Source organism: Polynucleobacter sp. AP-Nickl1-40-C4, from assembly GCF_035012665.1.
GTDB lineage: Bacteria > Pseudomonadota > Gammaproteobacteria > Burkholderiales > Burkholderiaceae > Polynucleobacter.
On the sequence record NZ_JAYGQR010000008.1, the window covers coordinates 1 to 57,671 of the forward strand.

Genomic DNA, 57,671 nt, shown 5'->3' on the forward strand with positions numbered 1-57,671 from the left:
GATAAGGAGCTTAGAATGATCCAGGACCGTTTAAACAACCGACCTAGAAAACGATTAGGATTTAAAACCCCCAATGAAGTATTTATGCAGTCCTTAAACCGTGTTGCACTTCGTGTTTGAATCTACGTTAATATGCAAAGTGAGAAGCCCAATAAAGCTGGCATTCAACTCAACTGCCCAGCCTATGAAAGACGTAGCGCTTTGCATAAGCTCGTCTTGCTTCGTACCATGTTTGCCAAACCATCATAAGAAATTTTTTCATCGCGTCATCCCTTTGTTTAAAGAATTATTCCAAAACACCTTCATGACTAGTGTGACTTTGAAACATGTCAAGGTGATGGCTTATTTGTGACCAATCAAAGCATCTGATATACACTGAAGTTATAAGAAGTCTGATTGTTAAAGGGAAGTCATATGACTCAATGGGAAATATATGGGGCCATTGCCCTAAGACTAGGCTTGGCTTTGTTAGTAGGCACCATACTGGGCCTAAATCGCTGGCTTCATCACAAACCCGCAGGCATTCGTACACATTCGCTAGTAGCCATTGGTTCTGCAACTGCAGTATTACTCATCAGTGATTTTGTTCAAGATGATGCGCAATCTGTTAGCCGTGTTTTACAAGGCCTGATAACCGGCCTTGGATTTTTAGGGGCTGGGGTCATCATTCGCGAACAAAGATTACAAAAAATTCACGGACTAACTACCGCAGCAAGTATTTGGTCTTGCGCCTTAATTGGTGCTGCTTTTGGGGCGGGTCAATTTGCCCTGGGAGTTCTTAGCTTGGGCGCCATCCTACTGACATTAGTCATTGGTGGCCCCCTTGAAAGGTTTGTCGCCAGGCTTAATGGGATCAAGCGGAGCTCCGAAGTATCTAGCGATCCAGACTAAAACCCGTATTGAGGCCTTAAAAAGCAGTTTTGTCATATTAGTTTGCTAGGATTGGCCCCATCTTGATCCTTAGTTGAAAAAATATGAGCAAATACCTATACGAAGACGCTGTAAAACAATTACAAGAGTCTGGCAGCATTGGATTGGCGGACTTAAAAAACCTCCCCCATGAAGATCTAGTAGAACTGCTTGAGGAAATTAAGGTTTGGTGTCTTTATGCCAACGGCAAAGCCGAGAAGCTACCTAAAGAATCCAAAAAGAAGAAGAAAAAGAAAAAAGATTAAGGCTTAAGAAGTAACGCGCTCTTTAGGGAATCGGAGCATAAACTTACTACCTCTTCCCGGAGTACTTTCTATTATCAGCTGAGCCTGGTGCCGATTGGCAATATGCTTCACAATAGCCAATCCCAAACCCGTTCCACCGGTATCTCTTGATCGGCTTCGATCTACACGATAAAAGCGCTCAGTTAACCTTGATAGGTGCTCAGATGCAATGCCTGGACCCGTATCAGTAACCGAGAACTCACCCTGCCCTTGCTCGTTAACATTCCATTCAACACCGATAGAACCAATATCAGGCGTGTAGCGAATGGCATTAGATACCAAATTACTGAATGCAGAAAGAATTTCTCTTTCATCGCCCAATAAATTCTGCTTGGAATTCACAACAAAATTAAATGCATGCTTACCTTGAGAAAGCGCTTCAGCATCATTCTTCAGAAGCGCCATTAAAGTCTCTACTTTGACTACCGTATTTGTGGCTGGTAATGCATTTGACTCGAGGTTTGCCAAGGTCAATAAGTCCTCAACCAAACTCTTCATCCTCTGTGCCTGCGACATCATCATTTCAAAGTATTGATCCTGCTGGTCTTTCTTGAGATCCAGGGATTGGACGGTCTCCAGAAAGCCCATTAATACAGTAATCGGTGTACGCATTTCATGAGAAACATTTGCTACGAAATCACGACGCATGGCATCCGCTTTTTGCAAATCGGTTACATCCTGCACCAAGAGGAGATGGCGCTTTTGGCCAAAGGGAAAGGCTTGCAACATCAAACTCAAGCTACCATCGGGCCCCATGCGCTCCATCAATAAAGGCTCATCAAAATTACGCTTATTTAAATACTGTATGAATTCTGGGCGTCGTATCAAAAAATTAATGCGCTGCATGACATCGCGTTTAAAGATGAGGCCAAAGAATCTCTCCGCAATACCGTTACACCATTCAATCTGGTCGCTCTCATCGAGCATGACAATTCCATTGGGGGAGGCCTGGAATGCCTCAATAAAGTGCTCGTGTTGCTGCTCAATACTTCGGATATGTTGCTTTAGGTTTCTGACGAGACGCTGAAGCCTAAAAAATACCTCTTCCCAAAAGCCACTGGGTAAGGGCATGCTTTCAACAGAATCAGCAAGGGTATATTTTCTCAGGCGCGCTAAGTTGATATAAGCGTAGACCAGCGGAATGGAGAGTACAGATATTCCCACTGCGATAGCCCACTGCGCACCCCATAAAGACAATGTTGTGAACGCCAACACAAATGCGACGCAAATAATGACAAAGAAACGGGTGAGCACAGATAGCATGATGCAATATTAGAGCATCTCCAAAAATCCCTGGAGATTCCCAATAAAATAGAGAAATACGGGCTTAAGATTCGGTTGGAGTCTTGGTAATGCGGTAGCCGCTACCACGCACCGTCTCAATATAGCGGTCACAATCAAACGGAGCGAGAGCTGCTCTTAAGCGCTTAATATGAACGTCGACTGTTCTTTCTTCAATATAAACCTCACTACCCCACACCTTGTCCAGCAAGCTGCCCCGAGAGTGAACACGCTCAGGATTAGCCATGAAATACTGGAGCAATCGAAACTCTGTTGGCCCAAGAGCAATGGATTTAGACTCCTGATTCGGCCAGATAGCCAGTACACGATGAGAGCTTGGATCCAACTTTAATGGACCAACAGTCAGTGGACCAGTATCCTCGATCGGCATCTGCCTCCGTAGGATTGCCCTCACCCTAGCCACCAATTCTTTTGGTGAAAATGGCTTAGTAACGTAATCATCGGCGCCCGAGTCCAAACCAAGAACCTTATCAGACTCTTCACTTTTGGCGGTCAGCATCAAAATCGGCAATGCCTTAGTGCGTTCATTAGAGCGCAGCTCTTTTGCAAACTGGACGCCAGATTTGCCGGGCAACATCCAATCCAAAATGATCAGATTAGGCAGCTGATCCTTCATCATCGTCAATGCCAAATCAGTTTGCATGGCCTTTTCAACTTCATAGCCTGCATGTGACAGGTTAATCGCAATCAATTCTGCAATTGATGGCTCATCCTCTACTATGAGTATGCGGTGAGTCATTATTAGGGGCCCCTAATTATTGTCTGTTGGCTTCGCGGACTAAATCTTCATGCGGGATGTGACGTACATCAGACCCCTTAGCAATGTAGATGACGAACTCTGCAATATTTTTGGCGTGATCACCGATACGCTCAATTGCCTTCGCAATCGTCAGCATATCCAAGCCTGTACTGATCATATGTGGATCTTCAGACATATAGGTGATGAGCTTACGAACAAAGCCCCTGAACTCCTCATCAATCTGACGGTCTTCCTGGACCACATCGGCCGCTGCAATCGTATCTAGACGAGCAAAAGCATCTAGGCTACGACGCAATAAGGAAATTGCCATTTGACCTGAAAGACGGATTTCTGCAACGTTAATATTGTGTGGCAAGCCGGATTCAATTAAGCGCTTAGTGCGCTTAGCAACGCGCTCAGCCTCGTCACCAGCACGCTCTAGATTGGTAATGGCTTTAGAAACTGCCATTACCAAACGCAAGTCTCGAGCAGTTGGTTGTCTGCGTGCAATCAGTTCAGTACAAGCCAAGTCGATCTGAATCTCTAAGTCATTGACTAACTTTTCATTTTCGATCACTACATTGCAGGTATCGAGATCCATTTGGGTAAAAGCACGCATCGCTGTTGCGATTTGGGATTCAACTAGACCGCCCATTTCAAGCAAGCGGCTTGAAAGAGAATTGAGATCGGCATCAAATTGTGATGATAGGTGTTTATCTGGCATATATTTCTCCAATTAACCGAAGCGGCCGGTGATGTAGTCTTCGGTCTCTTTACGCTTAGGCTTAATAAATATTTCGTCCGTTTTGCCGTACTCAATCATGCTGCCCAAATACATATAGGCCGTATAGTCAGATACACGCGCTGCTTGCTGCATATTATGAGTCACGATCGCAATCGTATAGTCCTTTTTGAGCTCATGAATCAACTCTTCCACTTTTCCAGTAGAAATAGGGTCCAAAGCCGATGTTGGCTCATCCAGAAGAATCACTGAAGGCTTGACCGCTACACCACGTGCGATACATAAACGCTGCTGTTGACCACCAGAAAGGGATAAACCACTCTGGTTTAACTTATCTTTCACCTCATTCCACAAGGCTGCCTTATTCAATGCCCACTCTACGCGCTCATCCATTTCAGAGCGGGAAAGCTTTTCATAGAGACGAACACCAAAAGCAATGTTTTCATAAATAGACATTGGAAATGGAGTTGGCTTCTGAAAAACCATACCAATACGAGAACGCAATAAGTTCAGGTCCTGTCCAGGCTCTAAAATATTCTGACCGTAGAAGTTAATTTCGCCTTCAGCACGTTGACCTGGATAGAGGTCATACATCCGGTTTAGTGTTCGCAGTAGGGTGGATTTTCCACAGCCTGATGGACCGATAAAAGCAGTTACCTTGCCTTGCTCAATATCTAAGTTAATCTTTTTTAATCCCTGAAATGCGCCATAGTAAAAATTCAAATCGCGCACTTCAATAGCATTAATAGCCGTTTTTTTCGGCTCTTGGTTTACCGTATCCACTCTACCCCCTTGACCATCAATCTTATTTAAGTCAAACATTGTTCTCATATTGCTCATCATCCCTGCACCTTGTCACGGAATACAACGCGCGCCAAAATATTCAAACCCAGCACCGCAAAGGTAATCAGGAGAGATCCACCCCAGGCCAAGCTAACCCAATTGTCATATGGACTCATAGCAAATTGGAAAATCACCACCGGCAAATTAGCCATAGGCTTATTCATATCTGTTGAGAAAAACTGATTGCTTAGGGCGGTAAATAGTAAAGGCGCTGTTTCACCACTAACCCGAGCTAATGCCAACAGAATTCCTGTCATGATGCCGCTTTGCGCAGCACGTAAAGTAACCATAAAGGCCACTTTCCACTTGGGAGTCCCTAATGCATAGGCGGCTTCTCGCAAGCTACCAGGAACCAAACGCAACATATTTTCAGTAGTGCGTACAACTACCGGAATAGCAATCAAAGCTAATGCTACGGTCCCAGCCCATCCTGAGAAATGCTGAACCTTGGCAACATATAAGGCATAAACAAACAGGCCAATCACAATCGAAGGTGCGGAAAGCATAATGTCAGTCACGAAACGGGTAAGAGAGGCAACCTTGCTTCGATCCCCGTATTCTGATAAATATAGGCCAGCCAGGACTCCAACAGGTGTACTAATAAAGGTACATGAGCCAACCAATAAGAGACTTCCCACAATGGCATTGGCTAAACCCCCGCCTTCAGTGCCAGGGGCAGGAGTACTTGCTGTGAACATATTCAAATTAATGGCAGAGAATCCTTTAATAAAAAGGATGCTGAGAATCCAAATAAGGCTAGCCATACCAATGGCCATAGCTAGCATAGAGAGAGTTAATCCAATTTTGTTTGCTCTCTTACGACGGGCAAATACTGCCATATCCAAATTAACATTGGAACTCATGATTTAAGCCCTTGTTTTTTCTCCATGCTAATTAAAAGCCATTTAGCAAAGGCTAGAACAATAAATGTAATAAAAAATAGCGCTAGCCCCAAGGCAAAAAGCGAAGAGTAATGCAAACCAGCTTCCGCCTCACCGAATTGGTTTGCTAAAGTCGATGCAATAGAGCTACCTGGCGCAAAGAGGGATGGTGAAATACGTTGGGCGTTTCCAATCACGAAGGTGACTGCCATAGTCTCTCCGAGTGCCCTACCTAAACCTAACATCACACCGCCAATGACGCCTGCCTTTGTATAAGGCAACACAATATTTCTGACAACTTCCCAGGTTGTACAACCTATTCCGTAGGCCGATTCCTTGAGAACCGGTGGAACAATTTCAAATACGTCACGCATCACAGAGGCAATAAAAGGCAAAATCATGAGGGCAAGAATTAATCCGGCGCACAACATACCAATGCCATTGGGCGCTCCTGAAAACAGGATTTCAATTAGTGGAATTTGACCTAAAGTAGCCTGAAGAGCAGGTTCAATATAGTCGCCAAATATTGGGGCAAAAACAAATAAACCAAACATGCCATAGATGATGGAAGGCACTGCAGCCAATAGCTCAACTGCCGTACCAAGAGGGCGGCGGAGCGATGGAGGGCAAATTTCTGTTAAGAAAAAGGCAATACCAAAACTCAGGGGGACAGCAATCAACAATGCAATCGCTGAAGAAACTAATGTTCCATAAATTGCTATCAAGCCACCGAATTCGCCATTAACAATATCCCAGTTCGAGGTTATAAAAAACTGGGGGCCGAACTCTTGCAAGGCAGGCCATGCATTTACGAACAAAGAGCCAATAATTCCTAATAGCGCGAATAACACCGATAGAGAAAAAAATTGGGTAACGCGATGGAATAAAAAATCCTGAACCCGCTGGAGTCGCGCAATTCTTGAAGCCATGAGCGTCGGAGCACCGGAAGATTCTAGAGTATTCATTCTATGCTTAACTTAAGTAGAAAAACGACCCTGAACAACAGGGTCGTTAAAAACATAATAATAAAAATAATTATTATTTAGAGTCAACTTGCGACCAAACCTGCTTGCGAATGTAATCCACGGTTGCATCAGGCATTGGGACGTAATCTAACTCTGAAGCAGCTTTTTTACCATCCTTGAATGAATAGTCAAAGAATTTCAGTACTGCTGCGGCTTGTACTTTATTCTCAGGCTTTTTGTAAACCACCACAAAAGTTGCGCCTGTGATTGGCCATGCTTTAGCGCCTGATGCATAGGTAATGAAAGTATTCATTCCAGGAAATTTAGACCAGTCTGTACCAGCAGATGCAGCAGCAAATGCTTCTGCTGTTGGAGATACCATTACGCCATCAGCATTGCGAACCTGCGTGTAGCTCAGATTGTTCTTTTTGGCGTAAGCGTACTCAACATAGCCAACAGAGTTCTTAATACGTGCAACGTTTGCAGCAACGCCTTCATTTCCCTTACCGCTTACAGTTGAAGCTGCTGGCCATTTAACTTGCGCACCGAAACCAACGGCATCCTTGAAGTTGCTGCTTGCTTTAGAAAGGAAGCTGGTAAAAATTGCCGTAGTACCAGAGCCATCAGCACGAGTAACAACTGTGATTGGGCCAGAAGGAATCTTCACACCAGGATTGAGCAGGGCAACACGTTTGTCGCTCCAATCAGTTACTTGACCTTGGAAAATATCTGACAATAGGTCACCAGAAAGTTTCAACTGGTTAGGACCAATGCCTTCAATGTTCACTACAGGAACTACACCGCCAATAATTGCTGGAAACTGAACCATGCCATGGCTTTGCAGATCATCAAAACTTAATGGAGCATCAGTAGCGCCAAAATCAACAGTTTTTGCCTTAATTTGCTTGATACCGCCGCCAGAACCAATCGACTGATAATTTAAGCTGTCACCACTTTTGGCTTTATAGGACTCAGCCCACTTACTTAGAACTGGGTAAATAAATGAAGAACCAGCACCCGTCATCTCCACAGCGAATGCTGTTGGAGCAAGAGAAATAGCACCAATAACGAGGGCTTTTTTCAAAAAAGATTTCATTTAATTCGTCCTTAGATTGAATATGCGCAACAGCGCGATATAAGAACGATACGGATGGAATGTGACAGCTATATGACGGCTCTATGACACCCCAAAAACAGCGTTTTTTGCATGCCTAGAGGCATTAATCACTCAAATCACTTTTAATAGAAATGCTATCAAGCACGTTAAATGAACGAAATTCATTTAATAGTAACCCCAGTAAATATAGAGATTTATGCGGGATTCGCTAGGTTCTCCTGTATGACTTCAATAAAGTGTTCGCCATAGCGCTCTAATTTGGCCTGCCCCACCCCGCCAATACAGCTAAATTGATCTAAGGTCTTTGGCGTAGACCTAACCATCTCCAGCAAAGTACTGTCATGAAAAATCACATAGGGTGGAACCCCTTGCTCACGTGCCAGCTCAGTGCGCTTCGCTTTGAGTGCCTCCCATAATTTTCCATCTGCAACATTACTAAAGGGATGCGTAGAACTTTTCTTTGCTCCTGATTTCGTAGCCTTAGTCTTGGAGTAGCCCGTTTCTTTGCGCAACCAAACCTCTTGCTCGCCACGTAACACGGGTAATGCGATCTCATCGACTAACTTTAAGCCACCATGCAGAGCAATATCCGCATCTAAATAGCCGCCTGCTACCAATTGACGATAAATGCTATTCCATTGGGCCTGATTGAGTTCTGTACCGATTCCAAAGGTACTAACCTGCTCATGAAAGTACTGCTTCACTCTGGGGGTAACCTTACCAAGGAGGACATCAATTAAATGGGTCACACCAAAACGCTGGCCTGTCCGATAAACACAGGACAACGCCTTTTGTACTTCCTGTGTGGCATTCCAAGTCGCCACGGGCTCTAGACAGTTATCGCAGTTCCCACAGCCACCAGGATGCATCTCTCCAAAGTAGCGCAAGATTGTTTGATGACGGCATGTTGTGGATTCGCAATAGCCCAGTAGTGCGTTGAGTTTTTGGCGCTCTACCCGCTTACGATCCTCAGAAGCTTCGCCAGAATCCACCATTTGCCGCAAGCTAACTACATCCCCAAATCCATAGGCCATCCAGGCATTTGCGGGCAAGCCATCACGTCCTGCACGCCCTGTTTCCTGGTAATACCCTTCCATGCTTTTTGGAAGATCTAGATGAGCTACAAAGCGTACGTTAGGTTTATCAATGCCCATGCCGAAAGCTACGGTTGCGACCATGATGACACCCTCTTCACGTAAGAAACGTTTTTGATTAGCACTGCGTGTTTCGACACTTAAACCGGCGTGATACGGCATAGCATCCCAGCCGCGGCCTACCAACCATTGAGCAGTCTCTTCTACACTGCGACGCGATAGGCAATAAATAATTCCCGAGTCATCGGCATGCTCCGCATCTAAAAAGTGCTCTAACTGTTGTTTAGTACTCTGCTTTTGCAGAACTCGATATTTAATATTGGGACGATCAAAGCTGGAGACAAACTGCTCGGCAGATTCGAGCGACAGACGCTCCACAATTTCTGCTCTAGTTGGCGCATCCGCAGTAGCTGTTAAGGCGATACGAGGCACCTTAGGGAATCGCTCGTGCAAAACAGTTAACTGACGATATTCTGGGCGGAAATCATGACCCCATTGAGAAACACAGTGCGCCTCATCAATCGCGAACAAGGCAATTCCGGGGCCCGCATTGAGCCTATCAAGGATTGATAGAAAACCAGGATTCATTAGGCGTTCAGGCGCCACGTAGATTAAGTCAAGATCTCCAGCCAGCAATTGACTAGTGACCTTTTGAGATGTGGACGCATCCAAGCTAGAGTTTAAAAATGAAGCCTTAACTCCTAACTGGGTTAATGCATCAACTTGATCCTGCATTAGTGCAATTAAGGGCGACACTACTACGCCTACACCACGTCGAACAAGCGAGGGAATTTGATAGCACAGCGACTTACCGGCGCCGGTGGGCATGAGAACCAAAGCATCGCCTCCTGCCACTACATGTCTAACAATAGACTCTTGAGCACCACGGAATTGATCAAAACCAAAAACATCATGAAGAACTTGGTGGCTCGACTGCAAAAGTAATGCTCCCTTGTCTTATTCAATACCTGCGGATTGCAAACTACGTATAAATAAAAAGCCCCACGTCACGCGGGGCCCTTTAAATATTTTCTCTATGCAAACAAATATAGAGTCTGAATGGCGGAGAGGGAGGGATTCGAACCCTCGGTAGGTTTGACCCTACGCCTGATTTCGAGTCAAGTACATTCGACCACTCTGCCACCTCTCCGAACCGAGAAATCATTATAGCCAGCGATACATAAAGCCATATAGGCAATATTGACTTAAAAATGGCTAGCCAAAAGAGCTCAGTCTCTTTAATATAGATATACATATATGTATATCTATATTAAAGAGGTTAAAACATGAATATTCAAATTTCAAAGTGGGGTAATAGCCTAGCGCTTCGGATTCCCGCTGCATTCATTAAAGAAATCCAACTAAAGGATGGGGATAAGGTTGAAGCAACCCTATCGAAGGATGGTTCACTAATTATTAGGCCGCAAAAATTAGATCGCAAAGCGATTGCAGCAGATCTTAGAGCATTTAGAGCTACTTTAAAGATGGGTAAATCAGTGATGGATGAAGTTCGCTCAGGGGCGCGCTACTAATGATTTATGTTGATACCAGTATCTTAGTGGCTTTATGCACAACAGAAGAAAAGAGTGACGCTGTTGACACGTGGCATGAAAACAGCTCCACAAAAATGATTTCATCTACTTGGGCATTTACAGAATTCTCTAGCGCACTTAGTCTAAAGGTCAGAACCAATCAAATAACTGAAAAACAGAGTCGTGAAGCTTGGAAAAAATTTGACAGTCTTTGCCAAAACGATATTGAACTAATGCCCATTGAGAGCAAAACGTATTACTCTGCTGGGATTTTAGTTGTTGATAGCAAATCAAATCTCAGGGCTGGCGACGCACTTCATCTTGCCGCCGCAAAGCAATTCAAATCTAAATCTTTGGCAACTCTTGATAAAGTTTTAGCAAAAAATGTTGCTAGAGTAAAAATTAAAGCCGTTTTAATTTAATTCGGCTTTAATATCTCTAAGCCACCTAAGTAAGGTTGTAGTGCCTTCGGAATAGCAATACTGCCATCTACTTGTTGCTTGTTCTCAAGTAATGCAACCAACGCCCTACCAACTGCAAGACCTGAACCATTTAAGGTATGCACCAATTCTGGCTTGCCTTGACCCGCTTTAAATCTGGCTTGCATCCGTCTTGCCTGGAAATCACCCATGCTGGAGCATGAGCTAATTTCTCTATAGGCTTTTTGTGAAGGCACCCAAACTTCTAAGTCATAAGTCTTGGTACTACCAAAACCCATATCACCGGTGCAGAGTAATACTTTTCTGTAAGGTAACTCAAGCAATTCCAGAATACGCTCAGCGTGGCCCGTGAGCTCTTCCAAGGCTTGCATGGAATCTTCTGGCTTAGTGATTTGTACTAACTCAACTTTGTCAAACTGATGCTGACGAATCATGCCTCGGACATCACGACCATAGCTACCAGCTTCTGAACGGAAACATGGTGTATGAGCCACAAACTTCATTGGTAAGCTATCTGCGTTAACGATTTCGTCTCGGACTAAATTCGTTACAGGCACTTCTGCAGTTGGGATAAGGTAAAAGTTTTCAGTCTTAGCTTCACCGCCCTCGTCTTCACCGCCCATTTGACGGGGAACCTTAAATAGATCCTCTTCAAACTTCGGCAACTGACCAGTACCGCGCATAGAAGCAGCATTCACCATGTAAGGCGCATACACCTCTTGATAATGGTGATCTGTAGCATGAGTATCAATCATGAATTGCGCCAAAGCGCGGTGCAATCTAGCAATCGGCCCCTTGAGCACTACAAAGCGTGAACCGCTAATCTTAGCCGCCACTTCAAAGTCCAAACCGAGTGGACCGCCGAGATCAACGTGATCTTTAATCTCAAAATCAAAAATAGGCTCTTCACCCCAACGCTTTACTTCTTTGTTTTCTGTTTCATCTTTTCCAGCAGGCACAGACTCATCTGGCAGATTCGGAATGCCCATCAAGAAATCAGAAATTTCTGCTTGCAGCGTACCCAGTCTTGCGGCACCGGATTCCATATCAGCATTAACGTCTGCGACTTCAGCCATCTCGGCAGAAGCATCCTCGCCCTTACCTTTTTTCATGCCAATGGCTTTAGATAGCTGATTGCGCTTGGCTTGCAATTCTTCAGTACGGGTTTGCAAAGATTTACGCTCAGATTCCAAGGCATTGAATTTCTCAACATCGAGTTGGAATTTGCGAGTCGCTAAACGTGCAGCAACTGCGGCGATATCTTTACGGAGTAATTGCGGATCAATCATGTGATGCTCTGTAGATTAGGGGTTCTAGGTTTTAGTTTTATACGGGCTCTAGTTTAAGCGCAAGACTTCGGCTCCGGCTGGCGGAGTGAAAGTAAAGCGATTGGCGGGCAAATTAACATTGAGTTGGATCTTATCCAAAGTCACCAGGACCACGCTTCCAAGCCCATCGGTTAACTCCAAAGCTTTCGGTAAGCCATTAGCCATGCCAATCGAGATCTTTGTATAAGGCAGGTCATTTTTATTCTTGGCATTGGGATCTTTTTTAGGAATCAAAGCTACCCACTTCATTCCTAAACGCTCTTCGCCTTCAACCAAGTCAAAATGCTGTTCTAGTGAAGTCTCACCAAACAGAATAGCTGCTGGTGTAGAAGCTAAGGCCTGCCCCGCTGGACGAAAAGTCGCCTGGTTTAAATCTTTATCCCATAAGATTAGTTGCTTGCCATCAGCAATTAACTTTTGCTCGTAAGGCTTTTGGATATCCCAGATAAATCTTCCTGGACGCTGAAACACAAAATGACCTTGGGTTTGACGGAGGACTTTCAAGCCCTTGTCTTGCGACTCATTGGCTTTGGGTGCGCGCAACTGTTGCTGCACAAAATCTCCCTCTGCAGTTTTGGAGCTCCGTACAAATTGACGCAACTGTTCTGAACCACTTTCACTTTGCGAATGAGCGGCGCCTGAAAACAGAATGGCTGTTCCAAGCAATACTGCAGATAAGAATCTTTGCAAAATGGCTGCCTTACTCTGAAGGGCGATGAAGAATCTCGCGATTACCACCATTACCCATCTTAGATACAAGTCCTGCTTTTTCCATATCTTCGAGTAGGCGTGCGGCACGGTTGTAACCAATACGCAGGTGACGCTGGACTAATGAGATCGATGGGCGTTTATTTTCTAGAACAATAGCAACGGCTTGGTCATAAAGAGGATCCGCCTCACCACCACCCTCGCCAGTCAATGCATCCACATTGGATTCGTCAGCACCTTCAAGGACGCCATCAATATAGTTGGCTTCGCCCTTCTCTTTGAGCCACTCCACTACGCGGTGCACTTCATCATCCGATACGAATGCGCCATGAACACGAACTGGCAAACCGGTACCTGGCGCCATATAGAGCATGTCACCCATACCCAACAATGCTTCCGCGCCCTGCTGATCCAAAATCGTACGACTATCAATCTTGCTGCTGACTTGGAATGAGATACGGGTTGGTACGTTGGCTTTAATTAAACCAGTAATGACGTCAACGCTAGGGCGTTGTGTTGCTAATACCAAATGAATACCTGCAGCACGAGCCTTTTGCGCAATACGGGCAATCAACTCTTCAATCTTCTTGCCCGATACCATCATCAAGTCAGCCAACTCATCAATCACGATGACGATGACCGGTGCTTTATAGATTGGCTCTGGATCATCTGGAGTTAAGCTAAATGGATTGGTGAGCTTCTCACCTTTCTCTTCGGCTTCCAGAATTTTTTTATTAAAGCCAGCTAGGTTACGTACGCCAAACTTACTCATCAGTTTGTAACGGCGCTCCATCTCATTTACCGCCCAGTTAAGTGCGTTGTATGCCTGCTTCATATCCGTTACAACTGGGCACAACAAATGCGGGATCTTGTCGTAGATGGCCATCTCGAGCATCTTCGGATCAATCATGATCAAACGCACTTCATCAGGCTTAGCCTTAAAGAGTAGCGACAGAATCATGGCATTGATACCCACGGACTTACCAGCGCCGGTAGTACCCGCAACCAAGCAGTGAGGCATCTTCGCTAAATCAGCCACCATTGGGCTGCCAGAGATGTCTTTACCTAAAGCTAAAGTCAGTAAAGAATGGTTGTCGTTATAAACCTGCGAAGTCAGAATCTCTGACAAGTAAACCGACTGGCGTGTTGGGTTTGGTAACTCCAAAGCCATACAAGTTTTGCCAGGGATGGTTTCTACAACACGCATACTGACAACACCTAGTGAGCGTGCTAAGTCACGTGAGAGATTCACGATCTGACTGCCCTTCACACCAATAGCTGGATCAATCTCGTAGCGAGTCACTACTGGGCCAGGATAGGCGGCAATCACTTTTACTTGAACATTAAACTCGGCTAACTTGCGTTCAATTAAGCGCGAAGTAAATTCCAACACGTCAGCAGAGATAGTTTCTTTTGCTTCGGGTACTGGATCAAGCAATGCGAGCGGTGGTAATTCTGAATCTGGAATATCCACAAACAATGGCTGCTGTTTCTCGCGCTCTACACGAGCACTCTTCGGAATTTCAATTGGAGCACGAACGATTTGCACTGGCGCTGCAACCTCAACGCGTCCGCGGAACTCTTCTACAAACTCTTCACGCTCTTCAGCAGCAACTTCACCTAACTTACGGTCTTCTTCGCTGTCGCGACGTTCATGAATGCGGTGATAAGTCACCTCCAAGAAACGCCCTACTTTTTCAGCCACATCCAGCCAGGAGAAATGCAAGAACAAAGACAGGCCAGCACAAAGGCCAAATAGGAGCACCAGAGTGGAACCGGTAAATCCAAGAGACATTTGCAATGGATCACCAATCAGCTCACCCAAAATACCGCCAGGAGGTCTAGGGAGCTCCCAGGACAGCGAATGCATACGGATGGACTCCAAACCCATACTGCAGACGAGAGTCAGTCCAAAGCCTAACCAACGCATTAGTAGAGAGTCTGGCTTAGCATCTGGATCTGGTGGCAAAGGTATGCTCCAAAGCTCGCGCCAGCCATTTAAGACGCGGCGCCCAAAGAGAGCAACCCACCAAAAGGCAGAAATACCAAAGATATACAGCATTAAATCGGCTAAATAGGCCCCAAAACGACCCCCCAGATTCTTGGGAGCCTCAAAACTGGCATGGGACCAGGCTGGATCAGCCTTGGAATAGGTCAGCAAAATGGCAAATAAGCCCAGGCACAAGCCTAGAGAGATGAACCAGCGAGCCTCCAATAATAGGCGGGGCATCCTGCCCTGCGGGCCATTATCTGGGGGCTGGGGGCTTATTGGGGCCTTAGACTTCGGGTATGCGGTTCTTGCCATGTTCTACCGATTGTAATCAAGCAAATCTATAATTTGAATATGACTACAAATACCCCAAAACACTCCAAAGTTCTGATCCTCGGATCTGGCCCTGCTGGCTATACAGCAGCCGTCTACGCAGCCCGAGCTAATCTAAACCCCACCCTCATCACTGGCCTAGCTCAGGGCGGTCAATTAATGACCACTACTGACGTCGAAAACTGGCCTGCGGATGCTGATGGTGTTCAAGGCCCAGAACTGATGGAGCGTTTCTTAAAGCATGCCGAACGCTTTAATACTGAAATCATTTTTGACCATATTCATACAGCAGCCCTGAAAGAAAAGCCGATTCGCCTAGTTGGGGATTCCGGAACCTATACCTGCGATGCTTTGATTATTTCCACTGGCGCTTCCGCTCAATATATTGGCTTACCAAGTGAGGAAGCATTCATGGGTCGCGGTGTTTCTGGTTGCGCAACTTGCGATGGCTTCTTCTACCGCAATCAAGATGTGTGCGTAGTCGGTGGTGGTAATACTGCAGTTGAAGAAGCGCTCTACCTGACAGGCATTGCTAAAAAAGTAACTGTCATTCATCGTCGCGATAAGTTCCGTGCTGAACCAATTTTGAATGATCGCCTCATGGCAAAAGTTGCTGAAGGCAAAGTGGAGCTGAAACTGAACTCCACTCTCGACGAAGTTCTAGGCGATGAAAAAGGTGTAACTGGTGTGCGCATCAAGAAACAAGATGGCAGCACTGAAGATCTTGCTGTAACAGGCGCCTTTATTGCAATTGGTCACAAACCGAATACCGAACTCTTTGTTGGTCAGCTCGACATGAACAATGGCTACCTCAAGACCCATTCAGGCCTTGAAGGCAATGCCACTGCTACTAATATCCCTGGGGTGTTTGCTGCTGGCGACGTTCAAGATCACATCTATCGTCAAGCGATTACTAGTGCTGGCACAGGCTGTATGGCTGCACTGGATGCGCAGCGTTACTTAGAAACCTTGGAGTAAGTTTTATTTGCCCAGAACTTTAAATAAGTATGAAATAAAAAAACGCCTAGCATTGCTAGGCGTTTTTGTTTGCTGCAGTCTGATTGCTACTGCATTTAATGACTACTCATTGCTTAACGAGAGACCATTGGCAAGAGTGGCACGATAAGTAATGCCACGATGTTAATAATCTTAATGAGTGGGTTAACGGCAGGGCCCGCAGTATCTTTGTAAGGATCACCTACGGTGTCGCCCGTCACTGCAGCTTTGTGAGCTTCAGAACCTTTACCGCCGAAGTTGCCTTCTTCGATATATTTCTTGGCGTTATCCCAAGCACCACCACCGGTACACATCGAGATCGCTACGAATAGGCCAGTCACGATAGTTCCCATAAGCAAACCACCCAATGCAGCCGGCCCTAACAAGAGACCAACGACAACTGGGGCAACTACTGGCAAGAGGGAAGGAACGATCATCTCTTTAATAGCAGCAGAAGTCAGCATATCTACAGCTTTGCCGTACTCTGGCTTTGCAGTACCTTCCATGATTCCAGGGATATCACGGAACTGACGGCGCACCTCTTCTACTACCGCGCCAGCGCAACGACCAACTGCTTCCATCGCCATCGCACCAAACAAGTAAGGAATCATGCCACCAATAAAGAGGCCAATGATGACCATGTGATTGGACAAGTCAAAAGACACTTGTTGGCCCATACCCTCTAAAGCATGGGTGTAGTCAGCAAAGAGTACGAGCGATGCCAAACCAGCTGAACCAATTGCATAGCCTTTAGTAACTGCTTTAGTAGTGTTGCCAACCGCATCCAATGGATCGGTAATATCGCGAACAGATTGTGGCAAGCCTGCCATCTCTGCAATACCACCAGCGTTATCTGTAATTGGGCCATATGCATCAAGCGCAACCACAATACCTGCCATGGACAACATGGCTGTTGCTGCAATTGCAATGCCATATAAACCAGCCAACCAATACGCCGCAAAAATCGCTGCACAAACAAAGAGCACTGGGTAAGCAGTTGACTTCATCGAAATACCTAAGCCAGCAATAATGTTGGTACCGTGACCTTTGGTTGAAGCTTCAGCAATATGCTGCACTGGCTTGAACTGGGTACCGGTGTAGTACTCGGTAATCCATACCAAACCTGCTGTAAGCAACAAGCCCACTACAGTTGAACCAAACAAACGCCATTGGCTACCGGGGATGCCTAATGCATCGTCTGGCATGATGAAGTTGGTTACAAAGTAGAAAGCAATCAATGACAAACCACCAGCAATGATCAGACCCTTATACAAAGCAGGCATCACATTTTTCATGCCAGGAGTTGCCTTTACAAATGAGCAACCAATGATGGAGGCGATGATAGAAACGCCACCCAGCACTAATGGATAAATAATCGCAGCCACTGGTGCGCTAGAAACCATTAAGGATCCTAGCACCATGGTTGCAATCAGCGTAACCGCGTAAGTTTCAAATAAGTCCGCCGCCATACCTGCGCAGTCACCAACGTTGTCGCCAACATTATCAGCAATCACCGCAGGATTGCGTGGATCATCTTCCGGAATTCCAGCCTCAACCTTACCGACCAAGTCAGCGCCGACGTCTGCACCTTTAGTAAAGATGCCGCCACCTAAACGAGCAAAGATCGAAATCAAAGAGGAACCGAATGCCAAACCAATCAGGGGATGCAACACGGAAGAGAGATCCTGTCCAGCGCCAATCGATACGAGGAACATAAAGAAGAGGCCAACACCCAAGAGACCCAATCCAACTACCAACATGCCGGTAATAGCACCGCCTTTGAATGCCACATTAAGAGCTTCGTTCATACCCTTGGTGGCCGCTTCCGCTGTCCGCACGTTTGCGCGTACTGAGACATTCATACCAATGAATCCGCAAGCGCCGGAAAGCACAGCGCCAATGACAAAGCCAATCGCGGTCGCAAAATCAAGGAAGAGCGCCATAAGAATGGCCAGAACCACCCCAACCACAGCAATCGTTTTATATTGGCGCGACAAATACGCTGCCGCCCCCTGCTGAATCGCCTCGGCAATTTCTTGCATTTTGGCATTGCCCGTACTTTGCTTCAAAATCCAGCTGCGCATCACAAAACCGTAAATCACGGCCAGGACACCGCACGCCAAGGCAAAATACAAGCCTAAAGTGACATTACTCATGCTTGAACTCCCCAAAGTTAATCATTTGTTAATCTTTATTGTTTTGTATAACTGCACTTAGGTAGACCTGGTTTCCGAAAGCTTTAAACTATGGTCTTTAAGCTGTATCAGTATGTAACAGAATCACCCCTGCGCTCCCTTTTTAGGATCAGGGTATTTACTAATCATTATTCGGAGTATTTATGAGTCTCGAAAAGGTCAAGCCAGGTAAAAAGATCCCTGAAAGCTTCAACGTCATTATTGAAATCCCAATGAATGCTGATCCAATCAAGTATGAAGTAGATAAAGAGAGCGGCGCAATTTTCGTAGACCGTTTTATGGGTACTGCAATGCACTATCCATGCAACTACGGTTACATCAATAAAACGATTGCCGGTGATGGCGACCCTGTTGACGTTCTCGTAATTACTCCATTCCCACTCATTCCAGGTGTAGTTGTAAGCTGCCGTGCAATTGGCATCTTACAAATGGAAGATGAGGCTGGTCAAGACGCTAAATTATTGGCCGTTCCAGAAGACAAAATTTTGCCTATCTATACACACTGGCAAAAACCTGAAGACATGAACCCATTGCGCTTGAATCAAATTCAACACTTCTTCGAGCACTATAAAGATCTCGAAAAAGGTAAATGGGTAAAAGTTAAAGGCTGGGGTGGCGTTGCTGATGCTCATAAAGAAATTCTTGAAGGCATCGAGCGCTACAACAAAGAGAACAAGTAATTCTTTTATTGAAAAGGCTTTGTGATTCGGAGTGAGCACGCAGAAAATTGCCTTAGCCCAAATCAACCCATTACTGGGTGATTTGGCTGGCAACGCGCAACTCATTCACAAAGCCGCTCTAGACGCCTACTCACAAGGCGCCAAACTTGTTGTAACCCCTGAGCTTTCGCTGACCGGCTATCCCCCAGAAGACTTACTCCTCCGCCCTGCTTTTATTGAGGCAGCACAATTACAGCTCGAGCTCTTGATGAAAGAGCTAGCTCAGTACTCTGATCTGACAGTCATCGTCGGCCATCCCAAACAAACATCCGCAGGTTTGCAAAACCACGCATCTGTTTTACGAAACGGCAAGGTCATTGCGGGCTACGCAAAACAAGAATTGCCTAACCATGAAGTATTTGACGAAGTTCGTTACTTCGTACCTGGTAATCAAGCTTGTGTTTTTGAATGCGAAGGTGTTCGCTATGGAATTATCTTGTGTGAAGATGCCTGGCATGCAGGTCCAGCCAAACAATCTCATGCTGCTGGCGCACAAGTATTGTTAGTCCCCAATGCCTCTCCTTACCACCTGCAAAAAGAAGCCTTGCGTATTGAAGTGCTCCGTGGGCATATTGCACAAACCAAAATGCCACTGGTTTACGTCAACGCTGTTGGCGGTCAGGATGAGTTGGTTTTTGATGGCGGCTCATTTGCATTAAATAGTGATGGCAAAGTCGTGATGGCAATGCCTCAGTTTGAAACCGGCCTAGGCCTTGTTACAGTGACAGCATCTGGAGAACTAGAAAAAGGTTTGATCACCCTGCCCCAATCTGTTGAGGCGCAGGCTTATCAAGCGCTGGTCTTGGGTGTACGTGACTATGTCACTAAAAATCGCTTCCCTGGCGTGATTATTGGCCTATCTGGCGGCGTAGATTCAGCCTTGGTATTGGCAATTGCCGTCGATGCCTTAGGCGCTGATAAGGTACGCACCGTCATGATGGCCTCTCGCTATACCGCTGATATCTCCTGGATCGATGCAAGGGAGATGGCGAAGAACTTAGGCGTGCAATACGACGAGATTCCGATTAGTGGGCCAGTGGATGCTTTAGAAGCTTCTCTAGCTGAGCAATTTGCCGGTTTAAAAGTAGATGCTACCGAAGAGAATATTCAGGCACGCGTGCGTGGGACCCTACTGATGGCCCTATCCAATAAAACAGGTCGACTCGTTTTGACTACCGGCAACAAGAGTGAAATGGCAGTCGGCTACTGCACACTCTATGGCGATATGGCGGGTGGCTTTGCAGTCATTAAAGATATCGCCAAGACTTTGGTGTATCGCCTGTGCGCCTATCGCAACAGTATTACGCCAGTGATTCCGGAGCGAATTCTGACCCGCGCACCTTCGGCAGAGTTACGCCCAGACCAAAAAGATCAAGATAGCCTGCCCTCTTATGAAGTGCTGGATGGCATTGTTGAGCGCTATATGGAGCAAAACCAATCGATTGCTCAAATCATTGCCGCAGGCTTTGATGCTAAGAGCGTAGAAAAAGTAACCCGCTTAATCAAGCTTAATGAATATAAGCGTCGCCAAGCTCCACCCGGGGTCCGTGTAACCACGCGCGCCTTTGGCCGCGACTGGCGCTACCCCATCACCTCCCAATTTAGAGCTTAGAACGCTCAGCGGGTCGGTTTTTGGTAGTTCAGAACAGATCTAGGTATGATTACTGAATTAGGGGGAACACATGAAATTAATTACATCCATCATTAAGCCGTTCAAACTCGATGAAGTTCGTGAGTCATTGGCGGAAGTCGGTGTTACAGGTCTGACCGTTACTGAAGTTAAGGGCTTTGGCCGTCAAAAAGGGCATACTGAACTCTATCGTGGCGCTGAGTATGTAGTCGACTTTTTACCTAAAGTAAAAGTGGAAGCAGTAGTTTCCGATGACCGCGTTGAAGCTGCTATTGAAGCAATTACTAAAGCTGCTCGTACCGGCAAGATTGGTGACGGCAAGATTTTCGTGACTGCAGTCGAGCAAGTGATTCGTATTCGTACCGGTGAAACTGATAACGCTGCGGTTTAATTCAACGAATTAAACCTGCGAACCTCTCAGGCCATCAACGCAACTGAGAGTCTGTGGAGTTTGATGGAGCTGCAGGCTGAATAATTTCAGCCGGCTCCAAAATAATTGTTTTACCAGCAGTACTACCCACACGCACCTTTGCACCTTGGTAATACAAATCCACTTGATTTAAACCGCCAGTAAGCACCTTCAATGGTGGCTTGCCATAAACACTTGCACCAACTCCTGGCTCAAGAGTTTTATTCTGGGTCTTACCGGTAGCATCCACCACACATACTGTTTGCGCAGTCTTTGATTGCAGATAAACCATGTCACCCGCTTTTTTAGGGGCTTCGGGCTTGTAATTGAGTGCGGATGCATCTGCAGGTGGGCATTCCGCCGTAACTGCTACTGGAGTTGGCTCTAGTACCGTTGCTGGAGCTGGCTTAGTCTCTGTCACAGGCTCTGCTGGTGCATTTGCTGGCGCAGGCTCTTGTGCTACTTCTTGAATAATCACCACCTCTTCTTTAGCCGGTTCGGGAAAAAATAGGGGGCGCAAGTTCACTACAGAGAAAATCACTGCCGCACCAATTGCCAACAGTAAAAAAAGTTTCTTTTTAGGTCCTACTGAAGCTTTTGATTTCTGGCTGTAATCAATCGCTTTTTGTGAGAATTTGCTAGCACTGACCTTCTCAGGTTTTAGTTTTGGTTCTGCGACTTTCTCTACCGCTACAGGGCTAGCCTCTTTTTCTTTTACTTTTTCGGTCTTTGCCTTTTTTTCTACCGCAGAAGCTTTTGTCTCCACCTGAAATTTCTCTTCAACATCAGCTGCTTTAACAGGCTGCACGACACCAGAAAAATCAAATGCCTCTTCAGGTGTGAGCTTGAGTAATCCAGCTACCTTTTTTGTTGCTGTGAATTTAACTTGATCACCGTAAAAAGAGCTACTTTCACCATTCTCAATCTGCTCAATTTGGCGAACAGATAGACAGGCCATTCCCGAAAGATCTTTCGTGCTGAGGCCAAGGCTTTCTCTAGCCTTAGTAAATGCCTCTTTGCGAATCTCAGGGAGTTTGACCGGTTTATTCACTGCGCAGCAACCATCTCATATGGAATTAATAAGATTGATAGTAATACCAAAATGGGACAAGAGTAATTAGCCACAAAGCTAGGTGTTTAATGGATGGTTCTCAAGGCTGGATTCAAGATACTTCTTCACCAGCACTTGCAGGGAATCCGCATGCATTTTGTCCATCACCCTAGCCTTATGGACTTTAATGGTGGCATCCGTGGTTCCTAGTTTTACGGCAATATCCTTGTTTAGAAGGCCCTTAACAAGCCATCCGCATACCTCACGCTCTCTAGGAGTGAGGCTTTCATAGTCTTTCTTAGCTTCAACATCTAAAGAAACGCGCTTCAACTGACGGCTATCAAAGTCAATTGCGTCTGCCACGGCCTTTAAGAGCTCCTCTAAATTAAATGGCTTGAATAAGAAATCTAGTGCGCCCCGCTTAAGGCCTTGAACAATTTGGTGTGGGTGACTTTGACCGCTCACAAATACGATGGGTGTTTTACGACCTAACTTTTGCATTTTTTCTTGTAAATCAAGGCCAGTCATATCTGGCATCTGCATATCTAAGAGAATGACAGCCGGTGAGACTGGAACTGATTTCTCCAAGAAAACGGTAGCAGACGCATAGTCATCGACGAGATAGCCTAATTCACGCAGCATTCTAGATAGAGAGATGCGCATCGACTCGTCATCATCAATTAGGTATATGTGGCCGACTTTAGTCATTGAATTCAAAGGAAAAAGTGATTGATGACTTAATGTACTGCAGCCTCTTTTACTAAGCTATTAGCTCCTTAGCTAATATTTAGACCTAAATCTATGAATTCTTTGGCATTTTCATACTGCAGTGCAACATTTGTAGTAATTATGATGAGCTCATCGATCTAGAGCACCCTTAACCCATCTCACGGCACAATAGAGCCTTTCGACACAAACCTTTTCTGGAGTAATAAGCATGAAACGCCTTAATGAACGCTCGCGCATGGTCACCGAAGGGGTCGCTCGCGCACCTAATCGTTCGATGTATTACGCAATGGGTTACGAAGAAAAGGATTTCGTAAAGCCGATGGTTGGCGTTGCGAACGGCCACTCCACTATTACCCCCTGTAATAGTGGTTTACAAAAATTAGCCGATGCTGCTGTTGAAGCTCTAGAAGCAGCCGGTGCAAAAGCACAAGTATTCGGCACACCAACTGTTTCCGATGGCATCGGCATGGGCACTGAGGGCATGAAGTACTCCCTCGTCTCACGTGAAGTGATTGCTGATAGCATTGAAGTGTGTGTCAATGGTCTTTGGCAAGATGGTGTTGTCGTCATTGGTGGTTGCGATAAAAACATGCCAGGCGGCATGATGGCCTTAGCCCGCACTAATGTGCCCGGCATCTATGTCTATGGCGGCACGATTAAACCAGGCCATTACAAGGGCAAGGAACTCAATATTGTTTCTGCATTTGAGGCAGTTGGTGAATTTACTTCCGGTCGATTGAGTGAAGAAGATTTAAAGGGTGTTGAACAGCATGCCTGTCCAGGTAGCGGCTCTTGTGGCGGCATGTACACCGCAAACACCATGAGCTCCTCATTTGAGGCTTTGGGCATGAGCTTGCCCTACTCCTCTACGATGGCGAACGTTGATGCTGAAAAAGTAGCGAGTGCTGCTGAATCAGCGCGCGTACTGGTTGAAGCAGTCAAAAATAACTTGCGTCCCCGTGACATCATCACCAAGAAGTCCATTGAGAACGCTGTCAGTGTGATCATGGCAGTTGGTGGATCCACAAATGCAGTATTGCATTTCTTGGCCATCACCAGCGCAGCTGAAATCGATTGGACAATCGATGACTTTGAGCGTATTCGTAAACGCGTTCCTGTGATCGTGGATATGAAACCATCTGGTACTTACCTTGCAACGGATTTGCATCAAGCTGGTGGCATTCCACAAGTCATGAAGATCTTGCTTGACGGCGGTTTATTGCATGGCGATTGCATGACTATCACTGGAAAAACGATTGCTGAAGTATTGAAGGATGTTCCATCTGTACCGCGCGCTGATCAAAAAGTGATTCGCACTTTAGACAATCCTTTATATAAACAAGGTCACTTGGCAATTTTGAAGGGCAACATTTCTCCAGAGGGTTGCGTGGCTAAGATTACCGGCCTCAAGAACCCATCAATCACTGGCCCAGCCCGCGTATTTGATTCTGAAGATGATGCAATGGCAGCCATCATGGCCCAGAAGATCAAGGATGGTGACATCGTTGTAATTCGTTATGAAGGCCCTAAAGGTGGTCCCGGCATGCGCGAGATGCTTGCCCCAACCTCTGCTCTTGTAGGTCAAGGTCTAGGTGAGTCTGTAGGCCTCATCACTGACGGTCGCTTCTCTGGTGGCACCTGGGGCATGGTTGTAGGTCACGTGGCTCCTGAAGCCTACGTTGGCGGCACGATTGCCCTCATTCATGAAGGCGACTCGGTAACCATTGATGCCCATCAACTACTCATTCAGCTAAACGTTGATGAAGCAGAAATTGCGAAGCGTCGCGCAGCTTGGGTGCAGCCTAAGCCTCGCTACACTCGTGGCCTATTGGCAAAGTATGCTCGCCTTGCAAGTACTGCAAGCAAAGGTGCAGTAACTGACTTGAACTTGGGTGACTAAGTTAATTAAGTAAAAGCCTTCAAAGAAAAAGCCCCCAGGTAAAACTAGGGGCTTTTTTATTACGTGTACCACCCAATCTATTGACTTAGTGCTTTATAGCTCCAGAACCCATTGCATTAACTGGCATCTTGACCTCAACATCACCTGCCTTAGCAAACTTCAGCTTCACGGGAACGGTTTCACCTGCAGCTAATGGAGCTTTAATGTTGATAAACATTAAGTGCAAGCCACCAGGTTTTAATTCAACGGCGCCACCTGCTGGCACAGCGATATCCTTCACTTGACGCATCTTCATGACATTACCTTCCATTGCCATCTCATGGAGCTGCACTTCACCTGCAACAGGTGAGCTGGCAGAGATCAATTGATCAGCAGCGCCTTTGTTTTCAATCTTCATAAAGCCACCGGCTACCTGCTGTCCAGGAACTGTGGCACGGGTATAGGCATCTTCAATTTTGATAGCGTTAGTAGTGACGGTTTTGGAAACGTTTTGCGCCCATGTCGTTCCTACGAAAGCCATCCCTGCAACGGTACACAGTGTTACTAATAATTTTGTCTTCATTTATATTCTCCCGGTAATTGATAAGCGATACATTTAATTATGGTTTAACTATCAAAGCATTTTGCAATTGCTGAAAGTCTACTAAGCCTGTTTTTCTGGTAGCTTTACCATTTTTATCGATCACTATGGTTGTAGGTGTTTCGCCATGCCATTTAGGATCAATTTCATAGCGCAGGCGCTCATCAAAAGGCACTGCGACATAATAATTATTGGCCTTGTCCAGATTTGCTTTGCTCAACATTTTTTTCATCGACTCGATTGATACATCATCAACCTGAATAAAAACTACTTTAGCGCTTGGATTGTTCTTGATAAAAAGACCCCACTGCGGCATCTCTTTAACGCAAGATGGGCAAGTCACCCCCCAAAAATTAATAGCCAGAGGTCCACCATTTGCCGCTTTGATGATGGCCTTCCAATCGCCTGCCTGATAAGGCTTCAGAGAAACTGGATAGGCAAAGGTAAACCCAGCCACCGATAAGGCGAGTATAAAAAAGAGCCAATATTTTTTCATTGCTTTTGTCCGATATTGATGAGTTGGTATCCATCCTGACGTGTAAGCCAAGATAAAAATACATGATTACCTTGGGCTAGCAATAATGGATGGTCGCTGTACCCTGCTGTGCTGGATAGAATTTTAGGAGCCGCCCAAGTTCTTCCATCATCACTAGATTCTTTTAAATATACGGAAGATTGCACGCCATCAAATTCTTTCCATACCAACCAAACTTGCTGGCCCAATGCCAATAGATATGGCCTGGATACATTGGCACTTTCAGAGCCTACGCGACTAGGCTTAGTATAGCTAGCCCCTTGGTTGCTAGAGTTTGCATAAAACACTCCAGAGCGCTTGCTGCCTTGGGTATACCAAGCTACATGGTATGTGCCGGCGTTTGATACTGCTATGGACGGTCCATGATGTGGGCAAGCATCAGTTTTCCAGTTGTCATCAGCCACCTTACGGATTGGTCCAGCACCTGAAGCTAAAATCACTTGGCTAGCTTGATCCCGAACACCTCCGGGAAATATTGCCCTGTACGCTAGCACAGGATTATCTTTCGGATCAAGGCTACCACCGATGCGACAGCACTCACAACTACTCTCATTTGCAAAGCGTTCTGCCTGAAAGCTTTTGCCACCATCCTGAGAAAAAGAATAAGCAATTGAGCCGCCAAGACGATTTTGTCCACCCTGCTTGGCAGCAGAAACTAAACGCTTATCGATCCAAGAGATAAAAATATCGCCATCTGGCTTTATCAGAACCGATGGAAAACGCTGACTGGATCTGTCACTGACCAAGGGCTCTGGTTTAGTGAATGTCTTAGCCCCATCTGTCGATCTAGCAGTATTAATTTGCGCATTCCAACTAGTATCTTTGAAAAAAGCATACGCCAAAAAGATATTGCCTTGTTTATCAGCAACAATTTGCGGACGTGCATCAGCGCCAGCGTCTAATGATTTACCGTGCTCAGCAATTTTGACTGCTGGTGAAAATGTTTTTCCCAAATCAGAAGACTGCGCAACAGCAACTACCCCACTTGCCGTCCATGCTAACAAGAGTTTTCCATCCTGCGTAAAAAATGGGGTTGCAGCATTGGCGCACTCCAAACCAGCTCCCTGACAGGCATTGCCAGGCTTTGCACTAACCATAGAAGAATGATCCATTTGCATTTGTGCCTGCGCAGGAAGGCTCAGCACTTCCAACAGAAGCGCTCCGAGCAATAAGAATCGATTAAAAGAGTATGGGGTCGGATTCATGATTAGAAGATGATACGTGCACCGACAGTAATGCTCTGTGGTTGCCCAGCGATATAACTCCCTTGACTAGTTCCCGTACCGTAAGTGATGTAGCTTCGATTGAACATATTGATCACACTGGCAAATACTGAGGCTTCTGGCGTTAATTGATGGTTCACCTTTAAACCAACAACTGCATAGGAAGGAACTGGTAAGGTGTGCGCGCCATCCAACCAAGAATTACCAATATAACGAACATTGGCTGTCAGACTGGTCTTTGGAAGCGGCATATAGGTCACTCCTGCATAACCCATGTTTTGTGGCACACCGCCAACCTGAGATCCAATTGGATTTAAGGATGCACTAACCCCCGAGCCAATCCAAGTAAGAATGGTGTTCGTATGGGTATATGTACCATCAACAGCCCACTGAGTATTGAGATCATGATGTGCCTGTACCTCAAGCCCACGACTTTGAAGATTCTGATTATTGCCGTACAAGCTAAATGTTTGGCCATTAGCTCCGGTACAAACTGAGATTGGACAACCTGCAGCAGCAGCTTGTGCCTGAGAAACATTGGGTGCATAAACTGCGTTTTTTACATTCGCATTGAAGCCCGTGATCTGCACAAAGCCCGCATTCCAACGATAGTCAGTCCCTAGTTCATAACCAGTCATGTTCTCGGGGCTCAGCAATGGATTGGCCAGGCTAACGCTCGTTGAATTTCCATAAGTACGAAGCGTGTTGTTCAAACCAGGCGCATGGAAACCCTGATAGGCCGCCCCCCTAAAGTCCCACTCCTTAGTAGCCTGTAATAACAAGCCCAGATTAGGGCTGAACTTATATGCAGTTTGATTAGGGACATTGGTGTAATTTTGAACACCATTTGCACCTGCGATCCAATAGGTTGGGGTCTGGCTTTGCCATTGATCCTCTCGAAGTGAGAGAGTAGCTTGCAATGGGATGGCATCTGTTTTAGCCTTCATTTGCGCCATCACACCATAAAACTGTTGCTGACCTTTTGCGTAATCAGAAGAGGTAACTACTCCATTTGCATATCCAGCAGCAGAACTAAAGGAATTCGTTAAATTCTGTGCAGCTACCTGTCTTCCATCAACACTAACTACTACCTGATTAATGGTTTGATCCTTTAAGTCATGGGTATATTGCGCAGATGCTCCCAGTGTTGAATAAGGATCGTTATAGTTGGCACTTATATAAGCTGGGGTTGCACCGCTATTGCTGACATTTTGCTGCCAAAGAGTGGTGTTTTCATAAAACGCATTTACCTGAACCTTTTGCGCTGCGCTCAAACGCGTAGTTGCTCCTCCAGAAAAAGTAGTTTCTTGAGTTGTCTTGGTAGCAAAGTTATATCCACCAGTTGGAAGATTTTGCATATTGTGGGAACCAAGATTAAAAAATGCATCCGTATCAGAACTTAATTTCAAGGCTCCTTGAAGTCGGTAATTTGCACTGTTAGCACTTTCAGGACCCATCCCAGGCAATAGTGGTGCAGACTGCCCTGCTTTATTCTTTACTGGGTAGACTGTTGCTGGAGAAATAGTGGGCTGGTTAATATAACCATCCGTATTAAAGTAGTCCGCAGATACTCGCAGCTTTAATACGTCATTTACTGCCACTTCTTTTGAAGCGGCCACATTGCTTGTATTGTATGAACCATAACTGGCAGACACTTCGCCTTTGTTATCGTTAATGGGCTTGGTAGTGATGTTGATTAAACCACCCATGCCATAGTTGCCATAAAGATTGGAGACGCCACCGCGAACCAGCTCTACATCCTGCACTGCTGAGAGCGGGACCAGATTCCATTGAATAGTTCCATACATAGCGTCGTTTGCAGGCAGTCCATCAATCAATGCCAGAGTCCGCGCAGCACCAAGACCACGGACATTCAAACTCTGACCGGTGGGGTCCTTTTCATAATACGGTTGATCATTTAAAAACACACTTGCTTGATTCTTTAAGACCTGGTCAACCGTCATTTCCGGGGCGTTTTGAATATCTTCATTCGTCAAAATAGAAGTGTTTTGAGTCATGTCCTTTAGCTCGGTACCAGAGCGAGTGGCACTAACAACCACATCACCTATTTTTTGACCGTAGTCGGGTGGCTGCGCAATTTGTGCTTGCGCGTTGATTAGTACAGACCCAAATAGCACACCCACGCATACGCTGATTTTCTTTTGCTGAAATAACATTTACCGCTCCACTGAACAATACGACAACGTATTGATTAAATCGTTGTCAACTACATAGCTAGGCTATGCCCTAATTTGATTAGGCTTGTACTGGTGGAGCTGCTGAAGGCGGGGTTATCCAAACAGCAAGTGGTTTGGGTGATTGGTAGAAAAGCTGAGGCAGCAAAGCGAAAGTCTGCGGAGCTTCAAATCTGAGATTAGTGTTGAATGCCGGAGTGATAACGCTCTGCGCTACACAATACGGGCAAGGCTTCATTTGATTGGCAACGTCTTTCCCGTCATCTTGAACATCGATTTGCATCTTGCTGCCATCGACAGAACAAATCTCCATTGCAAAACCTTCGCCATGCTTAGCGACTGAAACTGCTTGAGATGCAGCCGGCGCCAGCGCACTCATTGCAATTGCCAAGGCAGCAATCCAGTGAACGAAGCGGTTTTTGGAGGAATTCATGATGGAGTGATTTTATCTGATTTTCCCCAACCTCATCTTGGATTTGCCCTCGTATTGGTGCAGGCAATAAAAAAGGAGTCCGAAGACCCCTTTTGACAAACTTAGACTGCTACTTTAATGACCAGCATTCTTGTTGGCATCATCAATAAAGCGCTTACGAGCCGGCGCCAAAATGAACTTTGCCGCAAAGGCCGCAGTAATTGTCACGATTGCGCCCGCAATGAAAACCGTATTCCAATCCCCGGTTGAGGAAAGAATGGATGCCAAAGGCACCAACAAAGAAGCAGTTCCTTTTGCTGTGTATAAAGTGCCGGCATTACCAGCCGCATTTTTCACACCAAATGTATCCGCACAGATCGCTGGAAAGATCGAGAAAATTTCACCCCAAAACAAGAAGATCAATGCAGCAAAAGTCATAAATGCATATGGGTCTTTACCAAAATGCATCAAACCGAGCATTGATAAACCTTCACCAAGGAAAACGAAGAACATTGTGTTCTCCCGCCCAAAACGATCCGAAATAAATCCACACAGAGGGCGAGTAAAGCCATTGCACAGGTTATCAATTGATAAAGTCATTGTGAGTAGTGGCAAAGTAGTGCCGAATAACACCATTGGCAATTTCGCGAGACCCCAATCTTTAGCAATCGGGCCAATTTGCGCAGTTACCATTAATCCACCAGCAGCTACAACCACGAAGATGACATAGATTAGCCAGAACAAAGGTTTTCTGATCATTTGTCCGGAGGTGTAATCAACTTTAGTTGTAACAATGCGAGGCGCAGCCTGCACCCCCTTTGGTGGGGTTGGCTTAGTCATGAGCAATGCTAAACAAAAAATCAATGCGCCTTGTGCAAGGCCAAAGAACAAGAAAGCATGTTCATATCCATCAGAAAGAATCATGTTGCCGATTGGAATTACGGTAATTGCTGCACCAGCACCGAAGCCAGCAGCAGTTAAGCCCGCGGCAAGACCGCGCTTATCCGGAAACCATTTGAGCGCATTTCCAACGCAAGTTCCATACACGCAGCCAGCACCAATACCCGCTACGACAGCTGCCGCATACAGCATTTCGATTGAGTTGGCATAGCTATCCATCACCCATCCGGCAGCAGCAAAGATTGAACCAATCAGAATAACAATTCTTGGACCAAATTTATCCACCATCCAACCTTCAACAGGGACTAACCATGTTTCAACTACGATGAAGATAGAAAAAGACAATTGAATTGCAGATAAGGCCCAACCGGTTTTGATTTGAATGGGGTTAACAAACAAAGTCCATGCATATTGAAGATTGGCAACCAATCCCATGCAAATAATCCCAAATACCAACTGCGCCCAACGGTTATGCCATGGCTTGTTCACTGTCCGTGCTCCTTTTAATTATTTCTCTTATAAATTTCACGCCCTCTTTAGGGGCTCAATCATTCTCAAACATCATCCTCTTTATTATCTTGATTGGAATCAAGATAATTTTATTTGCGCACTAGTGATTACCCCTAAGCCAAGTAATTGAATTGCAAGGCACTTCCACTTAGTTGCCAGCATTCCCAATTCCCCTTGGTCATAAAAAAAGCCACCCGAAGGTGGCTTTTGAATTGCTGTAATTTTTAAATTACATGCCGCGGTAAGCGCCGTCAAAATCATAGTGACGAGCTGGCTTGTCTTGGCTTGGCTTGCTTTCAGAAAAAAGCTGGTTGATCATATTCAATAAAACAGTCATTTGAATCTCCTTAAGGGTTAGTACCTAGATTATAACCCTAATACTAATGCAATGCAGCAGGCCTAAAACACGGATGCGCAAGTCGTAACCCTCTGTTTTGACAGAGAATTCACTCAATTGGGGGGATGCCCTGGTGGCGCCTGCCGAACTGGGATTGGCAGGGTAAATCTTTTTTAGCGGAACCGATCTAGCAGTTTTTTGCTGACTTTATCCAATTGCGTAGAGTCTTTGATGATAAATTGTAGTCCGTTGGAATCGGCAATAAGCAATGTATTGCCAGCAATTCGACGAATATCTTCCTCACCCTTGAGGCGAATTCGTGTTGGACCTCGATCCGTTTCGATATCCCAAATACTAGGAGTGGCGAACGTAGAAACCTTAGTGATCTTCTCAATGACTGGCATGAACTCGCGTTCAGCCAATTCTTCCTCGATCAATCCAAGTTCCGCTTCAGAAATAGCGGTGACATCCGGGAACCAACAAAGCTCTTTTCCAGATTGATTCATGATGCCAATACCCGCAGCAGGCGCGGTAATTGGAAAAGCTCTGACAGGATGAACGCCAATGTGTCGCTCACCTTTGTTGTCGATAAAGACTAGACGGCCTAGCGCATCACGCTCTAACTGATGAGTCTGACTCATACTCCACCCCCAACGTGCTTAGCTACTTCTTCCAGTTTTTCTTCTTGCTCTTCTTCCAGACTTTCACCAATAGCACCGCCTTCAACGAGCTCTGCAGCATGACGCAGCTGGGCTTGATACAGGGTGTAATACGCGCCCCGGGCTTCCATCAGCTGATCGTGAGAGCCTATTTCCACAATCTCACCTTTATCTAGAACCACTAAGCGATCTGCTTTTCTTAAGGTGGAGAGGCGATGGGCGATTGCAATCGTAGTGCGGCCCTTAACCAGGTTATCCAAAGCACGCTGAATTTCTTTTTCAGTAGTGGTGTCAACCGATGATGTTGCTTCATCCAGGATCAAAATGCTTGGATTAATAAGCAGTGCACGAGCAATGGATATGCGCTGACGTTCGCCACCAGAAAGTGATTGACCACGCTCTCCTACTAAGGAGTCATAACCTAGAGGGAGGCGCAGAATAAATTCATGGGCATGAGCGGCGCGTGCTGCCTCAATAATTTCTTCGCGAGTTGCATCTGGTTTACCGTAAGCAATATTCTCTGCAATCGTGCCAAAGAATAAAAATGGTTCTTGCAATACCAAACCAATACGCTTGCGATAGTCAGCAATTCTGATACTGCGAATATCACGACCATCCAAAGAAATCGATCCTGCGCTCACGTCATAGAAGCGGCAGATCAAGTTCACCAATGTGCTCTTACCAGAACCACTATGACCTACTAGGCCAATCATTTCTCCAGGAGCGATATCTAAGTCAATACCTTTAGAAACAGCACGATTACCGTAACGGAAGCCTACGCCACGCAGGGAGATGCGGCCCTTAACTTCACCCAAAGGCGCTGGATTGATAGGCTCAGGAACGCTAGAGACGTGATCTAAAATATCAAAAATACGTTTAGCGCCAGCAGCGGCTTTTTGTGTATGCGAAACAATCCGACTCATGGAATCTAGGCGAATATAGAAGCGCCCGATATACGCCAAGAAAGCAATTAAGACGCCAACAGAAATTTTCTGGTGCGCAACTTGCCAGATACCAAAACCCCACACCACTAGCAAACCTGTTTCAGTAAGCAAAGTTACCGTAGGGGAAAACAATCCCCACACACGGTTCACGCGATCATTGATTTGTAGATTGTGCTTATTAGAATCCACGAAGCGCTTAAGTTCACGGTCTTCTTGTGCAAATGCTTTGACTACTCGAATGCCTGGAATGGTGTCCGCCAAAATATTAGTTACTTCAGACCAGATGCGATCAATCTTTTCAAATCCAAAACGCAAACGATCGCGCACGACATGAATCATCCAAACAATGAATGGCAATGGCGCCAAGGTAACCAAGGCCAGCAAAGGATCAATGGACACCAGGATGGCCGCAGTCATGGTGATCATCAACACATCGGTAGCAAAGTCCAATGCATATAAGGAGAGGAAAACGCAAATACGATCGGTCTCAGCGCCAATGCGGGCAATCAAGTCACCAGTTCTCTTGCCGCCAAAGTATTCCAATGAAAGTTTGAGTAGGTGCTCGAAAGTAGTGTTACGTAAATCAGCACCAATACGTTCGCTCACTAAAGCAAGTAAATAAGTCTTCCACCAGCCCAGACCCCATGCAACGATCGCAGCTCCAAATAAAGCCAAGAGATACATGCTGGCTAAATGGAAATCAATAGGATTGCCACGCTCATATGGAATCAATACATGATCCATTAAGGGCATAGTGAGGTACGGCGGAATTAAAGTCGCACCCGTAGATAGCAGGGTCAATACAAATCCCAGCAACAATTGTATCTTGTAGGGCCGTGCAAAACGCCAGAGTTTAAATAGCGTCCAAGTAGATGGCGGTGCATCGTCCTCAGGATCACAAGTCGGACAAGAATCCGAATTAGCGGGCTTAGGACTTAAGCAAACTGGGCAAACTTGCTTGTCATACTCGCTGACCTCACCATTGCTCATTTCCTCGCCACGAGTTAATTGCTTAAAACTAGATTGCAGGCGAAGCACTTGGGGATTTACCGCCAGGGTGAAATTCCAGGCTCTCAACAATTTATCGGGGGTTTCTAGGCGGAGATGCCCTACTCCAGCATGATCACCGTGAATTAAATGGGTGTCCGTCTCCAACTTCCAGGACTCAAATACCTTGCCGTCCGTCCAAAATAGACCTTTTTCGTTGAGCAAAAGCAGGCTTTTTTCAAAGCGTAAATCGGCGCCCAAATCGAGCTCAACCCAAGCTAGTAGGGCTTCAGGGCTCTTTACTGGGGAAGTTTCAGCCTCCAAAACAGCCAACCAATAACTCGGTAGCACGGGGGCAAAAGGTAGGATTTGTGGCTTCATTGACCTTAAAAGTATAGTGGAGCTGAATTTTTTAGATTTATTGCTCCTGTCAACTTTAGGGGGTCAAAAGCCGTTAAATTGTCTAAGTAGGCCCTTTTATGTATTTTTGCCAATTTTGTGAGTTTTTCAAATAACTATTAGAAACAGAGAGACTGTCTGACGCGTCAACGCCAAAAGCTGGCGCTGACCATCGCAATACTGCATATGCCCCAATTAATAGATAAATCCATCGAGATTCTGAGCGTTAAGCATCTCCGTGGTCCCAATATGTGGACTTACCATCCCGTGATTGAGGTTTGGCTCGATATTGGCGATTTAGAGGACTACCCCTCTAACGTCATTCCTGGCTTTTATGAACGCTTAGTTAAAGCCCTCCCAAGCCTCGTTGAACATCGCTGTAGCTATGGTGAAACTGGCGGATTTTTAAAGCGCGTTGAAGAAGGCACCTGGCCTGCTCACATTCTCGAACACTTAACTCTTGAGTTACAAAACTTAGCCGGTATCCCTGGCGGTTTTGGTAAGGCACGTGACGGCGATAGGCGTGGTGTTTACAAAGTGATGGTTAGCGCAATCAATGAGGAGGTCACACTCACCGCTCTCAAATATGCGCGTGATCTTTATTTAGCTCTAGCGCAAGACAATGCTGACTGCGTTGCTCTTGTGCAAACCATCATCGAAAATTTACGTGATCTTGGCGATGATCTTTTGCTGGGTCCAAGTACAGCATGTATTGTGAATGCAGCTGAAGAGCGTGGCATTCCATCGATTCGTTTATCTGAAGGCAACCTAGTTCAACTAGGCTATGGCGCCAAGCAACGCCGAATCTGGACAGCAGAGACCGATCAAACAAGCGCAATTGCGGAAACCATTTCTCGCGATAAAGATTTAACTAAGAGCTTGCTACGTAGCGCCGGAGTTCCAACACCCGAGGGTAGAACCGTTACCAGCCCTGATGATGCTTGGGAAGCCGCACAAGACATTGGCTTACCTGTAGTGGTTAAGCCGATCGATGGCAATCATGGCCGCGGTGTATTTATCAACCTCTATACCCAACAAGAAATTGAAGCTGCATATGCCGTTGCCATTGATGAAGGTAGCGAAGTTTTAGTTGAGCGCCACATTGTTGGTGATGAGCACCGCTTGTTAGTTGTAGGCAATAAGGTAGTTGCTGCGGCAAAAGGTGAAACCATATGGGTCACTGGTGATGGGAAACATACTGTTCATGAACTGATTCAAATACAGATTAATTCTGATCCCCGTCGCGGCACCGCAGAAGAGCACCCTCTCAATCCTGTTCGCATTGATTCTGCAGTAGAACTTGAACTGGCACGTCAGCAACTAAAAGGTGACAGTGTTCCTGCAATAGATCACAAAGTACTCATTCAAAGCAACGGCAACGTTGCATTTGATGTTACTGATTTAATTCATCCTGATGTTGCTAGCCAAGTAGCCTTAGCTGCCCGTGTTGTTGGCCTTGAAATTGCCGGTGTTGATTTAGTAGCGCAGGACATTAGCAAACCATTGGCAGATCAAAATGCTGCCATTGTTGAAGTCAATGCAGGCCCCGGCCTACTGATGCATCTCAAACCCGCAAGCGGTAAACCTCAGCCTGTTGGCAAAGAAATTGCGAATCACCTCTTTCCACCTGGGGTAGATTTCCGTATTCCGGTAGTTGGTGTCTGCGGTGAACACGGCAAAACCCCTGTCGCCGAGATGATTGCCCATTTCTTACGCCTAACGAATGTCTATGTTGGCCTTTCTTGCAGCAAAGGCTTGTTCTTTGGTAACCGCGCGATTCCAAACTCCAATGCATCAAATTGGGAGAATGCCCGACGCACCCTACTTAATCGCGCAGTAGAGGCAGTTGTAATTGAAAACAATCATCTGTCAATGTTGATAGAAGGATTGGCCTACGATCGCTGTCAAGTTGGCGTCGTACTCAATGTTGATCCAAAGGCAAACTTCCCGCAATACGCAATTTATGATGCAGACCAAGTCTTCAGCGTTGTACGCACCCAGGTTGATGTCGTTCTTCCAACCGGTGTTGCCGTACTCAATGCTGATGATCCAATGTGCGTACAAATGGCCGAGCTTTGTGATGGTCAGGTGATCTTCTTTAGCGAGAATTCAGACTCTGAGATTGTCAAATCCCACTTAGCAAACGGTGGTCGTGCAGTTGTCATTGGCAAACAGCAAATTACCCTGAAGTCTGGAAAGCTGGATCAGAAATCCATTCCTGTGCCACGTCACTCTGAAGCCAACCACTCTACTCCTTGGAAGACCATGAATTTAGGTGCAGCTATAGCAGCAGCCTGGGCTCTTGAAATTCCATTCAACGTTATCGAAGCAGGCGCAGAAACATTCGTGCCTGATGCCACTACTGCTACAGGGGCTTAATTGGAAATTACTCGTATTCGCATGTTGCGCGGCCCAAATTTATGGAGCCGCCATACCGCTTTAGAAGCGATTGTTTCTTGTGATGAGTCTGAACGCTCAATCGATTCTATCCCTCAATTTGAAACCAAGATTCGTGAGCGCTTTCCTCAATTAGGCAGCATGCGTCGCGGTGGCCATAATGAAGTGCTTTCTTTAGCTCATGCTCTTGAGCATGCAGCGCTTGGCCTTCAAGCTCAAGCAGGTTGCCCCGTTACCTTCAGTCGCACAGTGCAAACAGTCGATGTTGGTGTTTATCAAGTGGTAGTGGAATACACCGAAGAAGTCGTGGGTCGCATGGCTTTCGACTTTGGTTTTGCTTTGATTCAAGCCACCCTCAACGATGCACCCTTTGATCTCGCTGCCGCCCTCTCAGAGTTAGAAGCTCTTTACGAAGACGTTCGCCTTGGACCAAGCACTGGATCCATTGTTGATGCAGCAGTACAGCGCAACATCCCCTACCGCCGGATGACCGAAGGCAGCATGGTGCAGTTTGGTTGGGGTAGCAAACAGAAACGCATTCAAGCTGCAGAGACTAGCGATACCAGCGCGATTGCTGAAGCGATTGCCCAAGATAAAGAACTCACCAAGAACTTACTTGCTGCTGCTGGCGTATCCGTTCCTATTGGCGAAGTAGTTACCACTGCTGATGATGCTTGGCGTGCTGCTCAAAAAATTGGCGGTCCGATTGTTTTAAAGCCGAAAGATGGTAACCAAGGCAAAGGCGTTATTGCCAACATTCAAACCGAAGAAGAGGTCCGCGCTGGCTTTATTGTGACCCAAGCCTTTGGTCGGGAAACCATTGTTGAGCGCTACCTCCCTGGTGCAGACTACCGCTTGCTCGTCGTTGGCAACCGCCTCTCGGCCGCTGCTCGCCGTGAGCCAGCACAAGTAGTTGGCGATGGCAGTCACTCCGTTGCAGAGCTAGTTGAAATCGAGAATAAAAATCCATTGCGTGGCGACGGACATGCAACAGCGCTTACCAAAATTCGCTTTGATGACATTGCCATGGCGCATCTCGCAAGCTCAGGTCTTACCCCACAATACGTGCCAAAGACTGGCGAACGCGTTCTTCTTCGTAACAATGCCAACCTCAGCACTGGTGGTACCGCTACTGATGTTACTGACGATGTTCATCCGGATGTTGCGGCAAGTGCAGTAGCTGCAGCTCAGATGATTGGTCTTGATATTGCTGGCGTGGATATCCTTTGTGAAAACATTTATAAGCCACTAGAACAACAAGGTGGCGGTATCGTTGAAGTCAATGCCGCGCCCGGTTTACGTATGCACCTCAAGCCTTCATATGGCAAAGGACGCCCCGTTGGCGAAGACATCATCAATATGATGTTCCCACTAGGTGAAGATGGTCGCATTCCAGTGGTAGCGGTTACCGGCACGAACGGTAAAACTACTACGGTGCGCCTTATTGCTCACCTGTTAAATGAAACTGGCCTACGCGTTGGCATGACAGGAACTGATGGCGTTTACATCAATCATCGCCTCATCGATACCGGCGATTGCAGTGGTCCTAAAAGTGCTCGCAATGTATTAATGCATCCCGATGTAGATGCTGCCGTACTTGAAACTGCTCGCGGTGGAATGCTCCGCGAAGGTCTTGGCTTTGATCGCTGCGAAGTTGCGGTGGTAACCAATATTGGCGAAGGTGATCACTTAGGCCTTAATTACATTACTAGCGTTGAAGATTTAGCCATTCTCAAGCGCGTGATTGTGCAAAACGTTGCCCCAACCGGTGCCGCAGTACTCAATGCGGCAGACCCAATGGTTGTGAAGATGGGTGACAAGTGTTCTGGTCGAGTGATTTTCTTTGCCCAAAATCAACATCACCCAGTCATTGCCGCTCATCGCGCTAAGAATAAAAAAGTCATTTATTTTGATGGCACCTACATTGTTGCCTCCAAGGGATCGCGTGTGATGTATCGCTTCCCCGTTAGCGAAATTCCCTTGACCCAAAATGGCGTACTAGGCTTCCAAATTGAAAATGCCATGGCTGCGATTGGCGCAGCCTGGGCTCTTGGTCTTGATGCCGAAAAGATTGCTCGCGGTTTACATAGCTTTGAAAGCGATCCGAATTCCGTACCGGGACGCTTTAATCAATTTCAACATAATGGCGCCACCGTCATTGCTGATTATGGTCACAACCCCGATGCTATGCGCGCCCTTACTAGCGCCGTTGAGGCCATGAAACCCAAGAAGAGCCACGTGGTTATTAGCGGTGCAGGCGATCGTCGTGACGAAGATATCCGTGATCTAACCCGTATCTTGGGCAACTCATTTGACAACGTCATTCTTTATCAAGATGCCTGCCAACGTGGCCGTGAAGATGGCGAAGTATTAAAGCTATTGCAAGAAGGCTTAGTTGGCGCCACTAAGGCCAAACAAGTCAAAGAGATTCATGGTGAATTTAAGGCTATTGATACAGCTCTAAATGATCTCGCTGCAGGCGATATTTGCTTGATTCTGATTGACCAAGTGGAAGAGTCTCTTGCCTACCTTAAACAACAGGTGAGACCTTAATCACAACTGTATGGTCATTAAAAAACCCAATCGCTTGATTGGGTTTTTTATTAGTGAATTACTAATGCACTTATGAGTGGTAGCTCTGAATACGATCAATCTCTTCTTTAGAGCCGAGCATTACAGAAACTCGCTCATGCAAGTCTGTTGGCTGCAAATCCATAATGAGATCCGTTCCATTAGTAGATGCACCACCCGCCTGCTCTACCAGGAAACTCATTGGATTGGCTTCGTACATCAGGCGTAACTTACCTGGCTTGTGCGGTTCACGCTGATCCCATGGGTACATAAATACCCCGCCACGAGATAAAACACGGTGCACATCCGCCACCATCGAAGCGATCCAACGCATATTGAAATCCTTGTCACGGGTGCCACTGACGCCAGCTAAGCACTCCTCAACATAACGACGTACTGGGTCAGCCCAGTGGCGCATATTGGACATATTGATTGCAAACTCTTTGGTTGAATGAGAAATCTTTACCGCATCCTTGATGAGCAAAAACTCACCAGTCACTTTATTCAAGGTAAACATCACCACACCATCACCCAAGGTCAAGGCCATCGTGGTTTGAGGTCCATACACTACATAACCCGCAGCAACTTGATGACGCCCTGACAACAAAAAGTCAGAGGTCTGCAAAGGTGCATTCGGATCTTGTTTCTTGAGAACTGAAAAAATAGTTCCAATCGATACGTTCACATCAATATTGGATGAGCCATCGAGTGGGTCAAATAACAGCAGGTAATCACCTGTACCTTGAACTGGAACTGGAAGCTCCATTTCTTCTGAGGCTAAACCTGCGAGTGATTTACAACCCTTTACGCCGTCGATCAGCAAATCGTTTGCAATGATGTCAAGTTTTTGCTGAACTTCACCCTGCACGTTGCCAGTGCCTGCGGAACCCAACAAGCCAATCAAGGCGCCCTGCGCTACTTCATGACTGAGAGTTGAGCAGGTGTTAACAACCGCGGTCAGCAAATCTTGCAATCCAGCCGGAATAGCATCGCCAGCCGGCTTTGTGGAGGCTAAATATTGCTTGAAATTGATATGGGTACTTGAGGACAAAGGTATTTCTCCAAAGCTCTATTGAAATTAAGGTCTATTTTGCCTTGTTCCGAATGCCAACCTCAAAATATTGATATTTCCCATCTAAATGATCATTTGGGCAATAAACCACTCTAATTTTGATGTTATTTTAGATGTTATAATGCATCAATAATGATGAGAGATATATATGAGAACTACTGTCACGATTGACGACGATCTATATCAAAGAGGTTTGGATCTTGCTGACCCTGATATGGATAAAGCTGATCTCTTTAGGGAGGCCATTAACGTATTCATAAGAGTTCAAGTTGCTAAGAGGTTGGTAGCATTGGGTGGTAAATCACCTCAGATGAAGACTATTCCTCGCCGCAAACCGAAGGATGGCCAGTAATCATGACCATGGTTTTAGTTGACACATCAGTCTGGGTAGCTCACTTTAGAAAGTCAAATGTATCTTTCGAATCTCTACTACTAAATGACCAAATACTGTGTCATCCCCTAATCCAAATAGAATTAGCCTGCGGATCACCCCCATCGCCACGCTCTAAAACCTTGGGCTATATTAAAAAATTACGACAAGCAACTATAGCCACCCCTTATGAAATATTGGAGTTTATTGAAAAGCATCAACTCCAAGAATCTGGATTTGGGGCAATTGATGTCTCACTCCTTACATCAACTCTGCTTTCAGAAAATGCCCAGCTTTGGACTCTGGATAAGAGCCTGGAAAAGCTTGCAATTCGATTGGGTATTTCGTACGGCAATAAGCTCCATTAACTTCTTAGTTACCCAGCGCCTTTCCAATCACTTCCCTCACATCGGGAGAGAGTGTTGGGCATGCAGAAACACGCTCTAGAGCCGCTTTCATATGATCTTGATAGGGTTGGGCAAATAAACGCCAGCGGTCCAGCGCTCTTGCAAGACGAGCCGCTACCTGAGGATTGATGGGATCAAGAGCTAATACGCTATCGGCCCAGAACTCATAACCACTGCCATCCGCCTGATGAAAGCTAGCTGGATTGTTAGCGCAGAACGAATGAATCACGCTACGAACTCGGTTTGGATTGTTTAACTTGAATGCAGGATGCTCGCGGAGCTTCTTCACCTCGGCGAGAGTGGAGTCAAGACCGTCAACAGGGGGACGACTAGATTGCAAGCCAAACCACTTATCGATTACCAAGGCGTCATTGGCAAATCGATTGTAAAAATCAATTAAGCAATCTTTAGCTTGTTTTGCGCCGTGCACCACTAATGCGGCTAAGGCTGCATAACGGTCAGTCATATTGTCAGCAATTTGATATTGATTGGCTGCCATTGGTGCCCATACTGCTGGTGCCGCCTCTAGCAACATGCTCAATGCTAGATTTTTCAGGGCACGCTTACCAGCATCAACCCCATCAGACTTAAATGGTCCAGGGGTTTGCATCTGCTGATACAAGGCAGCCCACTCAAGTTGCAACTGTTTCGCAATTTCTTTACGGAAAGCGCGTCGCGCAGTAAATATCTTCTGAGGATCAACGCTCGTGCATTGCTCATACAAATAAGACTCTGCAGGCAGCGTTAAAGCCAGATCCTTAAAGGCGGGATCTAAATTAGGGTCTAGCAAGATATTGCGATACGCCTCAATCAGTTTTTCATCAGGCAAACGATTATTTAAAATCATTTGCATCGCCAACTTCTGACCAGCCTCCCAACGATTAAATGCATCATCATCGCTTGAGAAAAGTGTTAATAGATCTGCCTCGGATTGCTCAAAATCTAAATTAATTGGCGCTGAGAAGTTGCGATTAATCGAGAGAACTGGACGTTCTTCGATATTGTCAAAAGTCCAAGTTTGAGTTTCTTGTGTTAATTCCAATAACTGCTCTGCTTGGTCATTCGCCTTTGTAATTAAGCGCATCTTCAATGGAATATGAAAGGGCTTCTTCTCCGGCTGACCTGGACTAGGCGCACAGCTTTGTGTCAGCGTCAGTTGGTACTGTTTTTTGGCGGCGTCATAGTGCTCTTGCACCTTAACCCTTGGGGTGCCTGCCTGGCTATACCAATTCTTAAACTGAGTCAGGTCCTTGCCATTGGCGTCTGCCATCGCAGCCAAGAAATCATCGCAGGTAACCGCCTGACCATCATGGCGCTTAAAGTAGAGATCCATTCCTTTGCGGAAGCCGTCTTTACCCAAAAGAGTTTGATACATCCTAACAACTTCTGAACCCTTCTCATAGACAGTAACGGTATAGAAATTATTGATTTCTTGATACTCATCCGGGCGAATCGGATGCGCCATTGGGCCTGCATCCTCAGGAAATTGCAATTGACGAAGCAAGCGAACATCTTCAATCCGCTTTACTGCCCTGCCGGATTCACTACCCATTTGATCAGCAGAAAACTCTTGATCTCTAAATACAGTCAAACCCTCTTTCAGGGATAACTGAAACCAATCCTGGCAAGTAACGCGGTTACCTGTCCAGTTATGGAAGTACTCATGAGCAACGACACTCTCAATATTGGCAAAGTCTGCATCTGTCGCAGTTTCTGGCTGGGCAAGAACAAACTTGGTATTGAAAATATTCAAACCCTTGTTTTCCATTGCACCCATATTGAAGTCACTTACGGCCACAATCATAAAACGCTCTAAATCCAACTCCAATCCAAAACGCTTTTCATCCCAATGAATAGAGGCAATCAGGGAGTCCATTGCATGTCGAGTCTTCTTGAGGTCATGCGGCTCAACCCAGATCTGCAGTAACTTCTTAGCACCGCTACTAGTGGTAATAGTTTCTTCAATGCATTCCAACTTACCAGCAACCAAGGCAAACAAATAGGATGGCTTAGGAAACGGATCTTCCCAAGTAGCACTATGCCACCCATTAGGTAGTTTTTCTGTAGTCAGTAAGTTGCCGTTGGATAACAGCACCGGACACTCTGCTTCGCGCGCACGCAATGTCACGCGATAACGCGCCATCACATCCGGGCGATCCAAGAAGTAAGTAATCTTTCTAAAACCCTCTGCTTCACATTGAGTAAAAAAGTTCCCGTTGGAAACATACAAGCCCATCAGAGTAGTATTTTTCTCGGGGACGCAAACGCAAATAATTTCTACGACAAACTTTTCTTTACCTTCATTTGGCAGCGAATGAATCGTCAGTGTTTCTGGTGTTAATTCAAAATGACGATGGGCTTCACCATTGATGCGCAAACTAACAAACTCGAGCTCTTGCCCGACCAAAACCAAGGGGGCTCCTGCCTTAAAACTTTTGCCTGGCAAAACCTCAATGCAACTTTTCACAATGGTTCGCGCTGGATCCAGAGCGATGTCGAGTTCGACATGATCGAAGGTGTATGCAGGCGGGAGGTATTCGAGCCTACGAAAGCTCTGGGGGAGATCAGTTTTCATGAGCCTATTTTAAGTCTTGGCTGGCAGACGGGTTAGTTCGCTATCTCAGGCCCATATCAGGGTAGCCAAGCCAATAGCAATAAAGGTAACGGCTGCAACCGCGTGCACCCACTTAATTGGCATGCGTTTCGTGAATTTCTGACCAATCCAGACGGCAGGGGCATTTGCCAGCATCATCCCCAATGTGGTGCCAACCGTTACGGAGAATACATCCTCGTAACGGGCGCCTAAGGCAATGGTCGCTATTTGCGTCTTATCGCCCATCTCAGCCAAAAAGAATAATCCCACTGTTAGCAAAAATACCTGCATGGCTTTGTCAGCAACCTTAGAGCCAGCTGCATCGTCAATATGATCTGGCACCAATAACCACAAACCAATGCCCAAGAAGCTCAATCCTAAAATCCAACGCATTACATCAGGTGATACCAGGGTGGTTAGCCAATGACCCAATAAGGCAGCGCAAGCATGATTTGCGATTGTGGCAATAAAGATGCCTGCAATGATGGCTAACGCCTGCTTGGGATAGCGAGCCGCAAGCATTAATGAAAGCAATTGGGTTTTATCCCCCATCTCTGCTAGGGCAACTACCCCGGCAGAGAGGGTTAAGGCTGAAAAATCCATAAATGATGTGGGTCCAGTAAGTTTTGTGTGTCAGGGATAGTTTAAATCCTAGCGCTCACTAGACCCACTCATTTTGGATATATATTGCTACGCCACTAAAAGCTCCTCAGCCATTGCATAGTCTAGGCCCTGAGCCATTGCAACTGGCTTTGATGTCAACATCCCTTTATGCACACTCAAACCATTGCGCAAGTGATGATCAATTGAGAGCGCTTTCATCACCCCCCGGTTTGCCAAAGCCTCAACAAACGGATAAGTCGCGTTGGTTAAAGCAAAGGTAGATGTTCTTGCAACTGCTCCGGGCATATTGGCAACGCAATAATGCAGTACACCGTCCACCAAAAAAGTTGGGTCAGCATGCGTAGTCGGTTTAGATGTTTCAAAACAGCCGCCTTGATCAATGGCAACATCCACCACAACCGAACCAGGCTTCATTGTTTTAATCATTTCACGCGTCACCAATTTGGGAGCTGCTGCCCCAGGTAGCAAAACTGCTCCAATCACGACATCCGCTTCACACACTTCTTGCTCAATCAACAAGCTGTCAGAATAAAAAGTTCTGACGCGATTGCCATAGAACATATCGATCTGACGCAAGCGATCAATATCACGATCAAAGATACAAACATCAGCCCCCATGCCGACTGCCATTTGCAAAGCGTTACGGCCCACGACGCCACCGCCCAGAATGACAATCTTGGCCGGCGATACGCCAGGTACACCCGCCATCAACACCCCTAAGCCACCATTGGTTTTTTCTAAATGCGATGCAGCTGCCTGGATGGACATGCGACCCGCTACTTCACTCATGGGCGCCAAAAGAGGGAGAGCGCCATTCATAGCAGTCACTGTTTCATAGGCAATGCAGGTAGCACCTGATTGCAACAAAGCTTTTGTCTGCCTCGGATCTGGCGCTAAGTGTAAATAGGTAAATAAAATTTGATCCTCGCGCAGCATGGCGCATTCTTGCGCCTGAGGCTCTTTGACTTTCACAATCATCTCCGCCCTTTGAAACACTTCTGCTGCACTATTGACAAGGCTAGCACCAGCAAGTCGATAAGACTCATCCGTTAAGCCGATTTGCTCGCCAGCACCTCGCTGGATCAAGACAGAATGTCCCTGCTTACAAAGTCCGCTGACATTACCCGGGGTTAATCCCACCCGGAACTCATTATTTTTTACCTCTTGAGGTACGCCAATAATCATTGCCTTCTCCTATTATTTAAAGTCACGTTGGATTGCTGTTTTGCGATGTAAGCCCACGACATAAAACATTGCGAGATACACGCCCAATAAACACGGCCCCACTATGAGTGCGATCCGTGCATCCTCATGAAAGCCCATCAACACCACCACTAATCCGATGAATGCCAGAGCGAACCATGAGGAATAGGGCCACCAAGGAGCGCGATACCCTAACTCCGCCACTTGGGATTTGGATAGCGAGCGACGGAATTTGATCTGTGTAATCAAGATCGCGATCCAAACCATTAAGCCAATAAAGGTCACTGCAGCCATCATGTATTGAAAGGCTTTGTCAGGTACAAAGTAGTTCAGCACTACACCTGACATACAGACCCCGACTGTAGTCATCACCGCTCGATGAGGAACGCCATACTTTGAAAGCTTTGAAAAAGATCTAGGAGCGTAGCCGTTAGACGATAAGGAGTAGAGCAAGCGTCCACCACTAAAGATGCCTGCATTACATGAAGAGAGTGCTGCAGTGATCACGACAAAGTTAATTAAGCCCGCTGCTTCTCGCAAACCCAGCCTTTCAAACATCACTACGAATGGACTGCCTTGCTGCCCAACTTGATTCCAAGGAAAAATTGCCAAAATAACCAGGATGGCACCCATGTAGAAAATGAGAATCCGCCAAGCCAATGAATCAATGGCCATCGGAATGGTTTTTTGTGGACTCTCAGCCTCGCCTGCAGAGAGACCAATCATTTCTATACCAACATAAGCAAACAAGACCATTTGCAATGACAACAACATTCCGCTGATGCCATTTGGAAAGAAGCCGCCGTGTTGCCATAAATTATTTAGGCCAATGGGCTGCCAATCATTGGTAAAGCCAAACAAGATGACCGAACCTCCAAGTGCAATCATGGCGACAATCGCTACCACTTTGATCAGAGCAAACCAAAACTCAAATTCTCCAAATACCTTTACTGCAATCAGATTGATTAAGCCCATCATCACAATAGAAGAAAGTGCCCAAATCCACTGCGGGGTCTCGGGAAACCAAATACCCATATAGATGCCAACCGCAGTAACTTCAGCAATTCCAACCACAATCCAATAAGTCCAGTATCCCCAGCCCACCATATACCCCGCCAGCGGACCCACATAGGTATTGGCGTAGGCTGCGAAAGAACCGGCTACAGGTTCATGCACCGCCATCTCACCAAGTGTCCGCAGAACAATGAAAGCAACAATGCCTGCCAGCAAATAACCTAGAAGAATGGATGGGCCTGCTATTTGAATTGCGCTTGCCGACCCTAAAAATAATCCAACGCCGATCGTTGAGCCTAAGGCCATCAAACGAATATGCCGCACTTTGAGGTGACGTTTTAAGCCAGAGTGTTCAGTCTGCAAGGGAGACCTCCTTTCGATTTGTCATTGGCAACTTGCCAACGGAGCAAAGTCTAGGGAGGACTGGTGATCAGCACTAGGGGAGAAAAATTACTAAAGTGATTAATTAAATAAATCTATTTAGGAAAATATTGAAATGTCTTTGAAATCAACGCCGAGTTTGAAATAAATTATTTCTGATTGCAACAGAATCAGTAATTTCCTACAGGGAATCCCCTTAAGGATTTACAGTAATTTTTGAGAAAAAATTACTGTGCAGCGATGAGATTCAGAATTTCTGCGGCAGCTGCAAGCCCACAAGCAGCCGTTACCATCACGGTGGAGCCATAGCCCGAGCAGGCCAGACCTCCGCTGGAAGCTCCCGCTCGTGGTTCATGCGAATAAATTGCACGAATGCCAATTTTTTTCTTCAGATTTCTGGAGAACCCATGATCTTGTCTGAGTCCCTGGCGAACCTTAGCCAATAAAGCATCTTGTTCGGTACGAGAAAGATCTTCGCAGCGCACCGATGTGGGATCTGACTTACCACCAGCAGCACCACACATGACTAAAGCACGATTATTTTTCACGGCCCACACTGATAAAGCAATTTTGGTTTGTACTGAATCGGTCGCGTCTAATATCAATGCATTTGCTGGAATAAGTCGATCTAAGTTTTCTGGCTCCAAGAATTCATCGCAAGCAGTCAAATTGATCTCTGGATTAATTTGCAGAATGCGCTCCTTCATCGCCTCGACTTTTGCTTTGCCGAACTGCCCTTCTATGGCGTGCAGCTGTCGATTGGTATTGCTTTCGGAGATATGATCAAAATCAATAATGACAAGGTGTCCAATACCCGTGCGAGCTAAGGCCTCTGCCGCCCAGGACCCAACACCCCCTAGACCAGCCACCACTACCGTTGCATTCAGAAAGCGCTCGCGCAGTTCTGGCCCATAGAGTCGTGAGACCCCGCCAAAACGACGATTTTCTAAGCTACTTTCTACCTTGTCTTCTGCCATAGCTTCTCTTTATACTGAATAAATGGACTCCATTGCACAACTTCGCAAAAACTATACCTTTGGTCAGCTCTCAGAGACCGAGGTTCCCCAAGACCCGCTCCCGCTTTTCAAGCTTTGGTTTGATCAAGCTGTGAAAGCAGAATGTCCTGAACCCAACTCAATGACCTTGGCAACAGCTAACCAAGCTGGCAATCCATCAGCCCGTATTGTCTTACTAAAAGGCGCAGACCAAAATGGCTTTACCTTTTTTACTAACTACGAGAGTCAAAAAGGCAAAGACTTGGCCATCCGCCCTCAAGCAGCCCTCCTCTTCCATTGGCATGAATTAGAGCGCCAGGTACGTATTCAGGGTATTGTTGAACGGGTTAGTACAGCCGAAAGTGATGAGTACTTCCATTCTCGCCCAGCCGCCTCCAGAATTGGTGCCTGGGCCTCGCCTCAAAGCACTGCTATCCCAAACCGTGAATTCTTAGAAGAAGCGGAAAAACGTTTTAAGGCAGAGTTTGGTGACACACCTCCACGCCCAGAGCATTGGGGTGGTTACCGCTTACGCCCTACTGAAATTGAATTCTGGCAGGGGCGTCCATCTAGATTGCATGATCGCATGCACTACAAACTAGAAGGTGCCGACTGGCGAGTGAATCGCCTAGCACCCTAGAAACTGTTAACCCTCAGGAATATTGTGGCGCTATGAGCGATTTAAATTTCGCTCTAAATTTAGCCAGCTTAGGCGCGACTACCGCCATGCAATATCCTTGGTTAGGATGCTGCTGAAAATAATTCTGGTGATAGTCTTCTGCGGGATAAATGGTTGGCGCAGCATCGATCTGCGTCACCACTGGATTGGCATAGATTTTTGATTCCTCAAGCTCTTGCACTACCTCGTGCGCAATCTTGGACTGCGCTTCACTGTGCGTAAAAATCACCGAGCGATATTGCGTGCCATGATCATTGCCTTGATAGTTCAAGGTAGTCGGATCATGAATCACGAAAAGGATTTCTAATAAATCCCTAAATGAAACAATTTGCGGATCAAACAAGATGTCGACAATTTCAGCATGGCCTGATACACCCGTGCAAACAGCCTCATAAGTTGGATTAGGTCTAGCGCCACCGGCGTAGCCAGAAACGACAGACCGAACCCCAGAAATTTGCTGGTAAACCGCTTCCAAACACCAAAAACAGCCCCCACCTAAGGTGGCACGCTCTAAAAGCGGTTCTTTTTTATCTAAATTTGTTTCCATGGCTTTATCCTAATGCCTTATTCCAATACCTGCCAACTATTAATAGACTATGAATCGCTTCACTATCCAGCTCGATGAAATGAAAGCAGCCTACGCTGCAGAACCAAACCCTACCCTCGAAGTGAGACTGGATCGAATTGCTCGCATTGAAAAAATGATTGAGGCAAATGAAGAAAAAATCTGCAAAGCCCTCGAGGCTGACTTCGGGGTGCGCCACCCAGTAGAAACGAGACTTGCTGAATGCCAGATGATTTATCAGGCCTGCAAGCACACCCGCAAGCATCTCAAAGAATGGATGAAGCCTGAGCAAAGAGAAGTTCCATCCCATATGGGCGCCTCGCAGGCTTGGGTTCAAAGTCAATCACTAGGCGTAGTTGGCATTCTGAGTCCCTGGAACTATCCGGTTCAATTAGCGCTTATTCCAGCAATCGCCGCTTTTGCTGCTGGTAATCGCGCTTGGCTCAAGCCATCTGAACGAAGCTCACGCACCTCTGGATTTATTGCTAGCTTAATTCAAGAGTATTTCCACCCTAGCGAGTTCTGCGTCACCACTGGTGGCCCAGAAGTAGCCGAGCAATTTTCAGCACTGCCTTTTAATCATCTTTTCTTCACTGGCTCAGGCACTATTGGTAAAAAAGTGATGCGTGCTGCCGCAGAAAATCTGACGCCAGTCACTTTGGAACTTGGCGGTACAACACCCGTCATCATTGATAAGAGCGCCAAACTCAAAGATGCTGCAGCCTCTATTGCTTACGGCAAATTACTGAACGGCGGTCAAACCTGCATTGCCCCTGACTATGTTTTGCTAGAGCAAGGCATTCAAGCAGAATTTATTCAAGAATTACAAACTGCAGCTCAAACCCAATTTAGCAACCCTGAAGAACTGACAGGCCCTATTGATGAGCGACAACTGGAATACTGGCAGCATCTAGTCAGCGACGCTCTAGACCGTGGTGCAAAAGTGATTCCTTTGCTCAATAACCCTGGTGCTGGTGCAAGACCATTCGAGCCCATTGCATTGGTCAATGTTCCGCCGGAAGCCCGCGTTCTTCATGAAGAAATCTTTGGGCCCATTCTGCCGATCGTGACTGTTGCAGATACCTCGGCAGCGATTACTTATGTCAACAACAAACCCAATCCCTTGGCTCTATATTGGTTTGGCAAAGATAAAAAGAATATGAAGCGGGTTTTAAATGAAACGTGTTCTGGTGGCGTCACCATAAATGACACGCTTCTACATATCACCATTGAAGATCTTCCTTTTGGTGGAGTGGGTGCGAGTGGCATGGGAAGTTATCACGGCAAAGCAGGCTTTAATACCTTCAGTCATCAAAAGTCGATCCTGGAAGTGCGCGGCTTCTTTGGTTTAAACCTTTTCAAGGGAACTAAAACAGCGCGCCCTCCATATGGAAAGATGACTGAGTGGCTTTTGCGTTATCTCAAATAAAGAGATAAACAAGCGATACTTCTATTACCAAGCTCAGAAGATGAAGCTTTAAGCCTCTATTTCTGAATTAAGTCGGGAAAACCCTTGTAATCGAGTGCTGAAAATGCCATAATAGGAGGCTTTTTAAAGCAATTTGATTCATCGCCCCCCAGCTCTATTTCAGCGATTAGTTTAGAAGTCATAAACACAACAACGCTGCCGCTTGTCTGATGGTCGATGCCTTTGACCATCGCACCCTATAAAAAACAATGGGTGCAACATACGGAGACATCCCTTAAAGGGGATGTGTAATAGCATGACTTTTTCTAAAGAAACTAATCACGAGTCGAAAGACTCAAAGAGCACTGGAACTGAGTTCCAGAATTTTGCCCTAGCGGCATCACTCCTTAAAAACGTTGCTGAACTGGGTTATACCCAAGCCACATCCGTGCAAGCTCAGGTGATTCCTGCGGCTTTAGCTGGTGGTGACTTATTGGTCAGCAGCCAAACCGGTAGCGGTAAAACCGCAGCCTTTTTATTGCCTTTGATTAATCAACTCATCGAAGACAACCCGAACAACTCACCTGTACCAGGTCGCGCACAACCTAAAGTGTTAGTGCTCTGCCCTACTCGTGAATTGGCTCAACAGGTTGCCGCTGATGCAGTGAACTTAGTTCGTGGCATGAAAGGTATCCGTATTGCAACTGTGATGGGTGGCATGCCTTACGGCAAGCAGATCCAGGCATTGAAAGGTGCGTTGTTAGTTGTTGCAACTCCAGGTCGTTTGCTCGACTTGTGCGATAGCAAAGCAATTCGCTTAGATGATGTTAAACAACTCGTTATCGATGAAGCAGACCGCATGCTTGACATGGGATTTGCTGATGACCTTGAGGCAATTGATAAGCGTTGCGCAGGCCGTAATCAAACTTTAATGTTCTCTGCAACTTTTGCGCCAAAGATCATGTCTTTAGCAAACGAGTTGACTACAGATGCCAAGCGTATTGAACTTGCTCACGCAGGTGAAAAGCACGCCAACATTGAACAGAAGTTACATTGGGCTGACAGCATGTCACACAAGCATAAATTGCTCGAGCACATTTTGGCTGATGCTGATTTGGATCAAGCGGTTGTGTTTGCAAGCACTCAGGTTGAGAGCGAAAAAATTGCTGACACATTGCGTGCCAATGGCTATGAAGCTACTGCCCTACACGGTGCAATGCCTCAAGCTGTACGTATGCGTCGTCTCGAGTCCTTACGTAAGGGTCACACCAAGATTTTGGTTGCGACTGACGTAGCAGCTCGTGGTATCGATGTGCCACGTATTAGTCACGTGATTAACTTTGGCTTGCCAATGAAACCAGAAGACTATACGCATCGCATCGGTCGTACAGGTCGTGCAGGTCGCAATGGTGTTGCTATCACTTTGGTTGAACATCGTGATCGCGCGAAGATCCGCAATATCGAACGCTTCACACAGCAAGATATCGTTGCTTCAGTCATCGCTGGTCTTGAGCCACAAGCCAAGCCAAGCTTTGGTGGTGGCGGTGGTGGCAATCGCTCTGGTGGCGGTCGTTCTGGTGGTGGCTTCGGCGGTGGCAATCGCTCTGGCGGTGGCGGCGGTCGTTATGGCTCAGGCGCTCGCTCAGAGTCTCGCTCTGGCGGTGGCTTCGGTGGTGGTAATGCTGGTGGTGGTCGTTCAGGCGATTCACGTCCAGCTCGCTCTGCTGACTCACGTCCTGCGCGTTCTGCTGACTCACGTCCGGCACGCTCTGGTGACTCACGTCCGGCAGGCGGCCCGCGTTTTGCTAAACCAAAGGCCGGCGGTCAACGTCGCAGCTTTAGCGGTAGCTAAAAATGATTCACCAAAATCGTCTCCGTTCTGCATGGAATCGAGTCGGTTCCGGTGAAATCCATCGGGCGCCACGCGAGTGGCAACCTTGGCTAAGCGATATAGGGTCTCTCACCCAAAAAATTGAGAAGGCAATTGGGCAAAAGCTAGAAGTTCAGGTTTTGCGCGACTGCCCTCAATCACTGAATAGCGACGAAAGTCGCTATTTTCATTTCAAGCTCAGACGCTGCAGGGTACGTGAAGTATTGCTTTGCTCCAACGGAGTCCCTTTAGTGATGGCGCATAGCGTCATTCCAACATTGAGCTCTAGCGGTAGTAATCACACTATCTTGCGTCTAGGCACAAAGCCATTAGGTGCTGTCTTATTTAGCAAGAGTCGCAGGCATTCAAAAGCAAAACCGCCACGCGATATTGCTCGCCTAGATAAAAGTAGTGAGCTATGGAAAAAATGCTCTAAGCACTTTACTGGCCTAAGTACACCTTTATGGGCACGCCGTACCCTCTATCGATTAAAGGGTCACCCCATCTTGGTTAATGAAATTTTCTTACCAGCACTACTGAAAGCTGAAAAACCTTAAAGCGTTTTAGATTGTCAACCAAGCTAAAGTTGATTTAATTAAAGCTTCATCACCTGGGTCACTGGTAAAGACTTCACCAAACCCAATGACTTCTGCCGCATCCGCAATATTGTGATGTGGACACAAAGCACTAGCAGCATGCAAGTTTTGGGTAAATTGATCTTTCATGACTTCACCTAAATAGCGAACTGCCTCTGATGAAGTCAGCAACCAAAGTGATTTACTTAAATCCATTTCTCGTACAAGTTGCCAAGCAGGGTTATCAATATCCAAAGGTACGCGCGTGTAGGTTGAAATAGCCTCCACAGTTGCCCCTGCCTTTTTCAAAGTGTCAGCCAGCCAATCACGGCCACCCTCACCTTTAAAGATCACTACTTTTTTACCCTGCCAATTCCATTTCAGGGATTGAAGCTCTTTCCACAAACCTTCAGAGTCCCAGTTTTCGTTATTTCCTGGAATGATGATGGGAGTGGGATTGTCTTCCGATCCGACGCCATGATTTCTCAGGGCAAGATGACTGCTGCCACCCATCACACCAATCGGAATAATCTTCTTAGAAAAATCTTGCCAATCTCGCTCCAATAAACGCATCACACTCTCGATGGCATTAGGACTTACAAAGATGGCAAGATCTGCGTCGCTCAGGGTGCTAGCGATATGGTCAGCTAAATGCTCATCCGACTTTGGAACAATCGTTAGCAAAGGCAGAGAGAGTATTTCTGGAAGACTACGCTTTCCTACACCGCTTGCCTCGATTGCCCTGGTGAGCACTTCAATCAATTGACGCGCTTGACTAGCAGGCCGAGTAACAACGATTGTTTTGGTGCTCATGCTGACGAAGATTGCGCTTTGTATTACTTAGGAAGTGCTGGAATTAAATCTGCGGCGCCTTGTGATAGCAAGTCTTTTGCCACTGCAAGGCCCAAGGCCTCGGCATCTTCAACTGATTTCACTTGAGCGCTACCATTGGCCAGACAAATTGCTTGGCCATCAACACTCGCTACAAAAGAGCGAATGTTCATTTGGTTCTGATCCCATACAGCATGAGCTGCTAACGGCACCTCGCATGAACCGCCTAATTGACGAGATACCATGCGCTCAGCAGAAACAGCGAACAGAGTTGGTAAATCATTTAATGGAGCAAGCCATTGCTTGATGTTGGGATGCTTACTTAAAGTTTCGATACCCAAAGCACCCTGACCTGCAGCAGGCGTATAAGGATCATATGGCAAAAATGCACGGATGCGTGACTCCAAACCTAAACGTTTTAAGCCAGCAGCGGCCAAAATAATTGCTTGGTACCCGCCTTTATCTAATTTACCCATACGAGTATCTAAATTTCCGCGTAAGGGTTGAATCTCGAGATGCGGAAACTTGGCACGCAAAACAGATTCGCGTCGCAAGCTAGATGTCCCAACAATCGCTCCAGTTGGAAGATCTTCCAGGCTAGCGTAATCATTAGAAACAAAGGCATCGCGTGCATCTTCCCTAGCCATGACGCAAGAAAGATCAAATCCCTCAGGCATCACCATTGGGACATCTTTTAAGGAATGCACCGCTAGATCGGCGCGCCCATCTTCTAATGCGGTTTCGAGCTCTTTCACAAAAAGGCCCTTACCACCCACTTTAGAGAGGGCTCGGTCCAAAATCTGGTCCCCACGGGTGGTCATACCCAAAATCTGGACATCGCATCCTGGATAGAGCTTTTTAAGGCAATCCTGGACATGCTCAGCCTGCCACATGGCTAGGCGACTTTCACGGGAAGCGATTACGAGGCGCTTTGGAGCGTCAGATGGGGAAGAATTCAGGGTTGGCGACATAACATTTAAAATAATCAAAGACCTACACCAATATACTGTGTTTATGAGCTCATCAAATAATTCCTTAGCCAACAAAGCCCAAGCTTGGTCGGCCCGTTTTGCAGAACCTGTCGACGAACTCGTTCAGCGTTATACCGCCTCTATTGGCTTTGATCAACGCTTTGCCATGGTCGATATTGCCGGCTCCCTAGCCCATGCTGAAATGCTGGCTACCCAAAAGATCATTAGCAGCCAAGATTTGGCCGATATTCAGAAGGGTATGGCTCAAATTAAGAGTGAAATCGAGTCCGGACAATTTAATTGGCAGTTGGCGCTAGAAGATGTACACCTGAACATCGAAGCACGCTTAACCGCATTAGTAGGCGATGCTGGTAAGCGTTTGCATACCGGTCGTTCACGTAATGACCAAGTAGCAACGGATTTGCGCCTATGGTTGCGTAGCAACGTTGATGACATTGCAGTCACCCTGAAGTCTTTACGTCTTGCACTATTGGATTTAGCTGAAAAGCATGCTGCCACCATCATGCCTGGCCACACGCATTTGCAAGTTGCGCAACCGATTACATTTGGTCACCACTTGATGGCCTATTTTGAAATGTTTAGCCGTGATGCCAGTCGATTAGTAGATTTGCGTGCTCGTTTCAATCGCCTGCCTTTAGGTGCGGCCGCATTAGCCGGAACCACCTATCCGATCGATCGCGAACAAGTAGCTAAGGCCTTAGGATTTGATGGTATCTGCAATAACTCATTAGATGCTGTATCCGATCGCGACTTTGCAATTGAGTTTTGTGCCTTCTCATCGATTTTGATGATGCACGTGTCACGCCTATCTGAAGAGCTAATCTTGTGGCTGAGCCCCCGCTTTGGCTTCATTGATTTACCAGATCGCTTCTGCACTGGTAGCTCGATCATGCCGCAAAAGAAGAACCCAGATGTTCCAGAATTAGCTCGTGGTAAGACTGGCCGTGTATATGGCGATCTGATCTCTTTATTGACTCTCATGAAGGGTCAGCCACTGGCTTACAACAAAGATAATCAAGAAGATAAAGAGCCTTTATTTGATGCAGTAGATACTGTTCAAGATACCTTGCGCATTTTTGCTGACATGGTTCCGCATATTGAAGTGAAAGCAGAAGTGATGAAGAAGGCTGCTGAAGAAGGTTTTGCAACAGCAACCGACTTGGCTGACTACTTAGTTAAAAAAGGTTTGGCTTTCCGCGATGCCCATGAAGCAGTTGCACACGCTGTTAAGGCTTGCGTTGGCAGAAACTGCATGCTGACAGATTTAAGTCTCTCAGAACTTCGATTTGCATGCGGTCTTGATAATCGTCCTGAACTGATTAGCGATGATGTGTTTGCATTACTCACCGTTGATGGCTCAGTGCAATCACGCCAACATGCTGGTGGCACCGCCCCAGAGCAGGTTCTCGCTGCTATTAAACGGGGTCGCGCAGACCTCTAAAGTGCATGGGGTTTTGGTCCAAACTCTCTGCAGGGATTGACTACGTAAACCAGCTTCTGGGCAAGGCAGCCAGCATTATGATTTTGCTGTCTTGTGTCGTGTCAGCACTCAATGCCCTGCTGCGCTATGGATTCGACGTCAGCAACAACTGGCCATTAGAGCTTCAATGGTATCTATTTGCTGCAGCCGTTATGCTCGGCACATCTTACACACTCAAACGTAATGAACATGTCAGGGTGGATTTAATTTACTCACAGCTTTCTGATCGCGGGCGCTTGTGGGTTGATCTTTTTGGCTTGGTGTTCTTTTTAATGCCAGCCTGCCTCTTATTTGCTTGGCTCTCCTGGACAACGCTCTTTTACCCATCATGGCTGGTCATGGAGCATTCACTGAACTCTGGCGGCTTAGCGCGCTATCCCATTAAGTTTGTAGTGCCCTTTGGATTTTTGATGCTGAGCCTGCAAGGCGTTTCAGAAATCATTAAACGTATCGGCGCTTTGCAGGGCAAAACAACCCTCCCCGCCGAAGACCTCCATTACGAAAAGCCGATGCAATGATTCCATTAGAGTGGATGCCGCCCTTGATGTTTGGTGGGCTGATCGTCTTTATGTTGATCGGCTTTCCGGTTGCATTCTCTTTAATGGCTGCAGGATTATTTTTCTCAGCCATTGCGATTAGCGAGGGTTTCTTTGGCATCCCATTTTTGCAAGCTATTCCGCAGCGCATCTTTGGTAGCGTGCTCGCCAATGATCTACTGCTAGCCATTCCCTTCTTCACTTTTATGGGCGCCATCTTAGAGCGCTGCGGCCTCGCAGAAGAAATGCTCGACTCGATGGGCCAACTATTTGGGCGCGTACGTGGCGGTCTTGGTTACTCCGTCATCATCGTTGGGTTTATCTTGGGCGCTATCACTGGTACTGTCGCCGCTCAGGTGATCGCTATGGCGATGATTTCCTTGCCGGTGATGATGCGTTACGGCTACAACATGCGCTACGCTACGGGCGTTTTAGCAGCCTCTGGGACCATTACACAGTTAGTGCCCCCATCATTAGTATTGATTGTGTTGGCAGACCAACTTAAAACACAAAGCGGCAGTGCGGATGTGGGCAGCATGTATCTCGGTGCATGGGGTCCATCGCTTTTGC

The 57,671-nt window shown here is 46.4% G+C and carries 50 protein-coding genes and 1 tRNA gene (1 of these 51 running past the window's edge); 19 read left to right on the plus strand and 32 right to left on the minus strand.

Features of this window, described 5'->3' with window-relative positions:
- Positions 1 to 414: 414 nt before the first annotated feature.
- Positions 415 to 891, plus strand: a complete 477-nt coding sequence (locus tag VC182_RS09325; RefSeq protein ID WP_072583836.1) for an MgtC/SapB family protein — start codon at positions 415 to 417, stop codon at positions 889 to 891.
- Positions 892 to 974: 83 nt separating this feature from the next.
- Complete coding sequence (locus VC182_RS09330; protein WP_072583835.1) at positions 975 to 1,175, plus strand: hypothetical protein; 201 nt, start codon at positions 975 to 977, stop codon at positions 1,173 to 1,175.
- 3 nt (positions 1,176 to 1,178) lie between these two features.
- On the opposite strand, the gene phoR is transcribed toward VC182_RS09330, so the two are convergent.
- The 9 genes from phoR to VC182_RS09375 all read right to left on the minus strand — a co-directional run bounded on the left by phoR (position 1,179) and on the right by VC182_RS09375 (position 10,047).
- Positions 1,179 to 2,477, minus strand: coding sequence for a phosphate regulon sensor histidine kinase PhoR (phoR, locus tag VC182_RS09335; RefSeq protein ID WP_323483926.1), 1,299 nt, complete (start codon positions 2,475 to 2,477; stop codon positions 1,179 to 1,181).
- A gap of 64 nt (positions 2,478 to 2,541) precedes the next feature.
- Entirely contained in the window at positions 2,542 to 3,255 is a 714-nt protein-coding gene (gene phoB, locus VC182_RS09340; protein ID WP_216121361.1) for a phosphate regulon transcriptional regulator PhoB, read from the minus strand.
- 16 nt (positions 3,256 to 3,271) lie between these two features.
- Positions 3,272 to 3,979: a phosphate signaling complex protein PhoU gene (gene phoU / locus VC182_RS09345; protein ID WP_072583832.1), complete on the minus strand. Its 708-nt coding sequence runs from the start codon at positions 3,977 to 3,979 to the stop codon at positions 3,272 to 3,274.
- 12 nt (positions 3,980 to 3,991) lie between these two features.
- Positions 3,992 to 4,840: a phosphate ABC transporter ATP-binding protein PstB gene (gene pstB, locus VC182_RS09350; RefSeq protein WP_304442074.1), complete on the minus strand. Its 849-nt coding sequence runs from the start codon at positions 4,838 to 4,840 to the stop codon at positions 3,992 to 3,994.
- Positions 4,837 to 5,703, minus strand: coding sequence for a phosphate ABC transporter permease PstA (gene pstA, locus VC182_RS09355; RefSeq protein WP_072583831.1), 867 nt, complete (start codon positions 5,701 to 5,703; stop codon positions 4,837 to 4,839). Before pstA ends, pstB begins: the two co-directional genes overlap by 4 nt.
- The gene (pstC, locus tag VC182_RS09360; protein WP_323485139.1) at positions 5,700 to 6,686 is read right to left on the minus strand and encodes a phosphate ABC transporter permease subunit PstC; all 987 of its coding nucleotides are present in this window, start codon (positions 6,684 to 6,686) and stop codon (positions 5,700 to 5,702) included. The genes pstA and pstC overlap by 4 nt, the downstream gene beginning before the upstream one ends.
- Positions 6,687 to 6,759: 73 nt before the next feature.
- Positions 6,760 to 7,782, minus strand: a complete 1,023-nt coding sequence (gene pstS, locus VC182_RS09365; protein WP_215357313.1) for a phosphate ABC transporter substrate-binding protein PstS — start codon at positions 7,780 to 7,782, stop codon at positions 6,760 to 6,762.
- Positions 7,783 to 7,997: 215 nt separating this feature from the next.
- The gene (gene recQ / locus VC182_RS09370; RefSeq protein ID WP_323485140.1) at positions 7,998 to 9,836 is read right to left on the minus strand and encodes a DNA helicase RecQ; all 1,839 of its coding nucleotides are present in this window, start codon (positions 9,834 to 9,836) and stop codon (positions 7,998 to 8,000) included.
- Positions 9,837 to 9,957: 121 nt separating this feature from the next.
- A tRNA-Ser gene (locus VC182_RS09375) sits at positions 9,958 to 10,047 on the minus strand.
- A 136-nt stretch (positions 10,048 to 10,183) separates the two neighbouring features.
- On the opposite strand from VC182_RS09375, the gene VC182_RS09380 reads away from it, so the two are divergent.
- The gene (locus VC182_RS09380) at positions 10,184 to 10,429 is read left to right on the plus strand and encodes an AbrB/MazE/SpoVT family DNA-binding domain-containing protein (RefSeq protein ID WP_072583827.1); all 246 of its coding nucleotides are present in this window, start codon (positions 10,184 to 10,186) and stop codon (positions 10,427 to 10,429) included.
- A complete protein-coding gene (locus tag VC182_RS09385) occupies positions 10,429 to 10,851 on the plus strand; it encodes a type II toxin-antitoxin system VapC family toxin (RefSeq protein ID WP_072583826.1) in 423 nt (140 codons plus the stop codon). Before VC182_RS09380 ends, VC182_RS09385 begins: the two co-directional genes overlap by 1 nt.
- Here VC182_RS09385 and serS read toward each other — a convergent pair.
- From serS to VC182_RS09400, 3 genes are read right to left on the minus strand one after another with little or no spacing between them, the layout of a single operon-like run.
- A complete protein-coding gene (gene serS / locus VC182_RS09390) occupies positions 10,848 to 12,158 on the minus strand; it encodes a serine--tRNA ligase (protein WP_323485141.1) in 1,311 nt (436 codons plus the stop codon). The two genes, VC182_RS09385 and serS, sit on opposite strands and share 4 nt — an antisense overlap.
- Before the next feature lie 48 nt (positions 12,159 to 12,206).
- Positions 12,207 to 12,938 (minus strand): outer membrane lipoprotein carrier protein LolA, encoded by a 732-nt coding sequence (locus tag VC182_RS09395; protein ID WP_323485142.1) that lies wholly within the window; start codon positions 12,936 to 12,938, stop codon positions 12,207 to 12,209.
- A complete protein-coding gene (locus VC182_RS09400) occupies positions 12,898 to 15,210 on the minus strand; it encodes a DNA translocase FtsK (RefSeq protein ID WP_323485143.1) in 2,313 nt (770 codons plus the stop codon). Before VC182_RS09400 ends, VC182_RS09395 begins: the two co-directional genes overlap by 41 nt.
- 39 nt (positions 15,211 to 15,249) lie before the next feature.
- Here VC182_RS09400 and trxB point away from each other — a divergent pair, with 39 nt between their 5' ends.
- Positions 15,250 to 16,206, plus strand: a complete 957-nt coding sequence (gene trxB, locus VC182_RS09405) for a thioredoxin-disulfide reductase (protein WP_072583823.1) — start codon at positions 15,250 to 15,252, stop codon at positions 16,204 to 16,206.
- 113 nt (positions 16,207 to 16,319) lie between these two features.
- Here trxB and VC182_RS09410 read toward each other — a convergent pair whose 3' ends face one another.
- Positions 16,320 to 18,380 carry a sodium-translocating pyrophosphatase gene (locus VC182_RS09410; protein ID WP_323485144.1) on the minus strand — a complete coding sequence of 687 codons (2,061 nt, stop codon included), beginning with the start codon at positions 18,378 to 18,380 and terminating at the stop codon, positions 16,320 to 16,322.
- Between the two features lie 182 nt (positions 18,381 to 18,562).
- Here VC182_RS09410 and ppa point away from each other — a divergent pair, with 182 nt between their 5' ends.
- The 3 genes from ppa to VC182_RS09425 all read left to right on the plus strand — a co-directional run bounded on the left by ppa (position 18,563) and on the right by VC182_RS09425 (position 21,159).
- Entirely contained in the window at positions 18,563 to 19,099 is a 537-nt protein-coding gene (gene ppa, locus VC182_RS09415; RefSeq protein ID WP_072583820.1) for an inorganic diphosphatase, read from the plus strand.
- Positions 19,100 to 19,130: 31 nt separating this feature from the next.
- Complete coding sequence (locus tag VC182_RS09420; protein WP_323485145.1) at positions 19,131 to 20,750, plus strand: NAD+ synthase; 1,620 nt, start codon at positions 19,131 to 19,133, stop codon at positions 20,748 to 20,750.
- A gap of 70 nt (positions 20,751 to 20,820) precedes the next feature.
- The gene (locus tag VC182_RS09425) at positions 20,821 to 21,159 is read left to right on the plus strand and encodes a P-II family nitrogen regulator (RefSeq protein ID WP_072583818.1); all 339 of its coding nucleotides are present in this window, start codon (positions 20,821 to 20,823) and stop codon (positions 21,157 to 21,159) included.
- Positions 21,160 to 21,193: 34 nt separating this feature from the next.
- Here the strand turns inward: VC182_RS09425 and VC182_RS09430 are convergent, their stop codons facing one another.
- Positions 21,194 to 22,228 (minus strand): helix-turn-helix domain-containing protein, encoded by a 1,035-nt coding sequence (locus VC182_RS09430; RefSeq protein WP_072583817.1) that lies wholly within the window; start codon positions 22,226 to 22,228, stop codon positions 21,194 to 21,196.
- Positions 22,229 to 22,306: 78 nt separating this feature from the next.
- The gene (locus VC182_RS09435; protein WP_323485146.1) at positions 22,307 to 22,936 is read right to left on the minus strand and encodes a response regulator transcription factor; all 630 of its coding nucleotides are present in this window, start codon (positions 22,934 to 22,936) and stop codon (positions 22,307 to 22,309) included.
- Positions 22,937 to 23,165: 229 nt separating this feature from the next.
- Between VC182_RS09435 and ilvD the strand changes: the two genes are divergently transcribed.
- Positions 23,166 to 24,857 (plus strand): dihydroxy-acid dehydratase, encoded by a 1,692-nt coding sequence (ilvD, locus tag VC182_RS09440; protein WP_215320294.1) that lies wholly within the window; start codon positions 23,166 to 23,168, stop codon positions 24,855 to 24,857.
- Positions 24,858 to 24,942: 85 nt separating this feature from the next.
- Here ilvD and VC182_RS09445 read toward each other — a convergent pair whose 3' ends face one another.
- The 8 genes from VC182_RS09445 to VC182_RS09480 form a co-directional block, all read right to left on the minus strand.
- Positions 24,943 to 25,419: a copper chaperone PCu(A)C gene (locus tag VC182_RS09445; RefSeq protein ID WP_216243913.1), complete on the minus strand. Its 477-nt coding sequence runs from the start codon at positions 25,417 to 25,419 to the stop codon at positions 24,943 to 24,945.
- A gap of 37 nt (positions 25,420 to 25,456) precedes the next feature.
- On the minus strand, positions 25,457 to 25,933 hold the full coding sequence (locus tag VC182_RS09450) for a TlpA disulfide reductase family protein (RefSeq protein WP_323485147.1): 477 nt from the start codon (positions 25,931 to 25,933) through the stop codon (positions 25,457 to 25,459).
- A complete protein-coding gene (locus VC182_RS09455) occupies positions 25,930 to 27,177 on the minus strand; it encodes a sialidase family protein (RefSeq protein WP_323485148.1) in 1,248 nt (415 codons plus the stop codon). The genes VC182_RS09450 and VC182_RS09455 overlap by 4 nt, the downstream gene beginning before the upstream one ends.
- Positions 27,178 to 27,179: 2 nt before the next feature.
- Entirely contained in the window at positions 27,180 to 29,372 is a 2,193-nt protein-coding gene (locus tag VC182_RS09460; protein WP_323485149.1) for a TonB-dependent receptor, read from the minus strand.
- A 79-nt stretch (positions 29,373 to 29,451) separates the two neighbouring features.
- Positions 29,452 to 29,823, minus strand: a complete 372-nt coding sequence (locus tag VC182_RS09465; RefSeq protein WP_216155635.1) for a DUF2946 domain-containing protein — start codon at positions 29,821 to 29,823, stop codon at positions 29,452 to 29,454.
- Positions 29,824 to 29,937: 114 nt separating this feature from the next.
- Complete coding sequence (gene oxlT, locus VC182_RS09470) at positions 29,938 to 31,137, minus strand: oxalate/formate MFS antiporter (RefSeq protein ID WP_237767790.1); 1,200 nt, start codon at positions 31,135 to 31,137, stop codon at positions 29,938 to 29,940.
- Between the two features lie 585 nt (positions 31,138 to 31,722).
- A complete protein-coding gene (locus VC182_RS09475; protein WP_216155642.1) occupies positions 31,723 to 32,190 on the minus strand; it encodes a DUF1854 domain-containing protein in 468 nt (155 codons plus the stop codon).
- Positions 32,187 to 34,520: an ABC transporter ATP-binding protein gene (locus VC182_RS09480; protein WP_323485150.1), complete on the minus strand. Its 2,334-nt coding sequence runs from the start codon at positions 34,518 to 34,520 to the stop codon at positions 32,187 to 32,189. The genes VC182_RS09475 and VC182_RS09480 overlap by 4 nt, the downstream gene beginning before the upstream one ends.
- A 204-nt stretch (positions 34,521 to 34,724) precedes the next feature.
- On the opposite strand from VC182_RS09480, the gene cphA (VC182_RS09485) reads away from it, so the two are divergent.
- Positions 34,725 to 36,917, plus strand: a complete 2,193-nt coding sequence (cphA, locus tag VC182_RS09485) for a cyanophycin synthetase (protein WP_323485151.1) — start codon at positions 34,725 to 34,727, stop codon at positions 36,915 to 36,917.
- A complete protein-coding gene (cphA, locus tag VC182_RS09490) occupies positions 36,918 to 39,488 on the plus strand; it encodes a cyanophycin synthetase (protein ID WP_323485152.1) in 2,571 nt (856 codons plus the stop codon).
- A 70-nt stretch (positions 39,489 to 39,558) separates the two neighbouring features.
- Here cphA (VC182_RS09490) and VC182_RS09495 read toward each other — a convergent pair whose 3' ends face one another.
- Positions 39,559 to 40,557, minus strand: coding sequence for a class 1 fructose-bisphosphatase (locus tag VC182_RS09495; protein WP_216862542.1), 999 nt, complete (start codon positions 40,555 to 40,557; stop codon positions 39,559 to 39,561).
- Between the two features lie 169 nt (positions 40,558 to 40,726).
- Between VC182_RS09495 and VC182_RS09500 the strand changes: the two genes are divergently transcribed.
- Positions 40,727 to 40,930 carry a DUF2191 domain-containing protein gene (locus VC182_RS09500; protein ID WP_072583756.1) on the plus strand — a complete coding sequence of 68 codons (204 nt, stop codon included), beginning with the start codon at positions 40,727 to 40,729 and terminating at the stop codon, positions 40,928 to 40,930.
- 390 nt (positions 40,931 to 41,320) lie between these two features.
- Here VC182_RS09500 and pepN read toward each other — a convergent pair whose 3' ends face one another.
- The 5 genes from pepN to VC182_RS09525 all read right to left on the minus strand — a co-directional run bounded on the left by pepN (position 41,321) and on the right by VC182_RS09525 (position 48,147).
- Complete coding sequence (gene pepN, locus VC182_RS09505; RefSeq protein WP_323485153.1) at positions 41,321 to 43,930, minus strand: aminopeptidase N; 2,610 nt, start codon at positions 43,928 to 43,930, stop codon at positions 41,321 to 41,323.
- Positions 43,931 to 43,975: 45 nt separating this feature from the next.
- Positions 43,976 to 44,551, minus strand: a complete 576-nt coding sequence (locus VC182_RS09510; RefSeq protein ID WP_323485154.1) for a TMEM165/GDT1 family protein — start codon at positions 44,549 to 44,551, stop codon at positions 43,976 to 43,978.
- 87 nt (positions 44,552 to 44,638) lie between these two features.
- The gene (gene ald, locus VC182_RS09515) at positions 44,639 to 45,757 is read right to left on the minus strand and encodes an alanine dehydrogenase (protein WP_323485155.1); all 1,119 of its coding nucleotides are present in this window, start codon (positions 45,755 to 45,757) and stop codon (positions 44,639 to 44,641) included.
- Positions 45,758 to 45,769: 12 nt separating this feature from the next.
- On the minus strand, positions 45,770 to 47,152 hold the full coding sequence (locus tag VC182_RS09520) for an amino acid permease (protein ID WP_416350582.1): 1,383 nt from the start codon (positions 47,150 to 47,152) through the stop codon (positions 45,770 to 45,772).
- A 245-nt stretch (positions 47,153 to 47,397) separates the two neighbouring features.
- Positions 47,398 to 48,147, minus strand: a complete 750-nt coding sequence (locus VC182_RS09525) for a ThiF family adenylyltransferase (RefSeq protein WP_072583762.1) — start codon at positions 48,145 to 48,147, stop codon at positions 47,398 to 47,400.
- A gap of 22 nt (positions 48,148 to 48,169) precedes the next feature.
- Between VC182_RS09525 and pdxH the strand changes: the two genes are divergently transcribed.
- On the plus strand, positions 48,170 to 48,805 hold the full coding sequence (pdxH, locus tag VC182_RS09530; protein ID WP_072583763.1) for a pyridoxamine 5'-phosphate oxidase: 636 nt from the start codon (positions 48,170 to 48,172) through the stop codon (positions 48,803 to 48,805).
- Positions 48,806 to 48,818: 13 nt separating this feature from the next.
- On the opposite strand, the gene msrA is transcribed toward pdxH, so the two are convergent.
- Positions 48,819 to 49,391, minus strand: a complete 573-nt coding sequence (msrA, locus tag VC182_RS09535; protein WP_072583764.1) for a peptide-methionine (S)-S-oxide reductase MsrA — start codon at positions 49,389 to 49,391, stop codon at positions 48,819 to 48,821.
- A gap of 49 nt (positions 49,392 to 49,440) precedes the next feature.
- Here msrA and VC182_RS09540 point away from each other — a divergent pair, with 49 nt between their 5' ends.
- The 3 genes from VC182_RS09540 to VC182_RS09550 all read left to right on the plus strand — a co-directional run bounded on the left by VC182_RS09540 (position 49,441) and on the right by VC182_RS09550 (position 53,244).
- A complete protein-coding gene (locus VC182_RS09540; RefSeq protein ID WP_323485156.1) occupies positions 49,441 to 50,838 on the plus strand; it encodes a coniferyl aldehyde dehydrogenase in 1,398 nt (465 codons plus the stop codon).
- Positions 50,839 to 51,133: 295 nt separating this feature from the next.
- Positions 51,134 to 52,669 (plus strand): DEAD/DEAH box helicase, encoded by a 1,536-nt coding sequence (locus tag VC182_RS09545; RefSeq protein WP_072583766.1) that lies wholly within the window; start codon positions 51,134 to 51,136, stop codon positions 52,667 to 52,669.
- Between the two features lie 2 nt (positions 52,670 to 52,671).
- Positions 52,672 to 53,244 carry a chorismate--pyruvate lyase family protein gene (locus VC182_RS09550; RefSeq protein WP_323485157.1) on the plus strand — a complete coding sequence of 191 codons (573 nt, stop codon included), beginning with the start codon at positions 52,672 to 52,674 and terminating at the stop codon, positions 53,242 to 53,244.
- 6 nt (positions 53,245 to 53,250) lie between these two features.
- On the opposite strand, the gene VC182_RS09555 is transcribed toward VC182_RS09550, so the two are convergent.
- The gene (locus VC182_RS09555; protein WP_323485158.1) at positions 53,251 to 54,075 is read right to left on the minus strand and encodes a uroporphyrinogen-III synthase; all 825 of its coding nucleotides are present in this window, start codon (positions 54,073 to 54,075) and stop codon (positions 53,251 to 53,253) included.
- A gap of 23 nt (positions 54,076 to 54,098) precedes the next feature.
- Positions 54,099 to 55,064, minus strand: coding sequence for a hydroxymethylbilane synthase (gene hemC, locus VC182_RS09560; RefSeq protein WP_323485159.1), 966 nt, complete (start codon positions 55,062 to 55,064; stop codon positions 54,099 to 54,101).
- A gap of 43 nt (positions 55,065 to 55,107) precedes the next feature.
- Here hemC and argH point away from each other — a divergent pair, with 43 nt between their 5' ends.
- The 3 genes in view from argH to VC182_RS09575 are tightly spaced (at most 5 nt apart) and all read left to right on the plus strand, a layout consistent with a single transcriptional unit that may run on beyond the window.
- Complete coding sequence (gene argH, locus VC182_RS09565) at positions 55,108 to 56,526, plus strand: argininosuccinate lyase (protein WP_072583770.1); 1,419 nt, start codon at positions 55,108 to 55,110, stop codon at positions 56,524 to 56,526.
- A 5-nt stretch (positions 56,527 to 56,531) separates the two neighbouring features.
- Positions 56,532 to 57,083: a TRAP transporter small permease subunit gene (locus VC182_RS09570; RefSeq protein WP_072583771.1), complete on the plus strand. Its 552-nt coding sequence runs from the start codon at positions 56,532 to 56,534 to the stop codon at positions 57,081 to 57,083.
- On the plus strand, positions 57,080 to 57,671 hold the beginning of the coding sequence (locus tag VC182_RS09575) for a TRAP transporter large permease subunit (RefSeq protein WP_323485160.1). Its footprint extends 941 nt past the window's final position; only the first 592 of its 1,533 coding nucleotides appear in the window; its start codon is at positions 57,080 to 57,082; its stop codon lies off the right edge, out of view. The genes VC182_RS09570 and VC182_RS09575 overlap by 4 nt, the downstream gene beginning before the upstream one ends.

Excerpts from the sequence above, each read along its gene's own strand:
- VC182_RS09570 (WP_072583771.1), top strand. The coding sequence starts at position 56,532 with ATGGGGTTTTGGTCCAAACTCTCTGCAGGGATTGACTACGTAAACCAG.
- VC182_RS09475 (WP_216155642.1), bottom strand. The coding sequence starts at position 32,190 with ATGAGTCAGACTCATCAGTTAGAGCGTGATGCGCTAGGCCGTCTAGTC.
- VC182_RS09395 (WP_323485142.1), bottom strand. The coding sequence starts at position 12,938 with ATGGTGGTAATCGCGAGATTCTTCATCGCCCTTCAGAGTAAGGCAGCC.
- VC182_RS09325 (WP_072583836.1), top strand. The coding sequence starts at position 415 with ATGACTCAATGGGAAATATATGGGGCCATTGCCCTAAGACTAGGCTTG.
- VC182_RS09450 (WP_323485147.1), bottom strand. The coding sequence starts at position 25,933 with ATGAAAAAATATTGGCTCTTTTTTATACTCGCCTTATCGGTGGCTGGG.
- argH (WP_072583770.1), top strand. The coding sequence starts at position 55,108 with ATGAGCTCATCAAATAATTCCTTAGCCAACAAAGCCCAAGCTTGGTCG.
- VC182_RS09330 (WP_072583835.1), top strand. The coding sequence starts at position 975 with ATGAGCAAATACCTATACGAAGACGCTGTAAAACAATTACAAGAGTCT.
- VC182_RS09545 (WP_072583766.1), top strand. The coding sequence starts at position 51,134 with ATGACTTTTTCTAAAGAAACTAATCACGAGTCGAAAGACTCAAAGAGC.
- VC182_RS09455 (WP_323485148.1), bottom strand. The coding sequence starts at position 27,177 with ATGAATCCGACCCCATACTCTTTTAATCGATTCTTATTGCTCGGAGCG.
- oxlT (WP_237767790.1), bottom strand. The coding sequence starts at position 31,137 with ATGGGATTGGTTGCCAATCTTCAATATGCATGGACTTTGTTTGTTAAC.
- msrA (WP_072583764.1), bottom strand. The coding sequence starts at position 49,391 with ATGGAAACAAATTTAGATAAAAAAGAACCGCTTTTAGAGCGTGCCACC.
- VC182_RS09540 (WP_323485156.1), top strand. The coding sequence starts at position 49,441 with ATGAATCGCTTCACTATCCAGCTCGATGAAATGAAAGCAGCCTACGCT.
- pstC (WP_323485139.1), bottom strand. The coding sequence starts at position 6,686 with ATGAATACTCTAGAATCTTCCGGTGCTCCGACGCTCATGGCTTCAAGA.
- VC182_RS09510 (WP_323485154.1), bottom strand. The coding sequence starts at position 44,551 with ATGGATTTTTCAGCCTTAACCCTCTCTGCCGGGGTAGTTGCCCTAGCA.
- pepN (WP_323485153.1), bottom strand. The coding sequence starts at position 43,930 with ATGAAAACTGATCTCCCCCAGAGCTTTCGTAGGCTCGAATACCTCCCG.
- VC182_RS09410 (WP_323485144.1), bottom strand. The coding sequence starts at position 18,380 with ATGAGTAATGTCACTTTAGGCTTGTATTTTGCCTTGGCGTGCGGTGTC.
- pstS (WP_215357313.1), bottom strand. The coding sequence starts at position 7,782 with ATGAAATCTTTTTTGAAAAAAGCCCTCGTTATTGGTGCTATTTCTCTT.
- VC182_RS09425 (WP_072583818.1), top strand. The coding sequence starts at position 20,821 with ATGAAATTAATTACATCCATCATTAAGCCGTTCAAACTCGATGAAGTT.
- VC182_RS09480 (WP_323485150.1), bottom strand. The coding sequence starts at position 34,520 with ATGAAGCCACAAATCCTACCTTTTGCCCCCGTGCTACCGAGTTATTGG.
- phoR (WP_323483926.1), bottom strand. The coding sequence starts at position 2,477 with ATGCTATCTGTGCTCACCCGTTTCTTTGTCATTATTTGCGTCGCATTT.
- pdxH (WP_072583763.1), top strand. The coding sequence starts at position 48,170 with ATGGACTCCATTGCACAACTTCGCAAAAACTATACCTTTGGTCAGCTC.
- VC182_RS09435 (WP_323485146.1), bottom strand. The coding sequence starts at position 22,936 with ATGACTAAAGTCGGCCACATATACCTAATTGATGATGACGAGTCGATG.
- VC182_RS09385 (WP_072583826.1), top strand. The coding sequence starts at position 10,429 with ATGATTTATGTTGATACCAGTATCTTAGTGGCTTTATGCACAACAGAA.
- VC182_RS09525 (WP_072583762.1), bottom strand. The coding sequence starts at position 48,147 with ATGGCAGAAGACAAGGTAGAAAGTAGCTTAGAAAATCGTCGTTTTGGC.
- VC182_RS09445 (WP_216243913.1), bottom strand. The coding sequence starts at position 25,419 with ATGAAGACAAAATTATTAGTAACACTGTGTACCGTTGCAGGGATGGCT.
- phoU (WP_072583832.1), bottom strand. The coding sequence starts at position 3,979 with ATGCCAGATAAACACCTATCATCACAATTTGATGCCGATCTCAATTCT.
- trxB (WP_072583823.1), top strand. The coding sequence starts at position 15,250 with ATGACTACAAATACCCCAAAACACTCCAAAGTTCTGATCCTCGGATCT.
- ilvD (WP_215320294.1), top strand. The coding sequence starts at position 23,166 with ATGAAACGCCTTAATGAACGCTCGCGCATGGTCACCGAAGGGGTCGCT.
- ppa (WP_072583820.1), top strand. The coding sequence starts at position 18,563 with ATGAGTCTCGAAAAGGTCAAGCCAGGTAAAAAGATCCCTGAAAGCTTC.
- serS (WP_323485141.1), bottom strand. The coding sequence starts at position 12,158 with ATGATTGATCCGCAATTACTCCGTAAAGATATCGCCGCAGTTGCTGCA.
- VC182_RS09460 (WP_323485149.1), bottom strand. The coding sequence starts at position 29,372 with ATGTTATTTCAGCAAAAGAAAATCAGCGTATGCGTGGGTGTGCTATTT.
- VC182_RS09400 (WP_323485143.1), bottom strand. The coding sequence starts at position 15,210 with ATGGCAAGAACCGCATACCCGAAGTCTAAGGCCCCAATAAGCCCCCAG.
- pstB (WP_304442074.1), bottom strand. The coding sequence starts at position 4,840 with ATGATGAGCAATATGAGAACAATGTTTGACTTAAATAAGATTGATGGT.
- VC182_RS09500 (WP_072583756.1), top strand. The coding sequence starts at position 40,727 with ATGAGAACTACTGTCACGATTGACGACGATCTATATCAAAGAGGTTTG.
- pstA (WP_072583831.1), bottom strand. The coding sequence starts at position 5,703 with ATGAGTTCCAATGTTAATTTGGATATGGCAGTATTTGCCCGTCGTAAG.
- VC182_RS09380 (WP_072583827.1), top strand. The coding sequence starts at position 10,184 with ATGAATATTCAAATTTCAAAGTGGGGTAATAGCCTAGCGCTTCGGATT.
- ald (WP_323485155.1), bottom strand. The coding sequence starts at position 45,757 with ATGATTATTGGCGTACCTCAAGAGGTAAAAAATAATGAGTTCCGGGTG.
- phoB (WP_216121361.1), bottom strand. The coding sequence starts at position 3,255 with ATGACTCACCGCATACTCATAGTAGAGGATGAGCCATCAATTGCAGAA.
- cphA (WP_323485151.1), top strand. The coding sequence starts at position 34,725 with ATGCCCCAATTAATAGATAAATCCATCGAGATTCTGAGCGTTAAGCAT.
- hemC (WP_323485159.1), bottom strand. The coding sequence starts at position 55,064 with ATGTCGCCAACCCTGAATTCTTCCCCATCTGACGCTCCAAAGCGCCTC.
- VC182_RS09465 (WP_216155635.1), bottom strand. The coding sequence starts at position 29,823 with ATGAATTCCTCCAAAAACCGCTTCGTTCACTGGATTGCTGCCTTGGCA.
- VC182_RS09555 (WP_323485158.1), bottom strand. The coding sequence starts at position 54,075 with ATGAGCACCAAAACAATCGTTGTTACTCGGCCTGCTAGTCAAGCGCGT.
- VC182_RS09550 (WP_323485157.1), top strand. The coding sequence starts at position 52,672 with ATGATTCACCAAAATCGTCTCCGTTCTGCATGGAATCGAGTCGGTTCC.